This is a genomic window from Vibrio sp. SG41-7 (genome assembly GCF_014164465.1).
In the GTDB taxonomy this organism is placed as follows: Bacteria; Pseudomonadota; Gammaproteobacteria; order Enterobacterales; family Vibrionaceae; genus Vibrio; species Vibrio splendidus.
This window is the reverse complement of record NZ_JACJFF010000041.1, coordinates 1-42,499: the sequence shown is the minus strand read 5'-3', so window position 1 is coordinate 42,499 and position 42,499 is coordinate 1. Positions and strand designations below refer to the sequence as shown.

Genomic DNA, 42,499 nt, shown 5'->3' with positions numbered 1-42,499 from the left:
ATAGCTTTATTGAACTGGATAGCTTTATTGAACTGGATAGCTTTATTGAACTGGACAGCTTGGCTTCACTATCGTCTTTGTCCTTTATAAAATCAATCACGAGCGCTCCAAAGTGAGTTCTTCTAATGAATCTTGCTCGCCCAGTTCTTTTTCGATTAGATTTTCAACTAGCGGCGGCTTGCGACAAAACAAACCAAGCAGCACGGGAATCAAAATCAGAGTCACCGTAGTGGCAAACAACTCACCAAACACCAAAGATACTGCCGCTGGTTTCAAGTATTGCGCCTGCTCTGCGGTTTCGCTTAGCAATGGCAACAATCCACACACAGTGGTTATCGTGGTTAAGAAAATCGCTCTCAAACGGCTGGTACCCGCAATGACTAACGCTTGCTGTAACGGTACGCCTTGGCGATATTCAGCGTTAAAACGAGTGATCAACACCAACGAGTCATTAATCACGATGCCTGTCATTGCCATCATGCCGAACATTGAAAGAATACTGATGGGTAAATTCATCAAGTAGTGACCAAAAATCGCACCTGCAAAACCAAACGGGATCACTGCCATGATGATCATCGGCTGCCAATAAGACTTCAAAGGCACCGCCAACAAAATGTAGATCATGATGAGCGTCAGTATCATCGCTGATTTGAAGCCGTTCGACACCTCACCGATTTCTTCAAATTCGCCGCCCGCTTTTATCGTCACACTTGGAAACTGTAAGTGCAGAGATTCAATCGTATCTTCGAGTTGCTCACGTGTTTTCTCTGGTGATTGCAAGTCTCGGTTCTGCTTCCAATACAGGTTAATTACTTGCTCTCGGTCGCGGCGATAAACCACTTGCGGTTCTTGCTCATGACGAAACTCGGCAATATCACCCATCATCACGCTTCCGCCATTAGGTAACATGATAATTGCCTGTTGTAGCTGAGCTAAGGTTCTGCGTTCCTCTCTCGGATATTGCAGAAGCACCTTGGTCTCTTGCCCGTTTTCTAACAAGCGATGCACTTCTCTTTCGCCAAACGCTTCGCCTGCTAACTGAGCCAGGTTCGCTTGCGTTAACCCTAACTGCTGACCATATTGATTCAATGCCAAGCGAACTTGCGGTAAACCATCCTGACCATCGTCGTAAACATCCGATACGCCTTTCAACGAAGCCAAAGTGTCCGCTAGCTCCTCGCTAACTAGAGAAGCAAGCTCACGATCATTGGAAGAGATCTTTAAGAATGTTCCACCAGCAGGCTCCTCTGCCGCGCTGAACTTAACCGAATAAGCGCCTTCTATTTGGCCTGTGTTTTCTCTCCATCGCTTCAACAATAAATTACCCGGCAATGAGCTTAAGGATTCGTTGGTGAGCTCAGCTGTGACTTCAATTTCGCCATAGCCATCAGACCAGGCAAGTAGGTTAACAACAGGCTTTTCTTGTAATGGGTAATCGTCCATCAAACCTTTTTCAACTTTTGTCATTGCTTGCTCTACTTGCAACAAGGCTTGGCGCTGTAAAGGCAATGGTGCGTCATCTTCCAGTTCAATAACCGCGGTGATGTAACGCCCCGGAATTTCAGGAAACAACGCACTGCGAATCGCACCGTTAGACCACATGCCATAAGCCAGTGAGATAACTGCCACAAACCCAAGCAGGGACGCGACTTTGTAGCCAAGTGCAAACTCCAATACTGGCTTGTAGATGTTGAGATTAAACCACTGCAACCCGCCTTGAGCAGCATTCTGAACTTTGGCGAACAAACCCTTTGATGGCTTTTTCACAGAAAGCTGAGCCAGGTGTGACGGCAAAATAAACTTACTTTCGATAAGCGAGAATATCAGCGCAAAGATCACCACGGCTGAAAACCCAGCCAATACTTTGGCTAGCTCGTTATTAATCCATAACATTGGAGAAAACGCAGCGATGGTTGTGAGCACACCAAACACGGTAGCCACTGATACTGAGTTAACGCCCAGCCAAGCGGCTGTCTTTCCATTTATATTAGAAGGGCCGTTTATATTTGATAAACCATTGATATTAGAAGAATAGCCGACGTTCCCCGTCCGTTTTTCATGTATCGCTTCACCTACAACAACCGCATCATCCACCAGCACACCGAGAACCAAAATAAACCCAAATAGAGTGATGTCGTTGATGCTGTAGTTGAACAACTGCATTGCTGCCAACGTTCCAGTGAGCGCAATTGGAATGCCCATCGCGACCCAAAAGGCTAGCCTGATTTCCAGAAAGATCCCAAGTAGAACTACGACGATCAATAACCCTTGCCATGCATTCTCACTCAAACGAAATAGCTGTTCTTCAATGTAAGGTGCCATGTCGGCCATGGTATTTAGCTCAATATCCGACGGCAAAATCGCGCGCTGGGCATCAAGCGTTTCACTTATCGCTTCACTGACTTTGAGTAGGTTGTCGGTTTGGCTCGTACTGACCAATAATGCGATGGCGTTAGAGCCATTGTTACGCACGATAGAACCACTGTATTGGTAACCACGACTTAACTTGGCGATGTCTCCCAGCAGTATTTTTCCGTTGCTTCCTGAAATCACAACAAGCTGATTCAACTTCTGTAGATCATCGGCGTATCCGTCACCACGAATCACCATTCGGCCTTTGTCACTAATCAGCTCACCGCTACGAGTCTCAAGCGAACGCTGCTCAACGAGCTCTGCGAGATCTTCTAAGCTCAACCCTAACGCTTTCAGTTGGTCTGGATCTGGCTCGATAACCAATTGAGATGGGCGAGTTCCCCAATTTGATACCTTCGAGATACGCGGATTCTTCTTTAGCGCTTGTTCAAGTTGCTTGGCGATGGGTTGCAGTTCGTCATCGGTTCTCGGCCCAGACACCACCACGAACGCGGCTAAATTAGTAAATTCGTTTCGCACGACTTGCGGCCTGTCCGCTTGCACGGGAAAGCCATTGATGGCGTTAACTTGATTACGAATGTCATCCAACAACTTGTCTAAATCTGTGCTACTGGTTTTACGGACCATGACCTGAGAAATCCCAGCACTCGACTGACTGGTGATCTGTTTGATGCCTGCAACACCACTGATTGACTCTTCGATTCGCTGCGTCACACTCTCATCGATCTGTTGCGCCGTACCGCCAGGGTAAGTAACGCTGATACTGATGGAAGAAGGAGCGATTTGTGGAAACGACTCGACACGCAATTGTCCGAACGCAAGCACACCACTGATAACAATCGCCATCATCAACAAATTGGCAGCAACAGGGTTATTAATAAACCATTTGGTCATCCAACTCATTGGTTTACCTCCTCAATCTGTTCATCATCAGATTGGCTCGCGATCATGGATTCTGAACTATCATCTTGATAAAAGTTAGGCTCGACTTGCTTACCAATTAACATTGAAGAAAGCGGATATTGTACCACTCTGCGAACTTGTCCACTTTGCTGATTAAACCGAATATCGAGCACCTGATTACCTTGCCCAATCAAGGATACCGACTCTTTACGTAGACGATCATTGTTGTCTAACGTCCACACATATCCGTCTCGGGTCATCGCGCTCAAAGGCACGCTGGCTACGTTGTCCTTTAGCCCTAACTTAACCACAGCCTGAACCTGCTGATTTGGAAACAATCTTGGCTTACTTTGATAAGGTGCCTCAACCGAAAGCACGACTTGTCTTTGACGAGTGACCGAATCAACTTGCGGCGACACATAGCGCACTTTGGCAGGCCACTGATTTCCAGAACGGTTCACCACAGTGATACTCGGCTCAGTCAGTGCGGCTTGAACTTGTTGCCAATGCATTTCAGAAATAGGCAACTCGATATCAATCGAATCACTGGCAGCCAATTCAAAAGTCACTTGCCCCGCCTCTATCCACTCTCTCGGGCTGATATGGCGCTTCATGATCACGGCATCAAAGGGCGCAGTAATCACTGATTCTTCCAACAACTTCTGTGCGCTCAGGTAAGCCTGTTTTGCTTGTTTGAGATTAGCTTTCGCTGCAAGTAATTGAGGCTCTCTACGAGCAAAAGACGAACTCGTTTTCGGGTTCAGCATTTTTAACGCGACCGTTTGCTCATGCTTAGTTTGCTTCAATTCCAATTCTGCTTGTTTCAATGAGCTCAACGCCTGAGCCAAGTTCGCATCAACCGCACTAGTATCTAACCTTGCTAACACATCGCCTTTGTTAACCAAATTCCCCGGTTCAATGCTTTCATCTAGCCATTTCAACTGTGCGCTACTGGATGCTTTCAACTGCACAGGCCAACGCGCAGCAGTTACACCTAATACCGTTAACGTCGATTGATGCTGTGATGGAGTCACCTCTAACACTGAAACTGGGGCAAGGACGGCTTCTTTCTTCACTGGCTGGGTAGCTTCAGGTTCCAATTCATCAACAATAACCAACGCGATAAAGATGGCTGCGCAACCGACTAATACAGAAAGTGGCTTTTTAAATTTCATGAGGTATCTCCTTGGTAACCTGTTGAGTGGCGGTGTGATTAAGGCGCTGACTGATTTCAGTGAGACGAGAAAGGGTTTGTAATGTGATTGGTAACATCACTGCGGTTTCAACAAACTCCAGTGAATAAGTGACGATGGAGAACACTTGACCCGCAGTCGGCTCAATAAGCTGACTCACCATCCATAAATTGCCGATGACCGCGCCAAACAACACGATAAAAATCAGGCCATAGACAACAGCTTCGGTATCAGACAGCTTGATGTCACACTGTTTGAGGCGCTCAAAGTGCCAACGAAGTGCAGATAAGCGAACACCACTCAGCAACTTCACTTGCTGTTCAACTTGGTCGTTAAATTGGCCATTGAGTCGTGTAAATGTTCGGTGGAATACGCCGTAAATAACCAGCATCGACAACCCTGCAAACAACATGCAAAGCGCCAACGAGAAGTGAAACGTTGAGAGGATAACCACCGTCGCGACAAGCTGAACTATCGCGGTCATCAAAGTAGGCAAATCATCTTCTAGAAAATCAACCAGCTCACGAGACATGGTTAGCCGAGCGTCTTTGGTCGAAATAGATAAACCGCGTAGGTTACGCTCAACAAGGTTTGCCGGTTTGCCAGTTTGACGCGAATAGCACCATACACACGGGTATCGTAAAAACGACGAACGACACTGATGATCACCAATACAAAAAGAATCAGTGCCAACATCATCAAAGGCTGAAAGCTTTGGTTTAACACGCCGTCGATGGCGTAACCAATAAACAACGGCAGCAGAATAAGCATCACGTTTTCAGCCAATACCATTAACCAAGTCGCAGCGACCTTTAATGGATTAAGCCGAATAATCGTCAGCAGAGAGATGGGATGTTTGAATAGCATTATTGAGCCCACAAATGAATATGGCACCAGTATTACCAATCCGATATGGAAAAAAGTGTCCCAAATTGCTGTATTAACAATTTAGGCAATCGACGAATTCGCTGTTGACCACTAAAAAGCGAGCTCGGTTACCTTTTGTTTACCTCTCCTCCTTTACTGTCCTTGATAAGAAAAATGAACCACAAGGAAAGAGCATGAAATTATTCGCTTCATTACTCACGACAGTCGGTATTACTGGTGTTGTCTGGGGGCTATTACATATTCAGCCTGCGATTGCGGATGCATCGACGGAGCAGCCAATCGCTGAGTTATCAACGAACAAGTCATCAATCGACAAACAGCCAAAAAACAAGTCCGTAGAGGTCAAACAACAGGCGACTGCAAACACGACTTTTCTGCAAGGTTTGAGCAAGACGATTCCATTAGAGGATGTTCCTGAGTTATGGGTGGACTTCTACCAGAGCCTCGAAGTCAATGACAAAGAGACCGCACAACAACAAGTCATCGTGATCTATCAAGACATCAGCTTAGATTTCAGCGAAGCAACAATCACGATTGGCTTCCCGACTCAGCAATCAAGATTAAATAAAAACAAACCCTTAATTAAGATTCCAATCAAAGCCAAAGGCACGCTTCTACTAGGTAAAGGCGAACATACCGAACAGGAATTAGCACAAGCTTGGGAAGGTATCGCGATATTAAAAGAAGTGGACATGGTTATAGAGCACCACCAACTCAATCAGCATGGGTTGCCAGGTTCTAGCGAGTTATACGTCTATTATAAGAACAACCAGTAAAGGATTTAGTTATGGATTTCACTTTGGATAGCATTGGGAGCTTTCTCTCTCAAACATTCACAGAAACAAGCATCATCCTTACCGAGACTTGGGTAGATGATAATTTTCTGCTGCTTGCTCTGGCTCTGTTTATCTTTGAGCTTATCCGCTATGCCTTTAAGAAAAAGCTCAGCTGGAATATGTTGGGAGACAGCGCGACCAACTTAGTCACCTTGTTCTTCCTATTGGTTACCGTTTTCTTTGTCGGGTTAGCTTATGTTGGTGCGTTTGTTTACGCCTACGAGAACTTCAGCCTAACTCAACTGCCAATATCCGGTTGGACAATTCTGGGGTGCTTGATCTTGGCCGATCTCGCGTACTATTGGGAACACAGATTCTTGCACAGCAACGGTTTAGCATGGGGAACGCACTCTGTTCACCATAGCTCGCCTTACTTTAATATCTCGGTCGCCTATCGCTTCGGGCCTTTGGATTGGTTCTTCCCGTTCTTCTTTCACTTGCCGTTGATTCTGCTTGGTTTCAATCCGTTTGTGGTTCTGATGTGTGAAACCTTTGTTCAACTGTTTCAAACACTGCTGCACACTGAAACGGTTAAACGACTACCTCGCCCTGTTGAAGCGGTGTTTAATACGCCTTCACACCACCGAGTGCATCACGCGACCAACAAGCAGTATCTTGATAAGAACTACGCTGGGATCTTTATTATTTGGGATCGTATGTTCGGCACCTTCGCCAAAGAAGAGGAAGAAGTCAGATATGGCGTGTTCCCGAGAATCAACTCTGTGAACCCATTTAAGGTATATTTCCACGGCTACGTTAAACTGTGCCAACAATTATGGCACGCGCCAAATTGGAACTACCGACTACAACTTCTTATTCAACCGCCTATCTGGGCTTGGAAAAGAGAACGAGAAACAAAGTAAGGACACTTATGAGTATTAACGCCCTGTTGATTGAAGACGACAGCGACTTGGCAGAAGCCATTGCAGACTATATGGAACTCGATGGGTTCGAATTCGATTTTGCTTACAATGGCAGCGCGGGTCTAAATCTCGCTTTAGAGGGGCGTTATGACATCATCTTAACGGACATCAACATGCCTAAAATGGATGGGCTTGATGTCTGCCAATCTCTTAGGAAGCAAGGCGTGACCACTCCGATTCTCATGCTAACGGCAAGAGACACGTTAGAAGACAAGATCGCGGGGTTCGAGGTGGGTTCGGATGACTATCTAGTGAAGCCGTTTGCGATGGAAGAACTCAAAGTACGGTTGATGGCACTAGTGCGCCGCGCTCAAGGCTCCGTGACGTCATTGTCTGTGGCAGACCTCAAACTGGACTTGGACAAGCACCAAGCTGTCAGAGACAGCAAGCTATTGAAACTCTCCCCTGTATGTTGGCGAATGCTCGTGATGTTAGTGCGAAACAGCCCTAACATGGTGAGTAAAGCCAAGCTTGAAGAAGCATGGGAAGATGAAATGCCAAGTTCGGATAGTATGAAGGCGCACTTGTTTAAACTTCGACAAGTGGTTGATGCGCCCTTTGACTCAAAGCTAATTCACACGGTTCATGGTATTGGTGTTGTCTTGCATGAGGAGCCATCATGAAACGCGCGGACATGAATCGAGTCAGTATCAAGCGTGATATCTACCTCTACTTATTTGGCATCGTCGTATTACTCACAGCCATCTACAGCTTGATGGTTTCACAGAGCTATCACATTGGCCTTAATGAATCGGCAAAATATGGATTCTTGTATGAGTTGGAAGTGGCAGAGCAGCAATACATCGAAACAGGGCAACTGCCAGACTACCAAAACCCGACATTCCAAGCCTTTCTAAGTTATTCAGATCTCCCCACTAAGTTCCAACAAGCTTTTGATTGGAAAGCATTTGATAACGATGCAATTTATGAACACTACGAGCTTTCGTCGAACAGCGAGTCAGGTCAGTACCTCTACGCAGCCAAGCATTCGATATCAGGTAGCGACGAAGCGCTATACATCATTTCTGAATATGATGAAGCGATTTACTTGAATCTATTCGAGCTGAACCCTCCTGATTCCGTTAACCAAATAAACAATGCTTTTATCGCCATAGGTGCCCTTTTACTCTTGGTATTTTTGATCATTCGCCTACTGATACATCGAGTCACCAAACCGATTATTACGCTATCAAAATGGTCTGAATCTATGGACGTGGACAAGACTGAAGGGCTGACTCAATTTCGCTATAAAGAGATCGATCAGTTAGCTTCGCAACTAGTTAAGAGCGTACAAGGTGAGCGTCAGGCCAATGAGCGTGAGAGCTTTTTCTTAAGAGCTGCGAGCCACGAACTAAGAACACCGATTGCCACTATTTCAGCCAGTGGCGATATGCTGGTTCGGTTATCTGAAACTATCCCTAACAGCGGCCAACGAGCGGTCGCACGAATCCAACGTTCGGCCACCAACATGAAAGCCTTGGTAACGACTCTGTTGTGGATGAGTCGTAATAGTGAAATGGAAACCAACTATGAGCAAATCAAGCTGACTCCCCTGCTCAACAACATCATCGAAAGCCAACGTTACCTTCTCAAAAACAAAGAAGTAGAGATCCACACCAAGGTCGACCAAGGCGAACACTCCCTTCCCCGTGAGTTAACAGAGGTTGTGCTCACCAACTTGGTCCGAAATGCATTCCAACACGGTGGTAGCGGAGATATCAGAATCACACTGACAGAACATCAGTTTGAGGTAACCAACCGCTTGGAAGATGAAAACATGGCAAACAACTCTGAACAACAAACCTCTTTTGGTATCGGCCTAGAGCTCATTGATCGCGTTTGTCAGAACCAAGGTTGGCAGTTTACTCATCAAGTTCACAACAATGAGTTCATCGTCAAAGTCATGCTATAGCGATTTTCTAAATGGTTATTGGGTGGTGACCAAAAGTTTACCTTGGCTTGGTTATGCTAGTCGCACAATCTAGTTAGGAGTTATTTTATGGGCACTTGGATTTTAGAAACACTGTTGTGGGCTGTGGTAACGGTGGCGGTTTGTGTCGCGATTTGGGGGCTGTACTTACCTAATATATTAATCGCATTAGGTGTGTCGGTAGCAGTATCGTTGTTGCTAGGTAATAGCTGGAGAAGCTAGAATTTAGGCAAGAAGACAATGAGCAAAACGAGGTGTGCACCGACGCACCCGACAGCACCTACATTACTAAGTTACTAAGTTACTAAGTTACTAAGTTACTAAGTACAAATATTAGGTACACACTGTCGGGCGCGAATTAAATTAGCTACTTAACGTTTCTTCAAAAACACCTAGCTCACGACCAAGCCAAATCGCGCGTACTGTGTGATCCAGAGTTTCTTCGCCACCCGTTACTGGGTGAATAAGCACCGGCATATCACCGCGTTCTTGCTCAAGCCACTCAACAATACCCGACTCTTTGTTCGCAAAGTGAATCTCAAACATCGGCATCTTATGTGGGCCAACCAAACGCTGTATTAATGGAAAAGTCTCTAACACATCTTTGCGTTCCGATAGAATTTTCTGACGCAGTGTTTCTGCCTGCTCTGCAAAGCGCAGAGGGAAATAGATATGACCGTGGTACATGGCACCATCCTTTAGAATTATGATGTCGCGATTTTATACCTAAACCGCCTTTAATAGCTAAATCTAAATAAGTGGACTTACTATGGAAAAAATCCGTAGGAACAAAAAACTAGAGTTTGAGTTAACGTTGGCCGCTAAAACAAACTCTAGAGATACTGGTGTCGACTATCGTTTTAAAATCACTACGGGCGTAGCTTTAAAACACGGTCAATGTCTTCTGCAGAATGGCGCTCTGGTACTTGCTCCAACTCTTCGCCAAATGAACGGTTAACCACTCGACCGCGCTGGAAACCTTCGCGCGCTTCTAGTTGCTTCGCCCAGCGAACTACGTTGGCGTAAGACTCAACTTGAAGGAATTCAGCGGCATCATATGTTTTACCTAGTACAAGGTTGCCATACCAAGGCCAAATCGCGATATCTGCGACACTAAGCTCTTCGCCTGCCACATACGTGTTATTCGCTAACTGTTTGTCTAATACATCTAGTTGACGCTTCACTTCCATCGCAAAACGGTTAATTGGGTATTCTTGCTTTTCATCGGCGTAAGCATAGAAGTGGCCAAAGCCACCACCTAGGAATGGTGCAGAGCCTTGCGCCCAGAACAACCAATTTAATGTTTGAGTGCGAGCAGCGCCCTCTTTCGGTAAAAAGTGACCAAACTTTTCGGCCAAGTGCATCAAGATGGATGCCGATTCAAAGACATTCACATCTTCGTCACCAGACTTATCAACAAGTGCTGGTATTTTCGAATTCGGATTTACACCAACAAAGCCAGAAGAGAACTGATCCGCCTCACCAATGTTGATCAAGTACGCATCATATTCAGCTTCTTTAACACCTGCCGCTAACAACTCTTCCAGCAAGATAGTGACTTTTTGACCGTTAGGTGTACCAAGGGAATACAATTGAAAAGCATGATCACCAACAGGAAGCTCTTTATCAAAGCGAGCGCCAGATTCAGGACTATTGATATTTGCCCACTTGTTACCACCATCAGCATCGTTAACCCAAACTTTTGGCGGTGTGTATTGTTCTGACATGATATTTCCTTATTAATATAGGGTAGCTTTAACTGATATTAGGTCACGCTCCCTTGGTTAAAACCCCTAAATACAATTTCTTTTCAAACTGTTAAGCATGGCTTATTCCAGAAAGACATAACCTGCTTTATGAGATAGTACACGTAAAAGATAAGTGCCCAATCAAATCTAAACCCCATATCGGTTAGTACGACACGTGATTTAGTCACGACATTCCTACAGCTTCCAGAAAGCTGTGATAAAATCGGGGGATTACAATTGATAAGGATTTGGCAATGTCTTCAGATTACACAGGCTCGAGTGCAGCGTACGCTCGCCAAGAGAAAGGCTACCGCGAAAAAGCACTGAAACTGTACCCTTGGGTTTGTGGTAAATGTGCACGTGAATTTGTTTACTCAAACTTGAGAGAGCTTACCGTTCACCACGTGGATCACGACCATACAAACAACCCTGAAGATGGCAGCAACTGGGAACTACTGTGCTTGTACTGTCACGATCATGAGCACTCAAAATACACAGACCATGACCGTTACGGCGTTGATGCTAAGGCTCGTTTAGACGACCACCAATCAGCGACGCACAACCCTTTCGCCGATCTAGCGAAGTTGATGAAGAAGTAAACAATTCCTTCTTTGTAAAAGCGAGTCGTTCGAATAACAAGAAACCCCAGTATGTCGCCATACTGGGGTTTCTTTTATCTGCCTTATAAATAGAGTTCACTCAAGTTAAGGCCAGATCAAAAGAGCCTTCCGAAGAAGGCTCTTTTTAGAATTCTATATTAGGTCTGCAATTAAGCTGCTGCTTCCTTGCGAGACTCTTCTACCTGCTTAGCGCGTTTTTTTAGCGTCAACTTATCGCGGTATGCAAACCAAACGTAAGACACAACCACTAAGAAGAACAGGTATGACAATGAGAAAATGAACGGTGATTGAATGATATCGTTCGAGATACCCCAAGAAACACCGACAACTGTCACTGCAATTTTCGCGAAAAAGCCACACATCAATAACATTAGAGCTAACTGTGGGAAACGCGTGCTACGGAAAGCTAACCAATAGCAACTACCCACTGCCAATGCAGCAATATAGAAGCCAAACAAGAAAGAGTGGATATGGTCAGCTGCCGCTACACCACCAGAAATTGACATCAATAGAATTAAAAACAGTTTCATAATACTCGCCTCGCCATAAGTTGGAAACGCATCCTTTCAAATTTGGAATCTCAGTTTGCGTACTATTTTCCCACTTTTTTTCAACAACACAACCCCTCCAATCGAACAAAATGTAAGCAAAGGTACCGCCAAAAACCACCCGTAACAACTGGTTAACATTTTGTTTTTAATAAAACTCCGTTACTCCTTGTCTCATATGGACAAAGCTCCACTTCGATTTATTTTGTTACACAAAATTAACCTTAGAAAATAATTAAAATAATTCGTAACTCTGTGATATCCGCACGGAATACGTGGCAATTCAGAAATACTTATCGAAGAACACCTTAAAAAATAGGCTCGCCACGTTAAAAAGAACAAAACAGAAAGGTATTAAATACAATTACAAAACCAATAAAAAACAACTTATTAACAAGTTTGAGTTTATTTACCAAAAATGGAAAAAGAGATTCCAATCACATTTTTATTGGTTATAATCCGCGCTCTTTTGCGCTGTCTGTTGATAAACGCAAACTAATTTTGAAGAAACAATCACAATAACCCGTCTTTAGTTAAGTGGCTCACCACTAACCAACGACAAAACTGAGAATAAAAATGAGCAAGATTGATAAAGCATCACGTATCCTGCTAGCAGGCTTCTGTATCAACCTTTGTCTTGGCATCCTGTATGCTTGGAGTGTATTTAACAAGGCGCTAGTCACCGAAGCTGGTTGGAGTGCTGCTGAAGCATCTGCACCTTACGCTATTGCAACTATCACATTCTCTGTTTGTCTTCTTGTTGCAGGCATCCTACAAGACCGTATGGGCCCACGTAAGATCCTTATTCTTGGTACAGCGCTTACTGGCCTAGGTATGATTGCTTCTGGCTTCGCTACGACTCCTATGATGCTAAATCTAACGTTTGGTGTGATGACAGGTGCTGGTATCGGCTTTGGTTACGCATGTCTTTCTCCATCAGCAATGAAATGGTTCCATTCTTCTAAGAAAGGTATGGTTAACGGTCTAATCGCTGCAGGTTTTGGTCTTGCTGCTATTTACCTAGCACCACTCACTTCTGCGCTAATCGACAGCATGGGTATTCAAACAAGCTTTATGATTCTTGGTGCCGGCGTACTTGCGATTGCAGTACCTCTAGCAGCAACAATCAACAACCCACCAGCGGATTACACGCCAGCTGAGCCTAAAGTAAAAGCAGGCCAAGCACCTAAGGCAGTTAAGAAGACTGAAGACCTAACTTGGAAAGTAATGCTGAAGACTCCTCAGTTCTACTCTCTATGGATCATGTACGCATTTGCTGCTTCTGTTGGTCTTATGATCATCGGTAACATCACTACGATTGCTAGCGTTCAAGCGAACCTACCAAACGCAGTTTACCTAGCGTCTATCCTTGCTGTGTTCAACTCAGGCGGCCGTGTTGCTGCGGGTATGCTTGCAGATAAAATCGGTGGCGTACGTACTCTACTTCTAGCGTTCATCCTTCAAGGCGCGAACATGGCTCTATTCGCTACGTTCAACTCTGAATTCACGCTAATCATTGGTACGGCTATCGCAGCTGTTGGTTACGGTACGCTTCTAGCAGTATTCCCAACATTGACTGCTGAGTTCTACGGCCTGAAAAACTACGGTACTAACTACGGCGTGCTTTACACGGCATGGGGTATCGGCGGCGCTATCGGTGCAGCGGTTGTTGGTTACTCAATGACAAACGGCGAAGGTTACGGCCTAGCTTACACAATCTCTGCAGCTATGATGGCAGTGTGTATTGTTCTTGCAATCGTCACCAAGCCAATCTCTGAAGCTAAAGTTTCTGAACTAAAAGCATCTCAAGCTTAATCATCAGAAAAGATTGAATTTGTTACTGAAGAGCTTAACCTTAGGGTTAGGCTCTTTTTGTATCAAGCGACGAACCCATTGACGATAGAAACCACTCTTCAGCTCTCCTCTACTTATTATCTCGATAACTTCAATCGGTTGGTTGAACACGCTCAAACGCTCTATACCGATCTTCTAAGTGACGATGAATGTCGTTGGTTGTCCGCATACAAACGTCTTTCCGTTTCAAGCCAATGCTTAATGGTTCGTTTGCTTTCTCGTAAAGGCCGTTGGTTTCGCAGCGATAAACTCAACTATGTTGAGATCCCTGATTTAAATAGCGCATTGCAAGAACTAAGCACCGCAGGCTTTATTGCGTTAAGTCATCCCGCCGAACAACATGACCTTGTCATTAGCAATGTCGAACTCGGATTGCACTTGCTCACCAAACCAGAGCTGTTAAATGTATTCCCTGCCTTTAAGAGCAACAAAACCGCGAAGAAAGATGAGCTGTTGTTACTGCTTGATCAGCAACCTTTTGATCAATTTCAAAACCTAAACTTCGACTGTATTTACATCATCGAAGCTCAAGTTATCGATGTTTTGCTGTTACTCTTCTTTGCCAACACCTATCAAGACTTAAGCCAGTTCGTGTTAAGCGACCTTGGGCTCAACACCTTTGAGAACTACCCATTAAGCAAGCAGCGCCGCTTCTTCACTTCTAGAAATCAACTCAATCAACTGATCCAGATGCGCGATATTCAACGCCAATATTCTGAGGGCGACCGTAAAGACCCAGAGTTTCTTGAACTCCTTTTACAATCGATACCCGCGGAATCGGAACACAGAAGCATTGCCAGAAAACGATCGCGTTTGATCAATAATATTGCTCGCGATCTAGAAAGGCTTAACCTAAACGACCAAGCTGTCTTTTGGTTCAGGCAATCTACACTTCCACCCAGCAGAGAGCGACTTGCTCGCATCTACGACAAACAAGGTGAGCTAAACTTAATGAGTGACATTGTCACGCAAATGAAAGCTGCTCCATCGGATGTGTCAGAGTTGGAAGTCGCGGCTAAGCTTGAGCAAAGGTTATTACGCAAGCAAATGTTATCTATAAAGAAGGGGCACAAAGTTTCACGAACCATAAAACCGAACTGCAAAGAGATAAAACTGGAGTTAGACCTAAGCCAAACGCGAGTCGAGCTTGCGGTAAAGCAGCATTTTGAGGACCAAGGCTGGGATGTCTACTTTTCTGAGAACAGCTTTCTATGTGGCTTGTTCGGCTTGGCCTTTTGGGAGGTCATTTTTGCAGATGTTGAAGGTGCCTTGATCAATCGATACCAACATCGACCTCTGGATCTGTACCATTCCGATTTCGTAGACAAACGAGCCGAACAGGTCGAAGCGGTGTTTCAGACTCTATCTAAGCATGGGCTGAACCACTTACTCAATATTTATGACCAAAAACACGGTATTGCCAACCCATTGGTTCAATGGAACTACTTCCTTAGATCACTCGTCGAGCACAGCATGGAGGCTATTCCCAACGCCTTGATTGTTGATCTTTTCAAAGTGATATTGAGTGATTTAAAGCTATTTAGAACTGGGATGCCCGATTTGATTGCATTCAAGGACAAAGAGTTTCATTGGATTGAAGTCAAAGGCCCTGGCGATAAACTGCAAGACAACCAATGGCGCTGGATCAAAGAGTTTGAGCGATTGTCTGTCCCTTTCTCTGTTTGTTACGTCAATCAGTAAGCCTTAAGTCGACACTCTAAATTCCAACCTCGGGTGAGTGAGTCACCTCGATAAGTTGCTCAGTCCCATCAAGATCTTATCTATAAGATTGTTAGAACATGAGCATTTTCAATCATTTTCGATATAATTAGAGAAAATGCTTAATATATAAATACGTATGAATTTGAAAAAACTCTTCATTTTAGCTTTTGTTAGCGTCTTCTCAGGTTGTGCCGTCTACGCGGGTTTAAACTTCGACGAGCTGTTTGGTAAACAACAAGTTCGCGATCGCCAAGCGCCTATTCTGTCGGCTCAAGCACAACACTTCATTGATGAAGTGAAACCCATCATTGATAACCGATGTGTGGTTTGTCACGCTTGCTATGACGCACCTTGCCAGCTCAAATTGTCTTCGGTAGAAGGTATCGACCGAGGTGCGAGCAAGGCACTCGTTTATCAAGGCACCCGTTTAACCGCCTCAGCCCCTACTCGCTTGTTTGAAGATGCTTTAACCACACAAGAGTGGCGCGATGCGGATTTTCATCCAGTCCTCAACGAACGTATGCAGAACTCAACGGCTAACCTAGATGCTGGTCTTGTTTCTCGAATGTTGATCCAGAAAGAGAACCACCCACTTCCAGATCAAACCCAGCTTGAAGGTTTCGACTTTTCAACCGATCGCGACCAACAGTGCCCAACGATTGAAGAGTACGCCCAGTACGAGAGAGATTACCCAACTTGGGGCATGCCTTATGGGATGCCGAACTTAGATAAAACAGAATACGCGACTTTAATGAGTTGGTTAGAAAATGGCGCGTTAATGAACGACCACATTCCACTGAATGATGCGGAACAAGAGCTCGTTAATGTCTACGAAAGCTTTTTAAATAAGAGCGACAATAAGAGTCAACTTTCAGCACGTTACATCTATGAGCACCTGTTTTTATCTCATGTCTATTTTTCTGATTTGGCGCAACCAACACGTTTTTTCACTGTTGTTCGCTCTGCAACACCACCAGGTGAAGCGGTACAGCGCATCACGACTCGCCGCCCTTATGACGATCCAAAAGTAGACCGTGTTTACTATCGTCTGATTCCAGAGCAAGGCACCATCGTCGACAAAACGCATATGCCTTTCGCACTTAATAAAGAGCGTCTACAAAAGTGGAATACCTGGTTTGTCGACGTCAATTACGCAGTAAAACAACTTCCTAGTTACGACATCGATGTTTCTGCTAACCCAATGACATCATTTGAAGCGCTGCCAGTAAACTCGCGCTTCAACTTCATGTTAGATAACGCGCAAAACACCATCATGGCCTATATCAAAGGTCCGGTGTGTCGTGGTCAACTTGCCTTGAACGTAATTAACGACCGTTTTTGGGTTTTCTTCATCGACCCAGAGAAAGCCGATGTTCCGGAAATTAACGCCTTCTATGCGAGCCAAAAGAAGAACTTAAAGCTGCCTAGCGAGCTGAAAAGTAACACCGTACCTGTGACCAACTGGGTAAGATACGCGAAGCAACAAGCGCGATACCTAAACGCGAAATCAGACTTCACCAACCAATGGTTCGAGAGTGGCGTAAACCTAGACACTAGCATCATTTGGGATGGCGACGGCATCAACCCAAATGCTGCTCTCACCGTCTTTAGGCACTTCGATAGCGCCTCTGTTGTACAAGGGTTAGTTGGCACTCAACCTAAGACTGCGTGGATTCTTGATTATGCTCTTCTAGAGCGTATTCACTATCTTCTCGTTGCAGGCTTCGATGTTTACGGTAACTTTGGCCACCAACTGATTACACGCATGTTCATGGACTTCTTGCGTCTTGAAGGTGAGAGTAACTTCTTAACCCTTCTTCCTAAAGACGTTCGCCACATTGAACACTCTAGCTGGTACCAGAACCAAAGCGCACAACTGAGCGATTACTTGCAACGCAATATCGCCCCTTTCGACCAACCAACAAGTGTGGTTTACAAAACGGCCGATCCTAAGCGTGAACTGCTCAATATGATCAAAGATAAGCTCGCGCCTGTCCTCGATAATCGCTTTAAGATTGTTGAAACAGGTTTTGGTAAAAAGAATGAAACACTGCTTAATCAAGTGAATTTGATTAAGGGAGAAGGCCTGCGTCATGTGCCTCAATTAGTGATGATCATGATTGAAGGCGAAAATGGCGAAGAGCAATTGTTCACCATGATTCACAATAACGCGCACAGCAACATTTCTAGCTTGTTTAATGAAGAAGGTAATCGCGATTACGCCAATGATGACTTAACGCTCGTACGAGGCGTTGTCGGTAGCTACCCTGCCGCCTACCTGTCTTTAACCGAGAGCGAGATACCGACTCTGGTGAAAACGCTGCAAAGTTTGAACACAAAAGAAGACTACGTGGCGCTGCTTGATAAGTTTGCGGTACGACGCAGTTCTAACGAGTTCTGGCCGTTCAGTGATCGCGTACATCGTTGGTATCAACAAGACCAACCGATCGAGTTCGGCTTGTTGGATTACAACCGATTTGAGAACCGTTAGTTCTCACTCATAGACCATAAAAGCAAAATATCCTCTGTCTTGGCAGAGGATTTTTTGTATATGAAGAAAGTATCTCAAGTACCATAGAGCAACCAAGAGATCTCTAAATTGAATCCAGTGTTTCCGGTTGGTGTAGCTCATCAAAAAACGCACGCGCGGCGGGAGAAAGGGAATCTACAGGTTGCTTCAACACCACATAAAACTGACTCTTAAGGCTCCACTTCTCGGGCTGAAGCGGAATTAAGGCTTGGTCATAATGGCCACGGTCGATTAAGTGAGAAGGCAAGAAACTCAGGTGTGTACCCGCCAAGGTTAGAATCACGCCCGATTCAACATGCCAACCATCAAAAGGCTTTACGGAATCGTACTGCTCAATATTTAGTAATCGGAACATCTCGTCTTTGGCATAGCCGCCCATGTTGATGCGACAGCCATCCAATGAGAAATCCTTGTCCATGATCTTCTCAGCCAGATCTTTGCGCGCATACAGATAACTGTGCTCTTCAAACAGTGGGTATTTATGTTGAAACGCTGATTTTTGATGTGACCCTAGAACCACTATCATCATATCAATCTGGTTCTTTGCTAACTTCTCATTCAACTGGGTGAAATCGCCGACATCAACACTCACCTCAACACTGTTACTGCGTTGGTAAAACGTCTCGATCGCTTTAGGAAGTGGGTTATAGGGCAAAGTGACGGTGTTATCCAAGCATCCAATTCGCACGTGCCCAGAGAGTTCAGTCTGTACACCTCGTAACTTGTAAGCGAAATCGGTTAAGGTCGATTTCAATTGGTTCGCATATTTATACACTTGCTCACCTTCGTGAGTCAGCTTAAAACCCCTTCTTCCACGTTGGCATAATGTTAATTCTAAGCTTTTTTCCAAGGCAATAAGCTGATTACTCAGCACAGGCTGGCTAATACCAGTGCTGGCGACCGCCTGATTGATGCCTCCTTGCTCAACAATTTCACAAAAAAGCTCTAATCTTCGCAGGTCTCTTTTATCTAACTTATTGTTTGAATTCACCTTTCCACTCACATTTGTTTTTTGTTATGTTTACATCTGATTATATTCATTTATTAACAATAAATACATCAGTATGCTTTATTCACACTTATGGAATAACAATGCATGGATGGCACTATGGCGGCAGAAGCTTACGTGAATAAACCCGAAGCAACACACAGCCACAAAAAAATAGATGACTTCGAATTGGAACCCGTTCCCGAGAAGGCCAAACGATCTTGGTGGGTTATCAGCCTTATTTGGTTGGCTATCGGCATCGATATTTCGGGATTGTTTCTCGGCTCGATCCTAAGCAGCGGTATTGGTTTTGAAGACGCACTGCTTGCCACGTTTATTGGTTCAGGCTTATTGGCGATCATCGCGATGCTGTGTGCCAACATTGGCTTTCAAGCTGGCGTGTCTACCCCGCTGGTGAGCAGCGCGGTATTTGGCCGTAACGGTGGTAAGATTCTTGGTTTCATCAACGGCATCTCATTAGTTGGTTGGTTCGCATTTCAGGCTGACTTCTTCGCTTTCATCATGGTCGATGCACTGGCGAAATACGACATCATAATTTCACACCTCACCGCTCTTATTGGCGGCAGTGTGTTAATGATGATGACGGCTATCTATGGCGTTCGTGCTTTAGGCAAACTCAGTACCTATTCAGTGCCTTTGATGGTGACGCTGATTACCATCGGTTTGTTTATGGCCGCTGATTATCAAGGTGGCGCAGCACCCACCATTGAAGATCCTTTGACACTAGGCCAAGCCATCTCTTTTGTTATGTCTATCTGGATTCTTGCAGCGGTTGCCGCGCCTGATATTGCTCGCTACGCCAAAACACGTCGTGATGCGATTCTAGGAGCGGGTATCGGTTTCCTCGTCGGCAACAGTGCCATTATTCTTATCGCGTTGATCCTGACCAAAATGACAGGCACCGACGACCTAGTAGAAGTCTTCTTTACCCTAGGTTTAGGCATGGCGGCCATTATCGTACTGGTGTTCGCACAGTGGACCACCAACAGTAGCAACCTGACCTCTGGCGGCTTATGCATGTCGATGGTTCTACCGAAGATTCCGCGCCCTGTTCTGATTGTGGTCATGACCATCGTCGGTATTGGCATTGCTCAGCTCGGCATGGTGAACAAATTTACTGATTTCTTAATGCTCCTCAGCGTAACCATTGCGCCTGCGGCAGGTGTCTACATCGTTCAATATTATGTTTTAGATTCGACAAAAATGAGCTTTGAGAACATCCAGCAAGTTCCAGCTTGGATGTTTAGAGGCTTGGCTTCTTGGGCATTTGGTACTGCATTCAGCGCTTGTACCGCGCCAGAGTTTTTCAACCTGTTTTCGTTCACCAGCATCTCGGCGTTAGACGGCATTCTTGCAGCTGGCGGTATTTACCTCGCCCTAATGAAGCTTTCTCCTTCAAGTGATAAGGAATAGTAGTTGTGATTATTACTGAACAAATGATTGATGATATCGCGCTTGGTGCGACGGTATTAGGTACTGGCGGCGGCGGTGACCCATACAGCGGTGCCTTGATGGCGAAAGTAGCCATTGCAACGGCAAAGCACCCTGTACGCATGATTCCTCTAGAAGACGTGCAAGACGATTGGATGACCGTGCCCTCTTCAATGATTGGCGCACCAACCGTCGCAGTAGAGAAACTCAATTCGAAAGATCAAATGTTGATTGCTTTCGAAGCAATGGAAAAAGCACTCGGCACTGAAGTGGCGGCAACGTTTCCTATCGAAGTAGGCGGCTTCAACTCGCTAATTCCGATTCTCGTTGCAGCGCAAAAGAACATTCCTGTGATCGATTGTGATGCGATGGGACGTGCGTTCCCAGAAGCTCAGATGGTGACCTTCTTTCTTGATGGTCTCCCTTCTGCACCAAACACATTGGCCGATGAGCGTGGCAATGTCGTCACACTTTACCCAATTGACGGTATTTGGTCTGAAAAGTTTGCGAGACCAATTACCGAACAGATGGGTGGTTCTGCAGCAATGTGCGATTACCCAATGAACGGTAAGAACCTAAAACGCAGCGCACTGCCCGCAACACTGACCCAAGCGATGAAGATTGGTGAGGCGATAAGGCTGGCGAACGACAACAATCAGAGTGGCACACAGGCCGTCTTAGACATTGTCGGCGGTCATACCATCATCAGTGGCAAGATTGTAGATATTCAACGTGAAACTGATGGTGGCTTTGCAACAGGCGGTGTCGTGATTGAAAAGCTGGCTCAGTTCGAAGATACCGGCGTAGATAATGTGTTCGTGCAGTTCCAAAACGAATTGCTTCTGGCGCACAAAGGCACAAGCCGCGCCGACATGAATCAAGATAACCTTTTGGCATCAACACCGGATCTTATTTCGATCTTGGATCATGAAACCGGCAAGCCAATCACAACCGAACAACTTCGTTACGGGCAGCGCATTGACCTTATCGCCTACCCTTGCGACCCAAAATGGCGCACTGACAAAGGTATTGAAGTCGCGGGCCCGGGTTACTTTGACTACACCGTCGAGTATCAAACCATTGAACAATTAAAGTCTGCATTGAAGAGGTAGTAGCATGACAAACATTACGCTTGATTACTGCCGCCTTGGCATTGACGTTGGTGGCACTAATACCGATGGTGTGTTGCTCGACGCAGATCTAAATGTGATTGCTAAGGTGAAAACCGCAACCACACACGACATTTCAACCGGCATTCATAACGCGATAACTGCGCTATTAAACCAAGCAAACATTGATGGTCAGCAAGTGAAACATGCGATGCTTGGCACGACTCAATGCACCAACGCAATTGTTGAACGAAAAGGCTTAGATAGAGTCGGGATGATCCGTTTAGCGCTTCCAAGTGGCGATAGTGTTCCGCCACTCTGTGGTTGGAGCGAAGCTTGGCAAACAATGCTTGGTGGGCACTTCTACCAAGCACACGGCGGCTATGAATATGACGGCCAGTTGATTGCCGATATTCAGGAAACTGAAATCCGCGAGCTTTGCCAGAAAATGAAAGGCCAAGTGGATTCCATTGCTATCTGCGGTGTGTTCTCTCCCGTCAACGGCGACCAAGAGCTTCAAGCTGCAGAGTGGATTCAACAAGAGCTGCCGGGCGTGAACCTATCGTTTTCCCATAAAGTGGGCAGCTTAGGGCTTTTAGAACGCGAGAACGCCACTATCCTCAATGCGGCTCTGCAAGGTACAGCAAAACGATTCGTTGACGGCTTTTGTAATGCACTTATCAATCATGAAATCCACACCACGCCTTATTTCGGTCAGAACGACGGCACACTGATGTCGCAGCAATTCGCATTGATGTACCCGATTCTCACCGTGGCTTGTGGGCCAACGAACTCGATTCGTGGAGCCAGTCATCTCACCAAGCTAAAAGACGCGATTGTGGTCGATGTGGGCGGTACTACATCTGATATCGGCGTGCTGACTCACGGTTACCCAAGAGAATCGAGCTTAGCAGTAGAGATCGGCGAAGTGAGAACCAACTTCCGTATGCCTGATATTTTGGCGTTAGCCATTGGTGGTGGTACCAAGGTTCGCTTTGCACAACAGCGTATAGAACTTGGCCCAGAAAGTGTTGGCCATACCTTAACGCAAACGGCGCGTAGCTTTGGCGGTGATGAACTTACGCTCACCGATATTGCACTCAAAACAGGTCAAATGCAGTGGCAGGCAGAACATCAACTGAGTGATGAGATTGGTGTTTCGGCCGAACAAGCAAGCAAGGTTTACCAACAAATGGTAACGGATGTTGAAGAAGGCATCGATAAGATGAAGACCTCTGCAGCGAGTGTACCCGTAATCATGGTTGGTGGCGGCAGTGCCCTATTCCCAGATCATTTTGAAGGTGTAAGCCAAGTGGTTCGCCCTGAGCACTTTGAAGTAGCGAATGCGATTGGTGTTGCGTTGGGTGAAATATCTGGTCAATTCGATAAGATTGTCCCGATTGATCCCGCTTCTCGTGAAGAAACCTTAAAGCGCTTGGAAGAACAATCAAAACAGCTGGCGATTGAAGCTGGCGCATGCCGCGATAATGTCGCGATCATAGAACGCAGTGAGATTCCATTAAGCTACCTACAAGGCAATATGGTTCACGTTAGGATCAAAGCTGCAGGACATATCAAGATGATTTAAAGCGAATCAACGAAAATTGTATTTAACCAAGTCCTATAACGAAAAAGCAGCCAATTCTTTCATACAAAATGAAGAAATTGGCTGCTTTTTATGTTGTTACTTTTGGTTTCTAGCTCACGATACGTTTCTGTAGCAACCTAAGGTTTGTTTTTATAACTGCTCTTCCAACGCCTCAAGCGACTCTTGAACCAACTTCGACAACTCGCTATCTTTGCCTCGGTATTCACCTAATGGATCGCTGCTCGCCTCTATCACTTGGCAAGCATTGAAAAGTTGCAACAAACCTAAACTGCCCGCGGAACCTTTCAGTTTATGAGCGAGAGATTTCACCTCACGTCCATTGTTCGAATCACTCGCCTCGACCATTTCGCTTAAAGTTACGCGGCTACTCTCTTCAAATAGTCCCACAATCTGCTTCATCTTTTCTAAGCCAAGAATGGACAAGTCACCTTTGATGACATTGGAATCAATCAATTTCACAGGAATCTCTCCTTCGTCTTCAGTTTGCGAAGCCTTGATGGCTAGATCAGAGACGACGCTCGCCATCTGAGATGAGTACAACTCGTTGCCTTTATTACGTTGAGGTTGGTTGTTTTGACTGCATATAGAATCGTTAGGATCAGGTTGTGGCAATAACAAAGCCTTGCCATCAAGCTGTGTCACAATGAGCTGAGAAAGTGCCTCTTTTTCTAGCGGCTTAGGCAAGAAACCATCAAAGCCAGACGACAAGTAGCTTTCCACTTCCTCGTTAAACACGTGAGCCGATACTGCGATCATTGGTGGTACTTTGCGTGTTACGTTTTCTTCATGCTCATGCTGAAGCGCATCGTCTTTGAGCTGTTGAATTAACTCGACGCCATCGCAATCTGGTAAGTTGATATCCACCAGCGCAATATCAAACTCTTGCTCACTGAATATGGCTCTCGCTTCTTGTCCCGTTGTCGCTATCACAACATCGTGGCCCAGGTTATTCAAAAAGCCCTCGGCAACAATACAGTTCACAGGGTTGTCTTCAATCAGAAGTACCTTCGCTCGGATACAAGCTTCAATGACCGTTGCTTTCGTTTCAATTTTCTCACCTACTTCAAGTGGCAATGAGAACCAAAACTGACTGCCCTCGCCTTCTTCCGAATGAACGCCAATATCCCCATTCATTGCCAACATGATACTTTTACTGATCGCCAATCCAAGCCCTGTGCCACCGGTTTTGTTGCGGCCGCTATCGGTTTGGGTAAAGGCATCAAACAAACACGCCTGTTCACTTGCATCAATACCGACACCGGTATCTGACACTTCAAACATCACTCGATTTTCATCTTCGATATCTAAGCTGATAAAGATATCGACCGAGCCACTTTCAGTAAACTTAATCGCGTTACCGACCAAGTTATTCAATATTTGGCTGATTCGAGTGACATCACCACGCCAATAGCGTTGAACATCACTTTCGATATGAAAATCAAAGTTAAGCTTCTTCTCAGCAGCGCGCCCTTCCATTAACTGATAGGTATCTTGAACCATCTGGTAAAGGTCGAAAGAAGCCGCGCGTATTTCAAGATGTCCCGCTTCTATCTTTGAATAGTCCAGCACGTCATTCAAAATAGCGAGTAGATTCTTACCACTGCGGTTAATGATGTCCGCATAACCTGATTGCAGCGGGTCTAAACCAGTATCTTTAAGCAATCGAGCCGTACCTAATACACCGTTCATCGGCGTTCGTATTTCATGGCTCATCGTCGCGAGGAAAGCTGACTTGGCACGGCTTGCTTGTTCTGCGGCATTGCGAGCTTTAGCGTGGTTACCCACCTCGACATTCAACTTCTCATTGGTCTTTTGCAGTTGATAGGTTCGGTCTGTTACTAACTCTTCTAAGTGCTCTTTGTGCTCTTCTAGCTCACGTTTTGCCTTAGCTTCGCCAACCGCGACCACTTGTAGTGCTTGCGCGGTGTTTCTGGCGGTAATGATTGCCTCGCCCATATGAGCCAACTCATCATTACCCTTAACCGAGATATCAATATTCAGGCGACCTTGTGCGATAGACATCAAGGCAGATGAGTATTCAGTAAGGCGTTTAACAACCGAGATATAAACCACTCGCCAAACGATAAATGCGACGATAACCAAACCAATAACCGAAATCACAGACAGCGACCATTGAGCCAGATTCAGCGTGCTAGTCAGCTCATCAACCGCTTTTTTTGTGCTTCGGTTTGAATCATCAACCAGTTGGTTAACCGTTGTATTCAGCTGAGAGAACAGCTCCAACGTATTTTGCATCAGAAACTCTGACTTTTTGGTGTTCTCATATTGTTCTAGCGAGATATCGAACACGACCTGGCGTTTTCTCAACTCTTCAAGCAACTGAGACATCTGCGCTGAACGAGTCGGATCTTCGACCGCTTTAACGCGGCGCGCCATGATTCTTAGGTTAGATTCGAATTCAGACTGGATTTGATGAATACGTTCAACGTTGGTGACGGTTTGCGTTTCTTCAATTTGATTGAGCATCTTGAACGCCAACAAATGCAATTCGTGCAGACGTTCAGACAAATCAAGATCAACTTCAACAAGTGCGTCTAAGGCTTGGTAGGCTCTATCGGTTTCTTTGGTTTCTAGCAGGTCGTAGATGTGCGTTACGTTAGCAACCGCAATGGTGGCAGTATTCAGCACTTGGGTTCGCGTGAGCTGCTCTAACTCTTCGGCAAGTAAGCGCATCTCTTCAACACGAGACGTCAATTCCTTGCTTAACCAAAGCTTACGTTCGACCGAGACACCCAGTTCAGCCAGTGTGTTAATAACGCTTTGAACATTGTTTTCGAGTTTATTGAGAAGTTGGGAATCAAAACTGTCGACACCAAGCTCTTTGATATGTTGAAGAAGTGCTTCAAGCTGGCCAAACAACACAGTGCCAGCCTCTTTTCGTTCGGCCTCGTTTCTCGCATTAGAAAGCGTTTGTACCGACGAAATAATACGGTTACTCAACTCAGAAACTTGACGAGCTTCGATCATGGCAGGAAGCGCTGAATCGACGACGTTTCTTTCCGTTTTTGCTACAAAGCTAAAACCAGAAACACCGATCAATGCAGACAATAGAACCAACAGTGCCATCACTAAGAATGAGGCCAGTAGCTTGCGTCCAATACTCGCTGAGGCTAACAACATAAACTTTAAACCTTAAAACGTTCTTCTTTACCCATGCAGAATACGCTATATTTTGCAGTGTTTCTTATCTAAAACCAATAAAACGGCAATTCATGCTATCTAGACCTTTAGCTTCAAAAATCATTCTCTCACTACTGGCCTCAGTAACCTCTGTCGCGAGTGCTAGCGAGCCTTTGAGCCCAATAAAACCTGCCGAAGCCACATCACATAAAGAGAAAATTTGTGCCATTTATCCGCACCTAAAGGATTCTTACTGGTTGTCTGTTAACTACGGCATGGTCTCTGAAGCAGAAAAGCAGCAAGTTGAACTAAGAGTATTAGAAGCCGGCGGATACCCAAACATTGGTAAACAAGCCTCACAGCTGGTGCTTTGCACACAATGGGGAGCCGATGCCATTATTTTAGGCACGGTTTCACCCGATGCTTACCATGACAATCTTACGGATTGGGTTGGCTCTACCCCTGTGTTTGCTACTGTTAATGAGTTAACCGTCAATGAAGAACAACAGAAGGTATTGAAAGGCACGGTCGGTGTCGACTGGTATCAAATGGGATTTCAAGTTGGAGAGTTTTTGTCGAAACGACATCCGAAAGGATCAGGCGAAACACCTATCGCCTTGTTACTTGGCCCACAATCAAGTGGCGGTACTAAGCCTGTAGCTCTTGGGTTTTATGATGCAATCAAATCGAGCGATATCAAAATTGCGATAAGCTATTGGGCAGACAACGATAAAGAACTGCAAAGAAACTTGGTACAACAAGTCATCGAGCAGCCGGAGATTCAATATATTGTCGGAAGCGCAGTCGCGATTGAAGCTGCGATAAGTGAGCTGAGAGCAGCAGGTAAAACCAAAGAAATTGGATTAATTTCAAGTTACCTAAGTCACGGAACCTACCGCGGTTTGCTTCGTAACAAGGTGCTTTTTGCACCAACAGATAAAATGGTTGAGCAAGGTCGCTTATCGGTAAAACAAGCCACCAGTTACTTACGCGGTCAACCTTATGAAGAACACAGTGCACCCATGATTGAAGCACTGACACCGGCAACACTCAAAGATCAAATTATCGCCGACTCATTGTCACCTTCTGAGTTTCGTCCGGTATTCAGTGTGAATCCTTAGTGCTATATTGGCTGAAGAACTCAAAACAATAAAAACGAAACAATCATTTAGGGAACATTCATGCAAAAAACGACGCGTACTATGCCAACGCATAAGAATATCGCTTTGGTCGCTCATGACCATTTCAAACCTGAGCTACTTAGATGGGTCAAAGAGAACAAAGAAAAACTACAAAAGCACTTCCTTTATGCTACGGGCACAACGGGTTCTCTACTAAGTAAAGAAACAGGCCTAGCAATTAAGAGCATGATCAGCGGCCCAATGGGCGGTGACCAACAACTTGGTGCGCTTATCTCTGAAGGCAAGATCGATATGATGATTTTCTTCTGGGATCCACTGAATGCCGTACCACATGACCCAGATGTAAAAGCACTGCTTCGTATCGCAAGTGTTTGGAACATTCCAGTGGCAACCAACCGTGCTACCGCTAACTTCCTATTTAACTCTTCACTGCTTGAAGAAGAAGTGATCATTGAGATCCCAGACTACGAAGCGTACCTAGCTGAGCGAACTTAATCGCACGTTAAATGAGATCTCTACTGAACAGACTAAAAAGCCTGCATTTTATCGCAGGCTTTTTGTTTACCAGAGTCTTAACTCGCTACTTGTCACTCCATACCGCCATTTCGTTGCCACTTGGCTCTCTAAAGTGGAAACGTCTGCCACCGGGGAAACTAAATATCTCACGATTTACCTCGCCACCAGCATCAATCACATCACGCTCGGTTTGCTCAAGATCTTCGCTATAGAACACCATTAGCGCTGCGCCACTTTCAGCATTCGACGCCAGATCCGCTAAATAGAACCCACCCATTAAGCCTTTACCTTCGAAAGCAGAATACTCAGGGCCATAGTCTTCAAAGCTCCAACCAAACACTTGGCTGAAAAACGCCTTAGTTGCAGCGATATCTTTCGCAGCAAATTCAATGTAGTTAATAGAGCCGTGTTCCATAGCGGATTCCTTCTGCTTTATGCCTTTTTCCTAATGATAATATCTTACGCCATAATTAGAATAGCTAGCACGCTAATGATAATAGCTTACGCCCTAATGAGCATAGAGAGCGTGCTTGAAGATCTAATCTTAGACAATTACACCAAGTGACATCACTTTTTACGAACGACAGGGTAATCAGAGCCATGCAGCTCTTGCACAAAGCCAGATCCGTCGCCACTGTGCGTAATCCATACTTTCTCTTTTGCTCGCGTCATTGCCACGTAAAACAAACGACGCTCTTCCGCATATGGGAACGCGTCTGATGATTCGGTCAATGCGCCATCAATATGCAGTTGTTTCTTCTTCGTCGGGAACTGTCCTTCGTCAACACAAAGAATAATCACAAAGTCCGCCTCTTTACCTTTACTGCCGTGGCAAGTCATGAATTTGATATCAATGGAGGTGAAGATTTTTTTCCAATCTTCTAGCAATTCTGGTTTGTGGTAATGATTACGTCCAAGTAGCAGCACAGACTTGTTGGCTTTGCCTTTAGATTGGCGGTTCAATTGGTCGAGGATCTTCTCAACTTCTTTGCTTGGCGCACTGTACACCGCCTTCTGTTTCTGTTGCTTGAAGCTGTTCAGTTCTTTCGGAATCTGAATCGGGTTTTCCTGCACAAAACGATTGGCAACTGCACCTAACTGATTGTTAAAGCGGTAAGTCGTATCTAGGTGATGAATGGTCGAGCTTTCAAAACGATCCTTAAAGCCCGTCGTCAAATCAACATCTGCGCCCGCAAACTGGTAAATCGACTGCCAATCATCACCTACCGCAAAAATAGAAGCTTGGTGTTGCGCTTTCGACTGATTGCACAGCGCCTCAACCAAGGCAAGACGATCTGGCGAGATGTCTTGATACTCATCGATCATGATGAACTTCCAAGGCGAGATAAACTTGCCCTTTTCGACATACTGAGTGGCTCGGCTGATCATGATTGAGAAGTCGATATGATTCTGTTCTTTCAGTTCTTTTTGCCATGCTGTCACGCATGGCCAGCACAGTGAAAGCTCGCTGTTGAGACGCGTGTAGTCTCTATGATCAATCAACTGCTGCTGCACTTCCTTCTTCGATAAACCCGATGCATTCAACTGCTCAAGCTGCTTTTCAAGCCAACCAATCAACTTGAGGTTTGAAACATGGCTACCAAGTTCGTCATCACCTGTTAAATAAGCGATTGGCCATTTAGACAGGTGCTTTTGCCAACGTTTGAAGTTGGTCGGCGTCATCCAGTGCTTTTTCAACCAATCAATACACCATGCTTGTCGTTGATTGTCATCGAGCGCTAACGGAGAGATAACCACACGTTCAGGTTCAACTTGATTAAGGATCTTTAAACCCAACTGGTGGAAAGTACTCACTTGCACCTTCTCTGCTGATAAACCAATTTTGCTGTTAAGGCGCTGTTTCATCTCTTCTGCTGCTTCGCGACCAAATGCGAGCAATAACAACTCTTCAGCTTGAGCTTGATGGCTTTGCAGTAAATACGCGACGCGAGCTGTAAGAACACTGGTTTTACCCGAGCCAGCGCCCGCTAAAATAAGGTTGTGATCATCATTCATCAAGACCGCATATTGTTGAGATAAATTGAGTGGTGACGATTCACATTGAGCAAACAATACTTCCCAGTTTTGTCTTTCTGTTTCTAACCACTGCTGATTTCTTTCGGCTTGCTTAATTTCCGTCTCAGACAACCATGGCTGCATTCGAGCAATGCGGTTTGGCATACGCTGCGCCGCTTCTTCTAAAGTCATCGTCATGTTTTCTAAACTTGAGTTAACCATGTCGACCCAAGTCTTAACTTTAGAATGCGCTAGGAAAGCTGGAAGTTGCTCAAGACGTGTCAATTCAGCTTCCCATTGAGGAACGTGTTCAGCCAATTGTTCACATTGTGTATCATGCCACTTCTGATAAGCAGCAACCGATGTGCGTGCAAATTGACGGCATTGTTCCCAAGGTAGGCCTTGTACTAACCAGCTTCGCTGTTTGCCATCTTGTTGATTAGCAAAGAACTGTAACGATCCCCAAAACAATCCGCGTTTTATCGCGATCTTGCCACTCCAAATAGTAAACGGGATTCGTTCTTCACTGCCTACTGAAGATAACAGCAGGCGTGGACCATCAAGTTCGACTTGATGATATTCATTTTGAATAAAAAACTGTGCAGTCTTGTTAGCGCTTAGCTGCATTGGAGTGTGCTCTCTAATTGGGAATATTGAATTTATATCATGATGCTGTGAGAATTAATAATGTCTCACATCTTATCGATGCTTTCATGACCATCTAGGGGCAATTATGGATAAGTATCAAATTCTTGTGCTTGATTTCTGTTAGGATTATGGTTTTAGTGTGTCAAGTGAGCGACTGTGGACTTCTCAGCCAAATTGCGCCTCTATTGGGCGAATAAAACCATAAATTACAGCGTATTAATTCTCATCACTCTACTCGGTGTTGTAGTTCCTGCTTGGTATTATGGACAAAACACACTCATCACACCTTTGATCTTAGGTGTTATTGCTGCGGCTCTTGCTGAAAGTGATGACAGTTTTACTGGCCGTCTCAAAGCACTCACATTGACCTTTATCTGTTTCGCTGTAGCCGCTTTCTCTATCGAGATCCTGTTCGATACACCTTGGCTGTTCGCGATAGGGCTTTTCGTTTCAACCTTCTCTTTTATTATACTCGGTGCAATTGGCCCTAAATACGCCAGTATCGCGTTTGGTTCGCTGCTTGTTGCTATCTATACCATGCTCGGTGCCCATGAGAGCACCAACCTTTGGTTTCAACCGCTTCTACTTTTAACCGGCGCCGCTTGGTACTACTTCATGTCGATGATTTGGCAGATTGTTTGGCCGATGCAGCCCGTACAGCAAAACCTAGCGACGGTATTCGATCAAATCGGCAATTACATCGGCTCAAAAGCGGAACTCTTCTACCCTGTATCTGACCTTATTCCTCAGCCACATCGCATTATTGAAGCTAAGTTAAACGCCAGTACCGTTAATGCACTCAACATGTGTAAAGCAACACTGCTTAACCGATCTAAGCGCGGGCACATTGATGGTCCGAGTGACCGATTCCTAAACACCTATTTCATCGCACAAGACATTCATGAACGCGTGAGCTCTACCCACTACCGCTATCAAGAGCTGGCAAAGCACTTTGAACGCTCTGATGTGTTGTTTCGATTCAAGTATCTACTAGAAGCCCAAGCCACAGCCTGTAAAGAAGTGGCGAGCTCATTGAAAGTCGGAGCTGAATACCAACATGGCGATAAGTCTGTATTAGCACTTGATGAGTTAATGTCTTCGCTTAACCATCTTAACCAACAGAACAAGCCCGAGTGGAAATCACTGCTCAACCAATTGGATTACTTATTCAATAACCTAGCTACCGTCGAAAAGCAGCTCTCGAATATCAGTAACCCGGATGCGGAAAAGTTGGAAGAAGACGTATTGGACGATACCAACCCTCATACTTTGACGGCAATGTGGCACAAGATCAAAGCCAACCTGAATACCGACTCGATGCTGTTTCGTCATGCAATTCGTATGGCAATCACATTGACGCTCGGCTACGGGATCATTCAAGGTTTTGACATAGAGCGTGGCTATTGGATTTTGCTGACGACGCTGTTTGTATGCCAGCCAAACTACAGTGCAACACGACAAAAGCTGACGGCTCGTGTCATTGGCACCGTCGCAGGCTTGTTGATTGGCGTACCACTACTGACCTTCTTCCCGTCTCAAGAGAGCCAGTTAGTTTTCATTGTGATCAGTGGCGTGATGTTCTTTGCATTCAGAATCAATAACTACGGGTTCGCGACCGGCTTTATCACGCTGCTTGTACTCTTCTGCTTTAACCAATTAGGGGAAGGCTACGCGGTGGTGTTGCCAAGACTAGCGGATACCTTTATCGGTTGTGCCCTCGCCGTACTTGCTGTCATTTACGTGTTGCCTGATTGGCAATCAAAGCGATTGCACAAAGTAATGGCAGATGCGCTCGATTCCAATAAGAACTATCTCGCTCAGATCATTGGCCAGTATCGTGTAGGTAAAAAAGACACCCTTAATTACCGTATTGCGCGCCGCAGTGCACACAATAACGATGCCAACCTGACTGCGGCCATCAGTAGCATGCTGGTTGAACCGGGTAAGTACCGCACCTCTGAAGATGATAGTTTTCGATTCCTAACACTTAATCATGCACTACTCAGTTATATCTCTGCTTTAGGTGCTCACAGAACACGTATCGATGATGAAGCAACACACAAACTTGTGTTAGATGCACACAGAGTAATACACGAACATCTCGACGCTCTAAATGATCAACTCTACTCCCACCAAGAACAGTGTGAAGTAAAAAACGCTTACGACCCTGAACTGGATAAACGTTTGAGTGAATGGCGAGAAGAGGACGAGAGTTCTGTCAGAATGGTTCTACAACAGCTGCATTTGATCTATCGAATGCTTCCAGAATTGCATACCTTAGCGACCAAGTTTGCGGTTAAGGTAAAGATAGATAAGCCGTTTGAAACAGAAGCTTCTTGAGCAACAAACAAAATACTGTAAAAACAAAAAGATACCGCCAACCGCTCACCTTTTGATCATTAAATGTTTTTGTACATTGTTCTATCTATACCCCCAATTGGGTAGAGCAATTACTTGCCTACCCTTGCACCACAAGGGATGCGGGGATTTTTACATTGTAGGAATTCTCTGACTTTGATTGACCCAACCATAACTTTGCCTAACATTTCTCGGACAAAAAACGACCACAGAAATTTATAGTTGTCTTAGTTTTAGGAAACTTCAAACTTCATTTAATATTCACTTAATCTTGTTTGATTTCCTGAATCAGTAGGCTATGCTCTATAGAGCATATGGATTTGAACAAAGGTCACATTATGAATACACAGCAATTTGAAGTATTTAAGCAGCAAATACAGCTTCTTAGCCCACAGCAATTGAAAGCACTTCAAGGTGAAATCGACGGCAACCTTGAAACGGACCAGCCTTCTCTGCTGACTGATGAAGAGTTAAACGCACTGAATGACCTGTTTAATTAATAGACAGACATCACTATTTTAGCTTAAGTTCACCGTTTCACAGTAAATTTCACCTGTTCACCATTGCGCTCAAAATATCGTCCGCCTAGACTCATTCAATACGTCAATAAAAGGTTCTGCTATGTCGATATCTGGTATTCAATCTGGTTACGCCATTATTCAGCAGTCAACCAACATGGCTGAAGAAGCCGCAATCGAGCTCAACCAAGCCTCCAAACACTCTCTAGAATCCGATGACGCTTTCCAAACCAGCGATTTCAGCTTTAACCAAATAGAACCTGAACAATCCATTTCGTTTAAAGAGAAAGAACCGGAACCATCTCCATCCTCAACTGATGCACTCATCAAACTGACTCAAAGCGCAAGTTACAACCGCGTTGGTGCGAGTGTGATTGATCGTCAAAACGAAGCCATCGGCAGCCTTCTCGATATCCATATCTAGTTCAATCTAATAGTGAGCATTTTTTGACGAAGTTGTCTTGCTTAGGCGAACAAATTGCTGCTAAACCCATACAAACTGTAACTCATTATATCAGGCGCTTGTTTCTGGTTTATTACTCGGTAGAATCAGCGCAAACCAATTTTGCTGCACAAACTTTACTTCATACTATTTATGCCAAAACTAAATCTGCATCGCCGTGACTATGTTTCTATTTTAGGAGGCGACATCTCCGCAGACGCATTAGAAAAAAAGCTTCAGCCTCATTTTGAAAAGCCCGTAAATAAGCTGACTCCTAGCCCCTATCTGACAGAAAAAAATCTAGCACGTCGCTGGACAGCTCTCGACAATTCAGATTCTCAACAAGAGCTCCTCGACCCTCATACACAAAGTCAGATCCAAGCTTATGAGAAAAACATTGAGCACTTTATTGGTACCGTTAAAGTCCCTGTGGGAATATCTGGCCCTTTAAGAGTCAATGGCCTATTTGCTACGGGCGATTACCTCGTCCCACTCGCAACTACAGAAGCAGCGCTTGTTGCGTCTTACAATCGTGGTTCTAAGCTGATTACGGCCTGTGGTGGCGCAAGTGCAATGTTGCTCAATGAAGGTGTCACACGTACTCCTGGTTTCGCATTCCAAGGATTAGTTGAAGCCGGACAATTTGTGGCTTGGGCTGTGACCCAGTATGACCAATTTAAAACCTTGGCTGAATCAACAACATCACACGGCAAGCTGACCGACATCAATATCAACATCGAAGGTAACCATGTTTACTTGGTGTTTGAATTTCTAACTGGTGATGCTTCTGGTCAAAACATGGTGACCATCGCCACCAATGCAGTTTTTGAGTACATCATAGAAAATACGCCAGTTAAGCCCGATCATGCTTTCCTAGATGGCAACTTGTCAGGCGATAAAAAAGCCAATACTCAAACCTTGCGCAGCGTTCGTGGTAAAAAGGTCACAGCCGAGGTTAATATCTCTGCCGAGCTTGTCGCTAAGTACCTCCACACTACACCAGAGAAAATGGTGCAGTTCGGACAAATGACCACAGTCGGTGGTGCTTTGAGCGGCACGATTGGTATTAATGCTCATTATGCAAATGCACTTGCTGCGCTCTACATTGCTTGCGGACAAGACGCAGCCTGCGTTGCTGAATCAGCGATTGGTATGACTCGCATGGAACTCAATAAAGAAGGTGGTTTATACGCGAGCGTAACACTACCTAACTTAATGCTAGGGACTGTTGGCGGTGGTACCGGCTTACCAAGTCAAAAAGCATGTTTGGACTTACTTGGACTTCATGGCAACGGTAAATCACAAGCACTCGCTGAAGTTTGTGCTGCGCTATGTTTGGCGGGTGAACTGTCGATTGTCGGTGCGTTTTGTGCTGGCCACTTTTCACGAGCGCACCATAAACTAGCTCGTTAATAACCTTTGTCAGATTGGCTTGTTGTTTGTGTGTTTCGCCAAATATCAAGCCATTCTCAATGTATGAGTCATAAATGGATTACTTACACCTATCTAGAGTGAGCCTTAAGCACCTCACTGCGCTTCATATTATGCTGAACACCCACAGCGTTACTCAAACCTCAGAACAACTCTGTGTAAGCCCTTCGAGTGTGAGCAAAACCTTGTCTCAACTGCGTGACATTCTTAATGACGAACTGTTCTATCGAGATGGCACCAAGCTGATCCCGACGCCATTTGCCTTGCAGGTAGCTCCGACCGTTCACGCGATTCTTTCAAGCATGAACGGACTGCTTCACCAGAAGAGTTTTACCCCTCAAGAATACCAAGGCAGCTTTTCACTTTCGATGCGCGAAAGTACCTTTGAAGTATTCGCATCAAAGCTCAGCAAAATTACCACTGAACTCGCACCAAAAGCCAAACTCAACATCTATTCGAAGCAACAGCTGGGTTTTGATGCTTTGCTCAGCGGTAAGATCAACTTAATCTTATTGCCCCATGATATTTCCCAGCCACCGACCGATAATAAGGAACTGGTTTGGGAAACGATTCTTCCAGACGAAATGGTTTGTTTGATGGGCGCAGACCACCCTCTTGCACAGCAAGAACTGACAATTGAAGGCTACTTAGATTACAAGCACATTGGGATTTTAGATAACGAGCTATCTCAGCCTTACTTTGAGCAAAACTTAGTTCAATGTCATAAGCCAAGAGATATGGCAATATCGGTAGCGGACTTCGGTGCAGCGGCTGTACTGTGTCACCACACGCCTTTCCTATTCACCTGCTCTAAACAGTGGGCTGAACATGCTAAGCAAGCTCAGGGCTTAGTGAGCAAACCCTTGCCTTTTGATTACGGTAAGGTGGCGTATAGCTTAGTGTGGAACAAGCCAAACATGAACGACCAAGCGATTAAATGGTTGTGTGACCTGTTTTTAGAGGCTTAATATTTTTAGAAGCTTAATATCTTTAGAAACTTAACGTTCTTAGAAGCTTGACGGTCTGTTTAAACACCACAAACGTTAAGACTAGCTATAAACCTCTGGGGTTTGCATTGGCCTTTTAACGATCGTGTAGAGCTTATCGTGAAAGCTCTGCATCTGTTGTTCGGTGCATTTAGGCCAATCTAACGCTTCACCAATCACACCATGATGTTGAAACGCATTCAGCCGAATACGAACATCACTTGGTAGCACCTTCAAGTATCGCCCCACTTGTTCAACTTCATCTTCAAGATCGCTTTTATTCGGAATATGCAGCAACCTAACTTCATGCAGCTTTCCTTTGCCTGCAAGATAATTGATGGTTTCAAACACCCGATGATTTCCTCTGCCCACTAACCATTGATGTGTTTCCGATTGCCATGATTTTAGGTCAATCATCGCGCCATCAAGATAAGGCAACACCTTGTCCCAGCCTTGCAGTGGCAGCGAACCATTACTATCAATAAAGCACGTAAGGTGCGCTAGCTGCGGATCACTTTTAATCGCTTGAAATAGCTCAATGATAAACGGCAACTGCATGGTCGCCTCACCACCTGAGATAGTGATTCCGCTTAAGAAAAATTGGTTATGCCTGGCGAGTTCAAGCACCTCAGAGACTGCCATTGTGGTGATTTTCGGGCTCGACTTGTGATCGCAGACATCAATGCATTGATCACAATTGGTACAGGCTGCCGGGTCCCAATTCACTTTGCCATCAATCATGCTTAAAGCACTGCTTGGACAGCCACTCACACAATCTCCACAATGGTTACAGTGGTTAATTGTGTGTGGGTTGTGACAAGTAATGCAGTCAAAGTTGCAGCCCTGTAGGAACAGCACCAAGCGGTTTCCCGGGCCGTCAACACAAGAAAAGGTCAGCACACGGCTGACCTTCGCTTGTTTTTCTGTCTTATTATTTTTAACCCTAGCCATTTGAGTTGTTAGATCAGAAATTTTCATAATTCACATTGTTCGTATTCGAAACGCATCACACACATAACACACGCACGTTAAAGCTATTCGTATGTCGGCGACATCTCTAAGCTCGCCACGCGTGGTTTACGCTCTAATATGCCCGTGTTCTTCGCAGCTTCAGCACCTAAGAAGGTGGTATTGGTGCGTGAGCCTTGCTCATCGTATTTCGCAATATCAGACAGCTTGATCATGTAACCCGTTACACGAACCAAATCGTTCGATGCTACGTTAGCTGTGAACTCACGGTAACCCGCCTGAATCGCGCCTTTACACAGGTTAAACATCGCTTCAGGATTTGATTTCACTGTTTCGTCGATGGTTAGAATGTCACTGATACCCGAGGTGTAGAATTTATGGTGACCCGCGGTAGCACGAACGTAAGAGACTGGATCCGGTTCGGTGCCATAAGGAATACGGACACCCGGAGTCACATCTTCATCTAAACTAATACCGCCTTGAGCGTGCAACAGAGCCTTACCTTCCAGCCCATATTTCACTTCAGATCTTTCGACGATCTCAGCCAGCTTTTCAGAGATACGGTGACCGAGTTGATTAGCCTGTTCATCGTGACCATAGCGCCCTGCTTGGCCCTCTTTCTCCATCAAGATGTTGACTGCTTCCGCCATGCCATAAATACCAAACATTGGCGCAAAGCGATCTTCTTCGATAAGACCTTCTTTGGTCAGGAAGCCGTCAAAAAAGTTAGACTCTTCATGCAAGAAGCGGCTACGAGCGTTCATCAATTCAACCATGATGCCACTGTAATTCGGCAATACTTGTTGTAAGAAATCAGCACTGTCCTCAGACTTCAACGCCACTTGCTTGAGGTTCATACGCACCAAGGTGTTTGAACCGCCCGCTAAAGGCAAAGAGTTATAGCAACTCACAATACCAAAACGCTTGTCGCCGTAAGCCTCGGCGTGCGCTGGATAGTTTGCGATATGTGGTTTACTGCACTCGCAGATATTGCTTGCCGCATGACGAAGTAGATCATCAGGTGTCACAGCAGGGTCGTACATAAAGGTTAGGTTTGGTGCGATCTGCTTCAGTTCAGCGTCTACGCGCAAAATCGTACGGCACACAATGTTGTCGGTCGGGCCGATATTCACATGCATAAAGGCATCTGGCAGTGTGCGGTCCAGCATAATCCAGAACAACTTAAGCTTTTGATATACCTGCTCATCCGTCAAGTCGCCAACAAATGGCATCAGTACATCATCCAACTGACCTAGGTATACCGGAATTGATGTCACAGACGGAACATGGTGGTAAAGGATGGTAAGCATGTTCAATGCTTCATCGAAATTAGTGGCCGCGCTAAGCTCTAAATACTTTGAGCCTTGATGTAAGTATTTAGAATAGTCTGGAAGTACATAGCGCGGCTTAAATGGTGCATGCCCTTCAAACATGTCACATAGCACACCTTGTTGTAGGGCTTGCTCTACTTCGTTGCTTACCGGCATGTACGGCAAGCTTGCTTCAGCTTCTAAGGCAAGATAACTCGACTTCTGCTTTGGAGACAGGTGGGCATCTGAAATGATATTGCTAAAGCGTTGTTGTTGCTCTGAAAGTTGTGGAGAAGCAGATTGGTGGCTCATGATGAAACCCTTAATATTATTATGGGCTTATTTTATATCTCACTGTTACATTTCCACTAATGAAATGTATGCAAGACTATATTTCCAAAATGGAAATGAGTAATTTGTTAATTGCCGGAAATTAGCTTATCTATAAGCGAAATGGGAAGAAAGAAGCCAGTGTTGGCGTTGATAGTGATACTGAAGATATTGAAAAGTACTCACTGGCTCGCCTGTTTGAAACACAAACGACTAAAAATAGAAAACCCACATAACTGACCTTAAGATCGTTGATGTGGGTTTCGTTATTTTAGATGAGCATTACCGAGGCTAGCTCTAGGCATACACACGATTACAGATGAGGAAGCACTTGTTTGCGTCCAACACCCATCAATACCTTTAACTCTCCTTGTGGAGTGTTGATCGAGAACGGCGTTGATACTTCAACCACTGCAAAGCCAGCTGCACTCAATACATTCTCTGAGCGCTGTTGGCTTACACCGTAGTCTTCGCTGTCGTTCTCTAAGTACCAATCCCAGTGTACAAACGTGCCGTCGTTTTCAAGCAGCGTGTAAATCAGACTGACTGTGTCTTGTAGGTTCGGGATAAAACCACACACCGAAGAGGCTACCACTAGGTCAAACTGGTTTCTGAATGCTGGATGCTGCGCTGCAAGCCCGCGCGATAAAAGATCAACAACCGGTTCAACATTGGGTAACTCTTTCTTATCTAACTCTTCAATCATCCCTTCAGAGATATCTAGTGCGATGATCTCTTTTGCTAAAGGAGATATTTTCTGGCTGAGTAATCCTGTACCACAACCAAAATCAAGGACACGGGTTCCGTTTAAATCAACGAGCGGTGTTAACTGGTCAAATACGGACTGTGCGAATACTGCGGTTGCGGGATCTTTATCCCAATCAACGGCGTACTCGTCCCATTGTTTCGCCATCATGGCCTCCATCTTTACTTCTTGTAGGTTCGGAACTTCCCCAGAATAAACCAAATTAGTCAATTCGTCATAGAGTTATCATGCAAAGATGGACTATTTCTAAGATAGTCAGCACAATATTCAGATAATATGCACCGACCCCCGCTCAATATGGAAATGAAATGAACCTTTCTCAAGTCCAAGCCTTTTGTTCCGTTGCTGATTTAGGATCAGTGTCTGAAGCTGCACGCCAGCTAGAATGCAACCGAACCAAACTCAGCATGTCGATTAAAGCCTTGGAAAAAGAGTTAGATGTCGAGCTGTTCGTACGCAGCGGAAACCACGTTGAACTTTCTGAAGCGGGCAAAGCCATTTACAAAGATTGCGAAGGTTTGTTGGTGACAGCAGCGCGTATTAAACAGACCTGCTTGCATGTTTCAGGTGAATTTAACGCGGAAATTTGGATTGCACGAGATGACTCCCTACCCGACGGAATGTGGCAAGATTTATCTCACGCCTTAAATAACAAGTACCCTTCTACCTCATTCAACTTCGTTCTCGCGTCGAGTGGCGACTTAGCTAACTTGGTTGAAACTCAGCAAGTCGACTTCGCATTTGGCGTCGATTACGAACGTGTCGATGACCCAAGAATTATCTACAATCCACTTGGTAAGATTCGAATGATGTCTGTGTGTAAGAAAGGACATGATCTGAGTGCGATGCGACGAGTATCGGATGAAGTATTGAGAAATTCGATGCAAGCGACCATGGTTTATCTCAATGAGAAGGATAATCCTGAGCTTGAGCCCTTCTCTCGCCGTTATATTGGCTTCTCTAGCTTCGACTTCATGTTGGATACAATTTTACGTGAAGAGGCGTGGGGCGTAATGCCAGAGCCATTGATTCGCCATTTATTGCGTGAACAGGAACTAGCGGTGATCAAGCACACTTATGGCCTGACTCAAGAAGACTACTGTATGTTTACCGCGGCCGGGATGGCTGAACACCCAGGTATGAATTGGTTAGCGGATCAGATCAGCGATTACTTGTTTGATTTTTAAAGTGTCAGATAATGTTCTATCTCGACACTTAAAATCATCTAACAAATAGAAAGCCCTCTCTTTAAAAGACCATCACATGATCAACTAAATAGCGTCCGTCTTCTTCAACCAACACCATTTCAGCCACAAACTCGCCTTTCGCAATGGTATACGCTTGCTTCCACACAAAGGCGATAGAATCTGAGCGTCTAAATAGTGCGACCTGCTTTCGTTCAGCAAAAAAGCCATTGCTGTGTTGATAATGGTGACATACCTTTTCTAAATATTCCGGCGTAACAATGTCTTTCATCCTTTGGGTAAAGTCTCGACAGTGCTGAGCATGATCAACCTTAGTTGAACCGTCCATCAAGTTATCCATGATCGGGTTAGCAATCACCCACAATTCGTTATCACTGATATCGTCAAACTTCATATTGATCCATTCCTTGTCCATTCCAATCCGTGCAGTCTCAGTCTCCGTCTCAGTCTCAGTCTCAGCAGAGTCTAGGAGATCAATGAGACCCTAGCGACTAATGTGTTTTATTAATCATAAACGATCCTATTTCAGTTGCACACCATCCCCAAGAAACACTCAACGTCAATTTTACTGACACCGAAAGTTGCCAATAAGTGATTGAATAATAACAGTTTGAATATAAAACGAGTTACTGACATATAAACATCATCAGATAAAGTTTGTAAAGTTAGCTCAATATTAGAACAATGAAGTTATCAAAAACATCTGGAAAATTTTATGTGTGACAGGAAAAGCCAAAACGAAAATCGAGTACTATTGTTCTCAGCCCTTTTAGCATCAGGCTTCGCAGTTGGCGGATTGGTGTTGGGTCTTCTCGTTGGCTCTCTGGTCATAGTATTTGACGGTGTCTATTCTCTTATCAGCTTACTGCTAACTTTATTGTCACTAGCTGCATCGAAATACATTAATCGCCCATCAGATAGGGAGTTCCCGTTTGGTCGAGCCATCATTGAACCAATTGTGATTGCGATTAAAGCAATTGTGATTTTGCTAGTGGTTAGCTATTCACTTTACTCTGCGATTGGTGCGTTGATGACGGGTGGTCGTGAAGTTGATGCTTCTATCGCGACTCTGTTTGGTATTTTCAACGTGTTGGGTTGTGGTTATGCTTGGTGGTACATCGCTAACAAGAGCAAGCGTATTTCTTCAGGTCTGATTCAGGCAGAGTCTAAGCAGTGGCAGATGGATACGCTCCTGAGTGTGGCAGTAACGGCTGGTTTCGTAGCAGCTTGGTTAATTACCTTTTCTCCACTTGCAGAATACGCGGTGTATGCCGACCCAATGATGATGTTGCTAATGTCTTTCTACTTCATCAAAGTACCTTTCGACATGTTACGTGAAGCAATGCGCGAACTGCTGATGATGTCGGCAAACAAGGATATTTGTGACGCGGTAGATAAGAACGTTGTCGCGGTAGACAAAGAAGCGGATCAAGATTTGGAGCTGATGGGGGTGACTAAGGTTGGCCCAGAACTAAGAATTAACGTTGATATTCAT

At 45.0% G+C, this 42,499-nt stretch carries 35 protein-coding genes and 1 pseudogene; 21 read left to right on the top strand and 15 right to left on the bottom strand.

The window, feature by feature from the left end:
• Positions 1-96: 96 nt before the first annotated feature.
• From H5300_RS12820 to H5300_RS28340, 3 genes and pseudogenes are all read right to left on the bottom strand, one after another.
• On the bottom strand, positions 97-3,276 hold the full coding sequence (locus H5300_RS12820) for an efflux RND transporter permease subunit (protein ID WP_182796129.1): 3,180 nt from the start codon (positions 3,274-3,276) through the stop codon (positions 97-99).
• A complete protein-coding gene (locus H5300_RS12815) occupies positions 3,273-4,451 on the bottom strand; it encodes an efflux RND transporter periplasmic adaptor subunit (RefSeq protein WP_182796128.1) in 1,179 nt (392 codons plus the stop codon). Before H5300_RS12815 ends, H5300_RS12820 begins: the two co-directional genes overlap by 4 nt.
• Positions 4,441-5,375 (bottom strand): annotated as a pseudogene (locus tag H5300_RS28340) (ABC transporter six-transmembrane domain-containing protein). Before H5300_RS28340 ends, H5300_RS12815 begins: the two are co-directional and overlap by 11 nt.
• A 155-nt stretch (positions 5,376-5,530) precedes the next feature.
• Between H5300_RS28340 and H5300_RS12805 the strand changes: the two are divergent.
• From H5300_RS12805 to H5300_RS12785, 5 genes are all read left to right on the top strand, one after another.
• Entirely contained in the window at positions 5,531-6,133 is a 603-nt protein-coding gene (locus tag H5300_RS12805; RefSeq protein WP_182796127.1) for a hypothetical protein, read from the top strand.
• Between the two features lie 11 nt (positions 6,134-6,144).
• Positions 6,145-7,056: a sterol desaturase family protein gene (locus tag H5300_RS12800; protein WP_102442437.1), complete on the top strand. Its 912-nt coding sequence runs from the start codon at positions 6,145-6,147 to the stop codon at positions 7,054-7,056.
• Positions 7,057-7,064: 8 nt separating this feature from the next.
• A complete protein-coding gene (locus tag H5300_RS12795; RefSeq protein WP_182796126.1) occupies positions 7,065-7,739 on the top strand; it encodes a response regulator transcription factor in 675 nt (224 codons plus the stop codon).
• The gene (locus H5300_RS12790) at positions 7,736-9,028 is read left to right on the top strand and encodes a sensor histidine kinase KdpD (protein ID WP_182796125.1); all 1,293 of its coding nucleotides are present in this window, start codon (positions 7,736-7,738) and stop codon (positions 9,026-9,028) included. The genes H5300_RS12795 and H5300_RS12790 overlap by 4 nt, the downstream gene beginning before the upstream one ends.
• An 87-nt stretch (positions 9,029-9,115) precedes the next feature.
• Positions 9,116-9,268, top strand: a complete 153-nt coding sequence (locus tag H5300_RS12785) for a hypothetical protein (protein WP_009844874.1) — start codon at positions 9,116-9,118, stop codon at positions 9,266-9,268.
• A gap of 141 nt (positions 9,269-9,409) precedes the next feature.
• Here the strand turns inward: H5300_RS12785 and H5300_RS12780 are convergent, their stop codons facing one another.
• A complete protein-coding gene (locus H5300_RS12780) occupies positions 9,410-9,733 on the bottom strand; it encodes a DOPA 4,5-dioxygenase family protein (protein ID WP_182796124.1) in 324 nt (107 codons plus the stop codon).
• Between the two features lie 182 nt (positions 9,734-9,915).
• Positions 9,916-10,773 (bottom strand): glutathione-dependent disulfide-bond oxidoreductase, encoded by an 858-nt coding sequence (gene yghU, locus H5300_RS12775; protein WP_182796123.1) that lies wholly within the window; start codon positions 10,771-10,773, stop codon positions 9,916-9,918.
• 275 nt (positions 10,774-11,048) lie between these two features.
• Between yghU and H5300_RS12770 the strand changes: the two genes are divergently transcribed.
• Positions 11,049-11,393, top strand: coding sequence for a YajD family HNH nuclease (locus H5300_RS12770; protein ID WP_004730279.1), 345 nt, complete (start codon positions 11,049-11,051; stop codon positions 11,391-11,393).
• Positions 11,394-11,563: 170 nt separating this feature from the next.
• On the opposite strand, the gene H5300_RS12765 is transcribed toward H5300_RS12770, so the two are convergent.
• Positions 11,564-11,944, bottom strand: a complete 381-nt coding sequence (locus H5300_RS12765) for a hypothetical protein (RefSeq protein ID WP_017079766.1) — start codon at positions 11,942-11,944, stop codon at positions 11,564-11,566.
• A gap of 594 nt (positions 11,945-12,538) precedes the next feature.
• Here H5300_RS12765 and H5300_RS12760 point away from each other — a divergent pair.
• The 3 genes from H5300_RS12760 (at position 12,539) to H5300_RS12750 (ending at position 18,029) form a co-directional block, all read left to right on the top strand.
• Positions 12,539-13,777 (top strand): OFA family MFS transporter, encoded by a 1,239-nt coding sequence (locus H5300_RS12760; protein WP_017079765.1) that lies wholly within the window; start codon positions 12,539-12,541, stop codon positions 13,775-13,777.
• 57 nt (positions 13,778-13,834) lie between these two features.
• Positions 13,835-15,517: a VRR-NUC domain-containing protein gene (locus H5300_RS12755; protein WP_182796122.1), complete on the top strand. Its 1,683-nt coding sequence runs from the start codon at positions 13,835-13,837 to the stop codon at positions 15,515-15,517.
• Between the two features lie 157 nt (positions 15,518-15,674).
• A complete protein-coding gene (locus H5300_RS12750; protein ID WP_182796121.1) occupies positions 15,675-18,029 on the top strand; it encodes a fatty acid cis/trans isomerase in 2,355 nt (784 codons plus the stop codon).
• A gap of 103 nt (positions 18,030-18,132) precedes the next feature.
• On the opposite strand, the gene H5300_RS12745 is transcribed toward H5300_RS12750, so the two are convergent.
• Positions 18,133-19,071, bottom strand: coding sequence for a LysR family transcriptional regulator (locus H5300_RS12745; RefSeq protein ID WP_108167013.1), 939 nt, complete (start codon positions 19,069-19,071; stop codon positions 18,133-18,135).
• 93 nt (positions 19,072-19,164) lie between these two features.
• Here H5300_RS12745 and H5300_RS12740 point away from each other — a divergent pair, with 93 nt between their 5' ends.
• The 3 genes from H5300_RS12740 to H5300_RS12730 are packed head-to-tail and all read left to right on the top strand — an operon-like array spanning position 19,165 to position 23,205.
• Positions 19,165-20,490, top strand: coding sequence for a cytosine permease (locus tag H5300_RS12740; RefSeq protein ID WP_182796120.1), 1,326 nt, complete (start codon positions 19,165-19,167; stop codon positions 20,488-20,490).
• A 5-nt stretch (positions 20,491-20,495) separates the two neighbouring features.
• Complete coding sequence (locus tag H5300_RS12735; RefSeq protein WP_182796119.1) at positions 20,496-21,620, top strand: DUF917 domain-containing protein; 1,125 nt, start codon at positions 20,496-20,498, stop codon at positions 21,618-21,620.
• 4 nt (positions 21,621-21,624) lie between these two features.
• The gene (locus H5300_RS12730; RefSeq protein ID WP_182796118.1) at positions 21,625-23,205 is read left to right on the top strand and encodes a hydantoinase/oxoprolinase N-terminal domain-containing protein; all 1,581 of its coding nucleotides are present in this window, start codon (positions 21,625-21,627) and stop codon (positions 23,203-23,205) included.
• A 150-nt stretch (positions 23,206-23,355) separates the two neighbouring features.
• On the opposite strand, the gene torS is transcribed toward H5300_RS12730, so the two are convergent.
• On the bottom strand, positions 23,356-26,367 hold the full coding sequence (gene torS / locus H5300_RS12725; protein WP_182796117.1) for a TMAO reductase system sensor histidine kinase/response regulator TorS: 3,012 nt from the start codon (positions 26,365-26,367) through the stop codon (positions 23,356-23,358).
• Positions 26,368-26,431: 64 nt separating this feature from the next.
• Entirely contained in the window at positions 26,432-26,596 is a 165-nt protein-coding gene (locus tag H5300_RS27940; RefSeq protein ID WP_228010435.1) for a hypothetical protein, read from the bottom strand.
• On the opposite strand from H5300_RS27940, the gene torT reads away from it, so the two are divergent.
• Positions 26,541-27,488 (top strand): TMAO reductase system periplasmic protein TorT, encoded by a 948-nt coding sequence (gene torT / locus H5300_RS12720; protein ID WP_240513410.1) that lies wholly within the window; start codon positions 26,541-26,543, stop codon positions 27,486-27,488. The two genes, H5300_RS27940 and torT, sit on opposite strands and share 56 nt — an antisense overlap.
• A 60-nt stretch (positions 27,489-27,548) precedes the next feature.
• A complete protein-coding gene (locus H5300_RS12715) occupies positions 27,549-28,004 on the top strand; it encodes a methylglyoxal synthase (protein WP_009844869.1) in 456 nt (151 codons plus the stop codon).
• 85 nt (positions 28,005-28,089) lie between these two features.
• Here H5300_RS12715 and H5300_RS12710 read toward each other — a convergent pair whose 3' ends face one another.
• Positions 28,090-28,440, bottom strand: coding sequence for a VOC family protein (locus H5300_RS12710; RefSeq protein WP_182796116.1), 351 nt, complete (start codon positions 28,438-28,440; stop codon positions 28,090-28,092).
• A 152-nt stretch (positions 28,441-28,592) separates the two neighbouring features.
• Positions 28,593-30,668: a DNA helicase IV gene (gene helD, locus H5300_RS12705; RefSeq protein WP_102449793.1), complete on the bottom strand. Its 2,076-nt coding sequence runs from the start codon at positions 30,666-30,668 to the stop codon at positions 28,593-28,595.
• A 177-nt stretch (positions 30,669-30,845) separates the two neighbouring features.
• Between helD and yccS the strand changes: the two genes are divergently transcribed.
• The 5 genes from yccS (at position 30,846) to H5300_RS12680 (ending at position 36,406) form a co-directional block, all read left to right on the top strand.
• On the top strand, positions 30,846-33,029 hold the full coding sequence (gene yccS, locus H5300_RS12700) for a YccS family putative transporter (RefSeq protein WP_102452761.1): 2,184 nt from the start codon (positions 30,846-30,848) through the stop codon (positions 33,027-33,029).
• Positions 33,030-33,361: 332 nt separating this feature from the next.
• A complete protein-coding gene (locus H5300_RS12695; RefSeq protein WP_004730253.1) occupies positions 33,362-33,547 on the top strand; it encodes a hypothetical protein in 186 nt (61 codons plus the stop codon).
• A gap of 121 nt (positions 33,548-33,668) precedes the next feature.
• Positions 33,669-33,989, top strand: coding sequence for a hypothetical protein (locus tag H5300_RS12690; RefSeq protein WP_182796115.1), 321 nt, complete (start codon positions 33,669-33,671; stop codon positions 33,987-33,989).
• A 171-nt stretch (positions 33,990-34,160) separates the two neighbouring features.
• Positions 34,161-35,420 (top strand): hydroxymethylglutaryl-CoA reductase, encoded by a 1,260-nt coding sequence (locus tag H5300_RS12685; protein ID WP_004730249.1) that lies wholly within the window; start codon positions 34,161-34,163, stop codon positions 35,418-35,420.
• A 74-nt stretch (positions 35,421-35,494) separates the two neighbouring features.
• Positions 35,495-36,406: a LysR family transcriptional regulator gene (locus H5300_RS12680; RefSeq protein ID WP_029406309.1), complete on the top strand. Its 912-nt coding sequence runs from the start codon at positions 35,495-35,497 to the stop codon at positions 36,404-36,406.
• A gap of 81 nt (positions 36,407-36,487) precedes the next feature.
• On the opposite strand, the gene H5300_RS12675 is transcribed toward H5300_RS12680, so the two are convergent.
• The 3 genes from H5300_RS12675 to H5300_RS12665 form a co-directional block, all read right to left on the bottom strand.
• Complete coding sequence (locus H5300_RS12675) at positions 36,488-37,402, bottom strand: YjjW family glycine radical enzyme activase (RefSeq protein WP_104214831.1); 915 nt, start codon at positions 37,400-37,402, stop codon at positions 36,488-36,490.
• Between the two features lie 56 nt (positions 37,403-37,458).
• A complete protein-coding gene (locus tag H5300_RS12670; protein WP_182796114.1) occupies positions 37,459-39,015 on the bottom strand; it encodes a YjjI family glycine radical enzyme in 1,557 nt (518 codons plus the stop codon).
• Between the two features lie 331 nt (positions 39,016-39,346).
• Positions 39,347-39,946, bottom strand: a complete 600-nt coding sequence (locus tag H5300_RS12665) for a class I SAM-dependent methyltransferase (RefSeq protein WP_004730240.1) — start codon at positions 39,944-39,946, stop codon at positions 39,347-39,349.
• Positions 39,947-40,107: 161 nt separating this feature from the next.
• On the opposite strand from H5300_RS12665, the gene H5300_RS12660 reads away from it, so the two are divergent.
• Complete coding sequence (locus H5300_RS12660; RefSeq protein ID WP_004730238.1) at positions 40,108-40,986, top strand: LysR family transcriptional regulator; 879 nt, start codon at positions 40,108-40,110, stop codon at positions 40,984-40,986.
• A 61-nt stretch (positions 40,987-41,047) separates the two neighbouring features.
• Here the strand turns inward: H5300_RS12660 and H5300_RS12655 are convergent, their stop codons facing one another.
• Entirely contained in the window at positions 41,048-41,398 is a 351-nt protein-coding gene (locus H5300_RS12655) for a hypothetical protein (RefSeq protein ID WP_004730237.1), read from the bottom strand.
• 321 nt (positions 41,399-41,719) lie between these two features.
• Here H5300_RS12655 and H5300_RS12650 point away from each other — a divergent pair.
• Positions 41,720-42,499 (top strand): cation diffusion facilitator family transporter (locus H5300_RS12650; RefSeq protein WP_182796113.1); only part of this gene is annotated, 780 nt, incomplete at its 3' end.

Bases quoted from the DNA above. Each gene is read 5' to 3' on its own strand.
- H5300_RS12770 (WP_004730279.1), top strand. From the start codon at position 11,049: ATGTCTTCAGATTACACAGGCTCGAGTGCAGCGTACGCTCGCCAAGAG.
- H5300_RS12805 (WP_182796127.1), top strand. From the start codon at position 5,531: ATGAAATTATTCGCTTCATTACTCACGACAGTCGGTATTACTGGTGTT.
- H5300_RS12715 (WP_009844869.1), top strand. From the start codon at position 27,549: ATGCAAAAAACGACGCGTACTATGCCAACGCATAAGAATATCGCTTTG.
- H5300_RS12750 (WP_182796121.1), top strand. From the start codon at position 15,675: ATGAATTTGAAAAAACTCTTCATTTTAGCTTTTGTTAGCGTCTTCTCA.
- H5300_RS12660 (WP_004730238.1), top strand. From the start codon at position 40,108: ATGAACCTTTCTCAAGTCCAAGCCTTTTGTTCCGTTGCTGATTTAGGA.
- yghU (WP_182796123.1), bottom strand. From the start codon at position 10,773: ATGTCAGAACAATACACACCGCCAAAAGTTTGGGTTAACGATGCTGAT.
- H5300_RS12690 (WP_182796115.1), top strand. From the start codon at position 33,669: ATGTCGATATCTGGTATTCAATCTGGTTACGCCATTATTCAGCAGTCA.
- H5300_RS12760 (WP_017079765.1), top strand. From the start codon at position 12,539: ATGAGCAAGATTGATAAAGCATCACGTATCCTGCTAGCAGGCTTCTGT.
- H5300_RS12785 (WP_009844874.1), top strand. From the start codon at position 9,116: ATGGGCACTTGGATTTTAGAAACACTGTTGTGGGCTGTGGTAACGGTG.
- H5300_RS12675 (WP_104214831.1), bottom strand. From the start codon at position 37,402: ATGAAAATTTCTGATCTAACAACTCAAATGGCTAGGGTTAAAAATAAT.
- H5300_RS12670 (WP_182796114.1), bottom strand. From the start codon at position 39,015: ATGAGCCACCAATCTGCTTCTCCACAACTTTCAGAGCAACAACAACGC.
- H5300_RS12800 (WP_102442437.1), top strand. From the start codon at position 6,145: ATGGATTTCACTTTGGATAGCATTGGGAGCTTTCTCTCTCAAACATTC.
- H5300_RS12795 (WP_182796126.1), top strand. From the start codon at position 7,065: ATGAGTATTAACGCCCTGTTGATTGAAGACGACAGCGACTTGGCAGAA.
- H5300_RS12680 (WP_029406309.1), top strand. From the start codon at position 35,495: ATGGATTACTTACACCTATCTAGAGTGAGCCTTAAGCACCTCACTGCG.
- H5300_RS12815 (WP_182796128.1), bottom strand. From the start codon at position 4,451: ATGAAATTTAAAAAGCCACTTTCTGTATTAGTCGGTTGCGCAGCCATC.
- H5300_RS12730 (WP_182796118.1), top strand. From the start codon at position 21,625: ATGACAAACATTACGCTTGATTACTGCCGCCTTGGCATTGACGTTGGT.
- H5300_RS12685 (WP_004730249.1), top strand. From the start codon at position 34,161: ATGCCAAAACTAAATCTGCATCGCCGTGACTATGTTTCTATTTTAGGA.
- H5300_RS12740 (WP_182796120.1), top strand. From the start codon at position 19,165: ATGGATGGCACTATGGCGGCAGAAGCTTACGTGAATAAACCCGAAGCA.
- H5300_RS12820 (WP_182796129.1), bottom strand. From the start codon at position 3,276: ATGAGTTGGATGACCAAATGGTTTATTAATAACCCTGTTGCTGCCAAT.
- H5300_RS27940 (WP_228010435.1), bottom strand. From the start codon at position 26,596: ATGGCACAAATTTTCTCTTTATGTGATGTGGCTTCGGCAGGTTTTATT.
- helD (WP_102449793.1), bottom strand. From the start codon at position 30,668: ATGCAGCTAAGCGCTAACAAGACTGCACAGTTTTTTATTCAAAATGAA.
- torS (WP_182796117.1), bottom strand. From the start codon at position 26,367: ATGTTGTTAGCCTCAGCGAGTATTGGACGCAAGCTACTGGCCTCATTC.
- H5300_RS12710 (WP_182796116.1), bottom strand. From the start codon at position 28,440: ATGGAACACGGCTCTATTAACTACATTGAATTTGCTGCGAAAGATATC.
- H5300_RS12780 (WP_182796124.1), bottom strand. From the start codon at position 9,733: ATGTACCACGGTCATATCTATTTCCCTCTGCGCTTTGCAGAGCAGGCA.
- H5300_RS12655 (WP_004730237.1), bottom strand. From the start codon at position 41,398: ATGAAGTTTGACGATATCAGTGATAACGAATTGTGGGTGATTGCTAAC.
- H5300_RS12695 (WP_004730253.1), top strand. From the start codon at position 33,362: ATGGATTTGAACAAAGGTCACATTATGAATACACAGCAATTTGAAGTA.
- H5300_RS12765 (WP_017079766.1), bottom strand. From the start codon at position 11,944: ATGAAACTGTTTTTAATTCTATTGATGTCAATTTCTGGTGGTGTAGCG.
- H5300_RS12790 (WP_182796125.1), top strand. From the start codon at position 7,736: ATGAAACGCGCGGACATGAATCGAGTCAGTATCAAGCGTGATATCTAC.
- H5300_RS12665 (WP_004730240.1), bottom strand. From the start codon at position 39,946: ATGGCGAAACAATGGGACGAGTACGCCGTTGATTGGGATAAAGATCCC.